Raw genomic sequence first — 56,954 nt, 5'->3', positions numbered from 1 at the left:
CGTCCCCCGAGTGCTGGGTGGCCCAGCCCTCGCCCGGGTTGGCCGCCCACTGCCACTGGCGGCCGAACCGCCCGCCGGGGAAGTCGTCGTCGGTGGCCGGCGCGGCGGGCGGCTGCGCCGGCAGAACGGGCCTCGGGTGTACGGCGACGGGCGCGCCGTCGTCCCCGATCACCGGCCAGCCTCCCCCACTCTCGGCTTGGCTCGAGCGGGAGGTGTCCCCGTCCTCCCACCGCATCGGCTGCAGATGGACCACCCGGCCGTACGCCCCGCGCTGCTGGAAGTGCAGGAACCAGTCCTCACCCGCGGCCGTGCGCACCCAGCCGCCCTGGTGCGGTCCGTTGACGTCGGTGTCCCCCTGCTCCAGGACGATCCGTTCCTCGTACGGCCCGAAGAAGCCGCGGGAGCGCAGGGCGCCCTGCCAGCCGGTCTCCACTCCCCCCGCGGGTGCGAGGATCCAGAACCAGCCGTCGTGCCGGTAGAGCTTGGGGCCCTCCAGGGTGAACCAGCCCGGTATCCGGTCCCCGTCCACGATCACCTTGCCCTCGTCGAGCAGCGAGGTGCCGTCGGGGTGCATACGGTGGCCGGTCAACCGGTTCTTGATCCCTGAACGCGACTTCGCCCAGGCGTGTACGAGGTAGGCCTCGCCGGTCTCGTCGTCCCACAGGGGGCAGGGGTCGATGAGGCCCTTGCCCTCCTTCACCAGCCGCGGGCGGGTCCAGGGGCCGCGGATCTCGGGGGCGTTGACCTGGAAGATGCCCTGGTCGGGGTCGCCCCAGAAGATCCAGAAGCGGTCGTCGTGATGGCGTATCGAGGGTGCCCAGACCCCGCAGTCGTGGCGTGGGGAGGTGAACCGCTCCTCGGGTTCGAGGCGTTCGAGGGCGTGGCCGACCAGGGTCCAGTCGACCAGGTTGCGGGAGTGCAGCAGGGGCAGTCCGGGAACGCGGCCGAAGCTGGAGGCGGTGAGGTAGAAGTCGTCGCCGACGCGGACGATGTCCGGGTCGGACCAGTCGGCGTTCAGGACGGGGTTGGTGTACGTGGTCATGGGGACACCGCCTTGCGGGCCAGGGTGGCGGCCTCGTCCCGGGCGAGCCGCCCGTCGGCGACGACGGTGACGACGCGCCGTACGACGGTCTCGCCTGGCAGGATCGGCAGCCGTTCGGTGGGGGCCAGTGAGGAGCCGACGCCCGGGTACTCGGCGGTGCGCACGAACCAGGGGTCGCGTCGGGTGTCCTCGGTGGCTCCGGCGAAGACGAGGGTCCAGTCGGTGCCGGCCAGCGCCAGCCAGTCGGCGCTTCGGCTGTGCACCGCCGGCTCGCCCTCCCCCTCCGCCGTGAAGGCGTCCGGGGCGGCGGCCTCCTTGCGGGCCCGCCAGAAGTAGCCGCCGTAGGCCGCGCCGGGGCGTCCGTTGGTGGCGGGGCTGCCGATCGAGAGCGGGCTGTCGGTGACGTTGGTGAGGGAGAAGGTGAAGTCCAGCGCCCAGGCGGTGTCGGTGAGTTCGGTGGCGGCGACCGCGCGCCGCTCCCGCAGCAGCTCGCTGCCGGCGGCGACCCAGCGCAACTCCTCCTCGAACCCGTGGGGGTCGCACAGCTGGAAGGCCGTATGGCGCTGGGTGCCGTGGTTGTCCAGCTCGGTCGGCCCCTGGTCCCGGACGAAGGTCCGCCCGCCCCAGAAGTTGAACCCCTCGACGTCGGGAACGGCGACACCGACGCCGAGGTGGTGGGTGTGGTCGGCCGGGGTCAGCTCGGTGACCACGGTGCCGGCCAGGGTGGTGACGGGGTGCAGGCAGGGGCGCGGGGAGAGCCGGGCCGGCAGTTCGGGCCGGGGGACGTAGCGGGCGACCGGGCGGCCCGCGACCTGCAACACCACGGTGTCCGTCATGTGCTCACCTCTTTCGGTGGGGCCCAGGGGGCGGACAGCTCGGAGTAGAGGGCGAGGGTGTCGGCACAGGCCGCGACCAGTCCGTCGATACCGGTGACGATCCGGCGGTCCTCCTCGGGCAGGAAGCGCCAGGCGTCGGCGGGCAGGGCGGCCGGGTCGTCGGCCAGTCGAATCGCTTCAACGACCTTCATGAAGGCGCCCGTCGAGTCCGGCTCGACCAGCAGCTCGGCGCCGGTGGTGAGGTGGTCGGCGAGGTTCTCCAGCAGGTCCGTACGGTCGTACTCGGTCTCCTCCGGGCCGTGGCCCGCCCGCTGCACCAGTACCCGGTCCTGCTTGTACCAGAAGGTGATCCGGCCGCTGGTGCCGTGCACCAGGACGTACGGGTCCCCCGGCTCCTCGGCGCAGAGTGTGGCGGCGACGGTGAGCGGGCCGCGCGGGGTGGTGACGCGGACGCAGGAGGTGTCGTCGGACTCGATGTCGTTGGCGCGCAGCAGTTCGGTCTCGATGCGGGTGACGTCCTCGGCGCGGGGTGTGCCGAGCAGGGCGAGGCCGGTGGCGACGGAGTGCGCGAGGGGGTTGGTGAGCACGCCGTCGACGACGTCCACGCCGCCCAGCCGCCGCCTGCCGGCCCAGGGCGCCCGCCGGAAGTAGGACTCGGCGCGGGCCCAGGCGCCGGCCCCGCCCACGCCCACCACCTCACCGATCGCGCCCTCCGCGATCAGCTCGCGGATCGCGGGCACGGCGTGCGAGCCCAGCGACTGGAAGCCGATCTGGCAGGCCACGTCCGCCTTGGCGACCCCGTCGGCCATCCGCCGGAACTCGGCGTAGGACGGCGCGGGCGGCTTCTCGAGGAGCAGGTGCACACCCCGCTCGGCCGCCGCCAGGGCAAGGTCGGTGTGGGTGGGGATCGGGGTGCAGATCACGGCGATCCGGGCGCCGGTCTCATCGAGGAGGGCGCCGAAGTCCGCGGACTGGGCCGGCGTGCCGAGGCCCTCGGGCAGCTCGTCCGCGCTCAGCGGGGTCAGCTCGCAGATGCCGGTGAGCCGTACGACGCCCTTCTCCTGGAGGCGACGGATGTTCTCCAGGTGCCGGCGGCCGTGGCCGCGCGCCCCCGCCAGCACGATGTCGATGGTCGAAGAGGTCACGGCATGCTCCCTGCGCTGTCGATCTTTGCGTGCAGGGTAAGCGTCCGGCCTGGGTGGCCCGGTCGGCCCGGGAGGTGTCTCATCCCTTCACCGCCCCCGCGCCGAAGCCGGTGATCAGCCACTTCTGGATGAAGGCGAAGACGATCACGACCGGTACGGCGGCGATGATCCCGCCCGCGGCCAACGCGCCCAGGTCGACGCTGTCCGCGCTCATCAGGGTGTTGAGGCCGACCGGGATGGTCTGCTTGCTCTGGTCGGACAGGAACATCAGGGCGAACAGGAAGTGGTTCCAGGCGTGCACGAAGGCGAAGGAGCCGACCGCGATCAGCCCGGGCCGCAGCAGCGGGAGGACGACGATCCGGAAGGCGGTGAGCCGGTTGCAGCCGTCGACCCAGGCCGCCTCCTCCAGGGAGTACGGCACGTTCCTGATGAAGCCGCTGATCAGGATCATCGACAGGGGCAGCTGGAAGACGGTCTCGGCGATGATGACACTGCCGAGCGAGTTGATCATCTGGAGCTTGGCGAAGATCTGGAAGAGCGGGACCAGGAGCAGCGCGCCCGGCACGAACTGGGAGCAGAGCAGGCCCAGCATGAAGCCGCGCTTGAGCCGGAAGTCGAAGCGGGCTAGGGCGTAGCCGCCGGCCAGCGCGACCACCGTGGTCAGCAGCAGGGTGGCGCCGCCGACGTAGACGCTGTTGGTGAAGTAGGTGCCGAAACTGCGCTCGGTCCACACCTTCCGGAAGTGCTCGAAGGTGACCGGCCAGGGGACCAGGGAGGTGGAGCCGGCCGGGCGGACGGCGAAGAGCAGGATCCAGTAGAAGGGGACGAGGGTGAAGAGGAGGTAGATCCCGAGGGGGAGGTAGATCTGCCAGCGAGGTGCCTCGTCCCAGGCGCGGCGCTTCTTCCCCGGCCGGACGGGCACGGACACGACGGGTTCGGTCTCGGGCGCGATCTCGGTGATCACTTGGCCTCGCCTCCGAACTTGCTCAGCCGCAGATAGACCACCGAGCAGAAGAGCAGGATCACGAACGCCACCGTGGTCAGCGCTGAGGCGTAGCCGAAGTTGTGGGCGTCGACACTGGTGTTGGCGATGTAGAGCGGCAGGGTCGTGGTCTCGCCGGCCGGGCCGCCGCCGGTGAGGGTGTAGAGCAGGTCGACGTTGTTGAACTCCCACACCGCGCGCAGCAGCGTGGAAAGGACGATGGCGTCCTTGAGGTGCGGCAGCGTGATGTGCCAGAACTGCTTGATCCTGCCGGCCCCGTCGACCTCGGCGGCCTCGTACAGGTCCTTGGAGACGGACTGGAGGTCGGCGAGGATGAGGATCGCGAAGAAGGGGACGCCTCGCCACAGGTCGGCGACCACGGCCGCCGGGAACACCGTCGAGGTGTCGGAGAGCCAGCTGGTGCCGTACGACCCGATCCCCGCGTCGGCGAGATAACGCGTGATGCCTGTCTGGGAGTTGTAGAGCAGCACCCAGATCGCGGAGGTCAGCACACCGGAGACGGCCCAGGGCGAGAAGACCAGCGCCCGGCCCAACGCCCGCCCGACGAACGTCTGGTTGACGATCAGCGCCAGCGCTAGACCGAACAGCAGCTGCGACCCGACTTCCACCACGACCCACTTGGCGCTGAAGGTCAGCGTGTCCCAGAACTGCGGGTCGTGCGCGAAGGCCTGGGTGAAGTTGCCGAGGCCCGCGAAGCCGTTCCGCCAGGGCTTGGTCGGGTTGTAGTTCTGCAGGCTGTAGTAGAAGACGCTGAGCACCGGGTAGGCGATGAAGCCCAGCATCAGCAGGGCCGCCGGGGCGATCAGCAGATACGGCAGCCTGCGCGGCGTCGCGGAGGCACGGCGTCGCCGGGGTGGCGCGGGCGGTTTCGCCACGGCTGCGGCTTGGGCCATGACTGTTCTCCGTTCGCTTTGGTTGCAGCGGGCGCAGGAAGCGCTTGCTTGATGCACATGGTTGAAGCGCTTCGACGATCATCCGGGGCAGTTGTAGGCAGTGGGGCAGTTGTAGGCAGTTACGGGTGGTGCGGTCAGCCCGCGTACGGGTCCGGGATCTCTCCCGGCCGGGCGAGGAACTCGAAGTCGCAGCCGGTGTCGGCCTGGGTGATCTGCTGGTCGTAGAGCGCGCCGTAGCCGCGCTCGTGGCGCACGGGCGGGGGCGTCCACCGGGCCCGGCGCCGCGCCAGTTCCTCGTCGTCCACGTCGAGTCGGAGGCTGCGGGCCGCCACGTCCAGGGTGATGGGGTCCCCGGTGCGGACGAGGGCGAGCGGCCCACCGATGTACGACTCGGGCGCGATGTGCAGGACGCAGGCGCCGTAACTCGTGCCGCTCATCCGGGCGTCGGAGATCCGCACCATGTCCCGCACGCCCTGCTTCAGCAGGTGGTCGGGGATGGGCAGCATGCCGTACTCGGGCATGCCGGGACCGCCCTTGGGCCCGGCGTTGCGCAGCACGAGCACGCTGTCGGCGGTGATGCCGAGGGCGGGGTCGTTGATGGTGCGCTGCATGGTCCTGTAGTCGTCGAAGACGACGGCGGCCCCGGTGTGCCTGAGGAGCTGCGGTTCGGCGGCGATGTGCTTGATGACGGCGCCGTCCGGACAGAGGTTGCCGCGCAGTACGGCGACTCCGCCTTCGGTGGCCACGGGGTTGCCGCGGGGCCGGATGACGTCGTCGTTGTGCACCTGGGCGCCGGCGAGCTGCTCGCGGTAGGTGTCGTACGACACCGTCGGCCGGTCGAGGTGGAGCAGGTCGGGGATGCGGGAGAGGAAGCCCGGGAGGCCGCCCGCGAAGTGGAAGTCCTCCATGAGGTACTGCTGACCGCCGGGCCGGACGTTGGCGAGGACGGGCACGGTCCGGGCGATGCGGTCGAAGTCGTCCAGGGTGAGCCGCACCCCCGCCCGTCCGGCCATGGCGATGAGGTGGATGACGGCGTTGGTGGAGCCGCCGAGGCCGAGGACGGTCGTCACCGCGTCCTCGAAGGCGTCGGCGGTGAGGAGGCTGGAGAGCCGTCGGTCCCGATGGACGAGTTCGACGATCCGCATCCCCGCCCTGGCGGCCATCCGGTCGTGCCCCGAGTCGACGGCCGGGATGCTGGACGCGCCCGGGACCGTGACCCCGAGCGCCTCGGCGGCGGCGGTGAGCGTGGAGGCCGTGCCCATGGTCATGCAGTGCCCGGGGGAACGGGCCAGACCGCTCTCCAGCTCCGCCATCTCGCAGTCGCCGATCAGACCGGCACGCTTGTCGTCCCAGTACTTCCACATGTCGGTGCCGGAGCCGAGGACCTCGTCGCGCCAGTGGCCGGGGAGCATCGGTCCTGCGGGGACGAAGACGGCAGGCAGGTCGACGGAGGCGGCACCCATGAGCAGGGCGGGGGTGGACTTGTCGCAGCCGCCCATCAGGACGGCGCCGTCGACCGGGTACGACCGCAGCAGCTCCTCGGTCTCCATGGCGAGGAGGTTGCGGTAGAGCATGGGGGTCGGCTTCTGGAAGGTCTCGGAGAGCGTGGAGACCGGGAACTCCAGCGGGAAGCCGCCGGCCTGCCAGACGCCCCGCTTGACGGCCTGCGCCCGGTCACGGAGGTGCACATGACAGGGGTTGATGTCCGACCAGGTGTTGAGGATCGCGATGACCGGCTTGCCGAGGTGCTCCTCGGGGAGATAGCCGAGCTGGCGGGTGCGCGCGCGATGGCTGAAGGAGCGGAGGCCTTCGGTGCCGTACCACTGGTGACTGCGGAGTTCCTCGGGCTGCTTGCGAGGCGCGTTCATATGGACCATCCGGAGGCGATGGCGGCGACCTCGGCGCGCTCTTCCTCGGGCAGCTGCCTGCTGGGCGGGCGGACGTCGCGGCGGCAGAGGCCGAGGGAGGCGAGGGCCTCCTTGACGACGGTGACGTTGTTCGCGGAGCCGTTGGCCGCGCGGAGTTCCTCGAAGCGGCGGATCTGTTCCCAGACCTTCATGGCGGCCGGGTAGTCGCCGGATCGAAGCGCTTCGATCATGTTCAGTGAGACGGCCGGGGCGACGTTCACCAGACCGGAGGTGAAGCCGGTGGCGCCGGCCGAGAAGTAGGAGGGCGCGTAGGGCTCGGCGAGCCCGGCGACCCAGACGAAGCGGTCGAGACCGGCGTCGCGGGCGAACGCGGCGAACTTGGCGGCGTCGGGGACCGCGTACTTGACGCCGATCACATTGGGGCAGGCGTCGGCGAGTTCGGCGAGGCGGGCCCCGGGGAGCTGGGCGTTGCGGACGTACGGGACGACGCCCAGTTCGGGCACGGCCTCGGCGATGGCGCGGTGGTAGTCGACCCAGCCGGCCTGCGAGACGTAAGGGTGGACGGGCTGATGGACCATCACCATCTGGGCGCCGCACTCCCGGGCGTGGCTGGCGGAGGCGACGGCGGTCGGCACGTCATGTCCGACGCCGACGAGGATCGCGGCCCGCTCCCCGGCTTCGTCGACGGTCAACTCGGTGATGAGTCGCCGTTCTTGGGGGGTGAGAGCGTAGAACTCGCCGGTGTTGCCGTTGGGGGTGAGGGTGCGGATCCCGCCGTCGAGGAGGCGGCGCAGCAGGGCCCGGTGGGCGGTCCGGTCGACGCTGCCGTCCGCGGCGAAGGGGGTCACCGGGATGGCCACGACGTCGGCCAGGGCCGCCCGTTGGGTCTCGAACGCCACGCTGCTCATTCCTGTCCTTCCTCTGCCTGGGCTTCGGGGTACGCGCGCTCGACGAAGGAGGCGATGTGGGCGTGCAGGGCGCTTGCGGCGCCGTCCGCGTCGCCCGCCAGCGCCAGCCGCAGGATCTCGCGGTGCTCGCCGGCCTCCTGTTCCCAGGAGGGGGAGGCGGCCCAGGCGACGGCGGAGACGAGGGCGGCCTGGTCGCGGACCTCGTCGAGCATCCGGCCGAGCAGTGGGTTGCCGCACGGGAGATAGAGGGCGCGGTGGAAGTCCCGGTTGGCGAGGGAGCGTTCGGCGGTGTCGGTCGCGTCGTCGGCGCGGGTGAGCGCGTCGCGGGCGGCGTCGAGGGATGCGCCGCGTTTCACGGCCCGCCTGAGAGCCTCGGGTTCGAGAAGAAGCCGTACGTCGTAGACCTCGCGGGCCATGTCCGCGTCCACCATGCGCACCGTGACGCCCTTGTACTGGCTCATCACGACCAGCCCGGTCCCCGCGAGGGTCTTGAGCGCCTCCCGTACGGGGGTCTTGGACACCCCGAACTGCGCGGCCAGCTCGGTCTCCACCAGGGCCTGACCGGGCGTCAGCTGCCCGGTGAGGATGCGGTGCTTGATCGCGTCCAGCACATACTGCGTCCGGGACGGGATCGGCATGGGCACAGAGGTCATGCGCGCCTCTCGGGGTCACGTATCAGCTGCGGGAGCTGATCTGACGTATTTGATCTCGCGTATCGCGTCTTATATATGACGTACGAAGTACGACGCGGATGAAGGTAGGAGCACGGCTGTGTTTCGTCAATGCTTCTGACAAAGGTGCTGTGCCGGGCACCGCGGCCTGCCCCGGGCTCAGAGGCCCCTGGCCTCGCCCTCCCGCGCCACGCTGGTGGGCCGGCCCGACACCGCCCCGGCCCGGCCCGCCGCCATCTCCCTCGTGAGCGTCGGCCCGACATGCGTCACCAGCAGCTCCCGCACTCCCGCGTCACGGGCGATCCGCCCCGCGTCCTCCGGGGTCAGATGTACACGTTCGCCATCGCGATGCTCGTCGAGGTCGGCCTCGCACGGGAAGACGTCCGCGCGCGTGGCCAGCTCGGTCAGCGCGTCGCAGGGTCCGCTGTCCCCGGAGTACGCCAGTACGCTCCCCCGGCATTCGGCGCGCAGCCCGTAGGCCTCGGTGTCGTGGACCACGGCCCGCGTGGCAAGCCGCAGGTTCCAGTGCTGGACCATGTGTGCCCGTCGTACAGCGGCCGGAAGTCGAAAACCCCGCCGAGGAAACCCACATCCGGTCGGCCGAAGAAGCCCGCCAGCCGTTGCGCGCACCCCTGCGGCGCGTACACCGGTATCGGCGCGGCCGGCGTCATCCCGCCGAAGGCGTACGCGTAGGCCGCGGCCGGCAGATCCGCGCTGTGGTCCGCGTGCAGGTGCGAGATCCAGATCGAGTGAGCCGCGCCGGATCCGTGTGCCGCTGCAATTCCGCGAAGGTGCCGGTCCCCGCGTCCACCCACACCTCGGCACCCCCGCCCCGCAGCAGATAGCCCGAGCACGGGCGGCCGGGCCGGGGGTGCGGAGAGGCGGTACCGAGGACGGTGAGGCTCAGTGCCATGGCGAGGAGAGTACGGATCCGGGCCCTCGCCCGCTCACCGTTCGAGCCCCTTCACGGGTTCCAGCCCGTCCCCTAACGGGTTCCAGCTCGTCCCCTTACGGGTTCCGGACCGGTCCCCTTACGGCCTCCAGCCCGGCTCTTACGGCTTCCAGTCCGGGTCCCGGCCGCTCAGCCCCACCGCCCGCTCCAGCAACGGCGCGCTCTCCGGCACCGGCACGAGCGGGCCGAACGGGCCCCGGTCGGCCTGTGCCGCCGCCCGCAGGAAGCCGTACGCCGCCTCCAGCGCCACCGGGTCCGGGGTGTACTCCTGGCCGGTGGCCCGGGCCAGGTCCCAGCCGTGGATGACCAGTTCGTCGGCTGCCACCGCCGCCGCCACCTCACCCGGCAGGTCGATCCCGCCCGCGCGGGTCATCCCGCTCCACGCGGACGGGTCCAGCCAGGCCTGTGCCAGTGCGTCGAGTGCCTTGGGCAGTTCCTGCCGCCACCCCGGGCCGAGTTCCGGCAGGGTGGCATCGGGACGGTGGTCGGTCGTGGCGCCCAGGTTCCTGTGGGCCGCGTCCCGGAAGGCCACGGACAGCCCCGCCACATGGCCCAGCAGGTGCCGGACCGCGTAGTCCGGACACGGGGTGGACGCCATGAGCTGCTCGTCCGTCACCCGTTCCGCGAGTCCCGCCACGATCCTCGCCTGCGGACCCAGGTCGATCATGGTCGTGCCAGTCATTGCGTCGCCTCCCGGTTCACCGACCCGGTCGTCCGAGTCGTCTCCTTCAGGAGGTAGACCGCGTCGGCCGCCGAAACTCATCGATCCGCCACGGTCCGGGAGTCCGGACCCCGGCATACCCGGCCCTTCTAAGGCACCTTCCCGATCCCGGCACCCCCGCCTTAGGCCCACGATGACCAGGCATGACCACCTCCTGGACCGTGACCCGCCTGCTCCGCGACCGCAACGCGGCCCTCTACCTCACCGGTGTCGTGGTGTCCGGCTTCGGCAGCTCCGCGCTCTGGCTGGTGTCGGGTGTCTGGGTCAAGGACCTCACCGGCTCCAACGGCCTCGCCGCCCTGTGCACCGCCGCGCTGTGGACCCCCACCCTCCTCGGCCCCGCCCTCGGCACCCTCGCCGACCGCGTCCGCCGCAAGCCCCTGCTCATCCGAATGAACCTCGCCCTCGCCGTCCTCCTTCTCCCTCTCCGGGCGGTCGACTCGTCCGCCTCCGTCTGGCTCCTCTTCACCGTCCTGGTCCTCTACGGCGCGGCAGGCGTCGTCGAGGACGCCGCCAACTCGGCCCTCGTCGCCGCCGCCGTCGACCCGGCCCTCCTCGGTGACTTCAACGGGCTGCGGATGACCGCGCGCGAGGGCATGAAGCTGGTCGCCCCGCTGACCGGCGCCGCGCTGTACACGGCCTACGGCGGGCCGAGCGTGGCGCTGCTGGACGCCGGCACCTTCGTGCTGGCGGCGGGGGTGTGCGCGCTGCTCCGGGTACGCGAGGAACCTCCCGAGCCGACGGGCGGCAAGTGGCGGCGGCAGACCGTCGAGGGCGTCCGGCTGCTCTGTGGGCACCCGGCCCTGCGTCCGCTGGTCCGGGCCGGTGGCGTCACGATGTGTCTCGCCTCGCTCGGCAGCAGCCTGAACTACGCGGTGGTGGACGCCCTCGATCGCTCCCCCGCCTACACGGGTGTGATGTACGCCGTCCAGGGCGTCGGCTCGGTCGCGGTCGGGCTGGTCTCCGGGCCCGCCCTGCGGCGGCTCGGCGAGCGCCGGTTCGCGGCGTACGGCATCGCCCTGACGGGGGTCGCGGTGGCCGCACGGGCGGTGCCGTACGACGCGGTGGTGCTGGCGTGCAGTGCGGCGGGCGGGCTGGGGCTGCCCTGTGTGCTGATCGCCGCCTACACCGCCGTACAGCGCGAGATCCCGGCCGCCGCACTGGGGCGGGCGACCGCGACCGCCGACACGCTGATGTTCACACCGAACGTGGCCGGACTGGCGGTTGGTGCCGCTCTCGTCGAACTCGTCGACCACCGGCTGCTGTTGGTGGTCCTGGGCGGTGCCCTGCTGGTAACCGCCGGGTCACTGGCTCAGCGCAGCGCCTCCCGCACCGACGCCAGGTCGCCGTCGGACGCCAACCCGGCGTGATACAGTCGCAGTTCGGTCGCACCCAGGTCACGTGCCCTAGCCGCGTCGGCCGCCAGGGTGCCGGGGCTGCCGCCCATCCCGGAGACCACCGTGAAGTTGGCGGCCAGGACCGTGTCCTCGCGCGCGTGCTCCGCGAAGGGCGTCAGCAGGGCCGTACCGCCCGCGCAGGGCACCACGACACCGTCCGCGACCGACAGCACATGCGCGGGGTCCACGCCCGCGTTGGCTCCGCAGTGGTAGGCCACCGGGTCGGCGTGCAGCAGCACTTGGAAGCCCTGGGGGGCCGCCGCGCGCACCGCGGCCACTGCCGTCTCCTGGAGTGTGCGGGCCTGCCCGTCGCGCCACGCGCGCGTGGCGGCCGCCACCGGTTCGCCGAGCAGCTTCTCGACCGTCGGCCACCCGCCGTCGTCCGCCGTGCCCCGCCACAGCGGCTCCAGGGCCTCCCGTACGGCTGTCGCCAACTCGTCCGGGTCCAGGCCCTGTTCGCCGTAGCCCGCCCGGCACGTCGGGCAGAAGCAGAGCGCCATCAGGTACTGGCCGGCGTCGCCGAGGGCGACGCCCGCGGTCTTGTCGTGGGCGTGCAGATGCTGGAGGCCGTACCAGCCGAGGGACTCCAGTTCGGTGCCGGCCGCGCCCGGGCGTACGGCGGCCTCGGCGGCGAGGTCGGTCAGGTACGCGCGCGTGGCGGACTGGGCGATGCAGGGGGCCCAGGGGTAGCGGTCGCCGTAGGCGTTGACGACCGAGGTGTCAGGGTGCTCGGCGCCCAGGCGGGAGCTGTGGGCGAGGATCACCCAGGTGTGGACTTCGAGGCCGGCGCCGGTCAGGGCTTCGGCGGCCTCCCCGTAGGCGTCGCCGGGGGCCCAGTCGCCCGCCGGGTGGGGGCGGAGCCGGCGGTCCGCCCAGTGGTCGCTCGCCGGGTAGTAGACGGCCGCGTACTCGGCGGTGACGACGCGGTGACGTGGGTGCCGAGGGGTCAGCGCGCGGGTGGAGTGGTAGGCGGCGGCGAGGGTCACCTGGTCCACGCCGAGCGCGGCGATCCGCCCCGGGGCCCCGGGATCCCCGTTCACGTCCCAGGGGTAGACGAACGCCGACGCCTTCAACCGTCCCCCTCCGGATCCCGCCGACGCCTTCGACCGTCCTCCTCCGGATCCCGCGGCCGCCGTCACGCGCCCTCCTCCAGCAGTGCGTATCCACGCTCGATCAGCTGGGCGAGCTGCTTCACATGGTCCTCGCCCGGCTCGTGCAGCGGGGGCCGGACCTCGCCGACGTCCAGACCGCGCAGCCGTACTCCCGCCTTGACGAGCGAGACGGCGTAGCCCCGGCCCTGGGCGCGGAGTTCGACGAACGGGCGGTAGAAGCCGTCCAGCAGGCGCTCCACCGTCGGTCGGTCCCCCTCGCGCAGGGCGGCGTGGAAGGCGAGGGCGATCTCGGGGACGAAGCAGAAGACGGCCGAGGAGTAGAGGGTGATGCCGATGGCCTGGTAGGCGAGCTGGGTCTGTTCGGCGGTGGGCAGGCCGTTGAAGTAGAGGAAGTCGCCCGGGACCTCGGTGCGGACGGCGCTGACGATGCGCTGCATCAGGTCCAGGTCGCCGAGGCCGTCCTTGAAGCCGATGACGCCCTCGGTGCGGGCGAGTTCGACGACCGTGGGCGGGGTGAACACCGCGTTGTCCCGCTGGTAGACGATCACCGGAAGGTCGGTCGCCGCGGCCACCTCCTGGTAGTGCCGCAGCAGACCCTCCTGGCCGGCGACCACCAGGTAGGGCGGCATGGCGAGCAGGCCGTCGGCGCCCGCGGCCGCGGCGAGACGCGCGTAGCGCACGGCGAGCGCGGTGCCGTAGCCGGCGCCGGCGATCACCGGTACCCGGCCCTCGGCCGCCGCCACGGCCGCGCCCACGCAGGCCTCGAACTCCTCCGGCAGCAGCGCGTGGAACTCCCCGGTGCCGCAGCAGGCGAACACGGCCGCGGCGCCGGCCTCGACGCCCCGGCGCACATGCTCGCGGTAGGCGTCCAGGTCGGGAGAGCCGTCGGGGCCGTAGGCCGTGACGGGGAAGAAGAGCGGCCCGCGCGGGTCACGAAGCCGGGCGGCGAGAGGGGCTGGCGTCACGGGCGCTCCCTGTCGATGCGGTACGACGCAGATCGTCGCACCGATGCATGTCTCTGATCGACGTCCATATTCATGAACGCGACCACGTTACGAGGCCCCCTCGTGGCCGGTCAAGGCGACAAACGACCAACATACGAGCGGATTCCCGCACTCCACGGCACACTTGACGAGGCGCTCCGCATCTCCCTAGCGTGTCCATGCATGTGAATGCCATACATGAATGAGACCTTCCGGGTCACCCGGAGGACGCCGACCAAGGAGGCCGGGATGCCCACTCCCCGCACGCTACTGCTCACCGGCGCCGCAGGCGGGCTCGGCACCCTGATGCGGTCCCTGCTCCCGAAGTACGGCTACGAGCTGCGCCTCTTCGACGTCCGCCCGGTCGACGGCGAGCCGGACGCGATCACCGCCGACCTCGGCGACAAGGACGCGCTGCGGGAAGCGGTGCGGGGCGTGGACGCGGTCCTGCACCTCGCCGGGATCTCCCTGGAGGCGCCTTTCGAGAAGATCCTCCGCTCGAACATCGAGGGCACCTACAACCTCTACGAGGCCGCCCGCGAGGCCGGTGTACCGCGGATCGTCTTCGCCTCCTCCAACCACGCCGTCGGCTACACCCCGGCGCCCCGCGCAGGCGGCCCGCTCATCCCGGTCGACACCCCGCGCCGCCCGGACACCTTCTACGGCCTGTCCAAGTCCTTCGGCGAGGACCTCGCCCAGCTGTACTTCGACCGGCACGGCCTGGAGACCGTCTCCGTCCGCATCGGCTCCTGCTTCGCCGAGCCGGCCGATGTGCGCATGCTCTCGGTGTGGATGAGCCCCGCCGACGGCGCCCGTCTCTTCCACGCGGCCCTGACCGCCGAGGAGGTCGGCCACACCGTCGTCTACGGCTCCTCCGCCAACACCCGCCTGTGGTGGGACCTGACCAGCGCCCGGGCGCTCGGCTACGAGCCGCAGGACGACTCCGAGCAGTACGCGGAGAAGCTGATCGCCGAGCACGGCGAGCTGGACCCGCGGAACCCGGCCCACACCCACCTGGGCGGCCGTTTCGTCAACGACCCGCCCATCTGGCCGTACTGAGGCCGAACGAGACGTGAGACGGCGGAAAACGATCGCCCAAGGCGGCGGGCGGGCACCGAACGGGCCCGCCCGCCGTCGCGTTCGGGCATACGGGACGCCCGCTCTCACCCGTCGCCCGGCAGCCGCGCAGGTCCGAGGCGGGCACCGCGAGCGGCAAACGGGCACACCCGGGCAGTATCGGGCCCGCAACAGACCTGGTCAGCCTCGCACACCCGCTGTAGAACTTGCTGCATGGCCCGAACGGGCAGTTCCACGCAGGTCCACAGCGAAGTGGGTGACGAGATGAGCACGCTGACGGCGGAAGAACGCCAGCGCGAGATCGTGCGGGCCGCGCGCGTCACGGGCTCGGTCGACGTCACCGCTCTGGCCGCCACGCTGGGCGTGGCCAAGGAGACCATCCGGCGGGATCTGCGCGCCCTGGAGGACCACGGTCTGGTGCGCCGTACCCACGGGGGCGCGTATCCCGTCGAGAGCGCCGGTTTCGAGACCACGCTCGCCTTCCGTTCGACCAGCCATGTCCCGGAGAAGCGGCGGATCGCGTCGGCCGCCGCCGAGCTCCTGGGCGACGCCGAGACCGTCTTCGTCGACGAGGGCTTCACCCCCCGGCTCATCGCCGAGGCACTGCCGACGGACCGGCCACTGACCGTGGTCACGGCGTCGCTGCCGGTCGCGGGCGCGCTCGCCGAGAGCGAGAACATGTCGGTGCTGCTGCTCGGCGGACGGGTGCGGGCCGGCACGCTGGCGACCGTCGACCACTGGACGACGAAGATGCTCGCCGGCTTCGTCCTCGATCTCGCCTACATTGGGGCCAACGGCATCTCACGTGAGCACGGCCTGACCACCCCCGACCCCGCCGTAAGCGAGGTCAAGGCCCAGGCCGTCCGCGCCGCACGCCGGACGGTCTTCGCCGGCGTGCACACCAAGTTCGGAGCCGTCAGCTTCTGCCGCTTCGCCGAGGTCGGCGCCCTGGAGGCGATCGTGACGAGCACCCTGCTCCCCACCGCCGAGGCCCATCGCTACGCCCTGATGGGCCCCCAGGTCATCCGGGTCTGACCCACCAACGCCACACCCACGCCCTCCCCGCAGGGCTCTTCCCCACCCCGCAGTGCCCCATATCTCCCGATTCCTCCAGGAGCGATCCATGCGAACCCCGAGCCGACGGAGGCCGCGAGTCACGCTCGCCATGGCCGCCGCAGGGACGCTGCTCGCCCCGCTGCTCTCCGGCTGCTGGGTCGGGGCGGGCGGGTCCGGTTCCGGCGGCGACTCGATCAATGTGCTGATGGTCAACAACCCCCAGATGACCGAACTCCAGAAGCTCGCCCCGCGCTTCACCAAGGAGACCGGCATCAAGGTCAACTTCACCGTCCTGCCCGAGAACGACGTCCGCGACAAGATCAGCCAGGACTTCGCCAACCAGGCCGGCCAGTACGACGTGGCCACCCTGTCCAACTACGAGATACCGATCTACGCCCGCAACGGCTGGCTGCACGAGATGGACTCGTACGTCGCGAAGGACCCCGGCTACGACGAGCAGGACATCCTCAAGCCGATGCGCGAGTCCCTGACCGCCAGCGACGGCAAGCTCTACGGCCAGCCCTTCTACGGCGAGTCGTCCTTCCTGATGTACCGCAAGGACGTGTTCGCGGCGAAGGGCCTGACGATGCCGGCGCACCCCACCTGGCAGCAGGTCGCCGACCTCGCCGCCAAGGTGGACGGCGCCCAGTCCGGCATGCGCGGCATCTGTCTGCGCGGCCTGCCCGGCTGGGGCGAGATGATGGCGCCGCTGACCACCGTCGTGAACACCTTCGGGGGCACCTGGTTCGACAAGGGCTGGAAGGCCCAGCTGGACGCGCCCGGGTTCGAGAAGGCGACGAAGTTCTATGTCGACCTCGTCCGCAAGCACGGCGAGTCCGGCGCCCCCCAGTCCGGCTTCGCCGAGTGCCTCAACAACATGACCCAGGGCAAGGTCGCCATGTGGTACGACGCGACGTCCGCGGCCGGCCTCCTCGAGGCGAACGGCTCCCCGGTCAAGGGCAAGCTCGGCTACGCCCCCGCACCCGTCGAGCAGACCAAGTCGTCCGGCTGGCTGTACACCTGGGCCTGGGGCATCCAGAAGGCCTCCCGCAACCCCGACAAGGCCTGGAAGTTCGTCTCCTGGGCGTCCAGCAAGCAGTACGAGGAACTGGTCGGCCAGACCAGCGGCTGGTCCAACGTCCCGGCGGGCAAGCGGGCGTCGACGTACACGAACCCCGACTACGTCAGGTCGGCCGCCGCCTTCCAGGAGATGACCAAGGAGGCCATCGAGAGCGCCCGCCCGAACGAACCCGGCGTCCAGCCGCGCCCCGCGCCCGGCATCCAGTTCGTCGACATCCCCGAGTTCACCGATCTCGGCACCAAGGTCTCCCAGGAGATCAGTTCGGCCATCGCCGGACGACAGTCCGTCGACTCGGCCCTGACGAAGTCCCAGCAGCTCGCCGAGAAGATCGCCAAGGAGTACGAGGGACGATGACCGCGACGACAGCCCCCTACACAGCGACACCCGCACGCGCCACGCGGCCGCCCTCCGCCCGCCTGCGCGCCTGGGCCACCCGGGCCCCCCTTCTGCCCGCCCTGGTCTTCATGATCGTCGTGACCCAGCTGCCGTTCGTGGCCACGGTGGTCATCTCCTTCCTCGACTGGAACGCCCTCTACCCGAAGGCCCGTCACTTCGCCGGCGTCGACAACTACCGCCAGGTCCTGACCGACGCCGACCTGCGCCACTCGGTGTGGACGACCGTGCTGCTCACGGTCACTGTGGTGCTGGTCAGCCTGGTCATCGGCCTCGCCCTCGCACTGCTCCTGAACCAGCGGTTCCGCGGCCGGGGCATCGTCCGCACCCTGCTGATCGCCCCCTTCCTGGTGGTCCCGGTGGCCGCGGCCCTGCTCTGGAAGCACGTCCTCTACAACCCCGAGTACGGCCTGCTCAACGGCCTGTTGCACTACGTCGGCGGACCGCAGCCCGACTGGATCTCGAGCACCCCGCTGCTGGCGGTCGAGGCCGCGCTGGTGTGGCAGTGGACGCCGTTCATGATGCTGATCCTGCTCGCCGGGCTGCAGAGCCGCGACCCCGAGCAGATCGAGGCCGCCTGGGTGGACGGCGCGAGCGAATGGCAGGTCTTCCGCTATCTGACGCTTCCGCACCTGCGCCGCTATCTGGAACTCGGCGCCCTGCTGGGCTGCATCTACATCGTCCAGAACTTCGACGCGGTCTTCACGATCACGTCCGGCGGCCTCGGCACCGCCAACCTCCCCTACACCGTGTACCAGAGCTTCTACCAGGCCCACGAGAACGGCCTCGCCTCGGCCGCCGGCGTCCTGGTCGTCATCGGCTCGATCATCATCGCGACCTTCGCCCTGCGCGTGGTGTCGTCCCTGTTCCGCGAGGAGGTGTCCCGCGCATGAGCAGCCTCGCCATACGCGTCAGGAAGCACCGGGGCCTCAGCATCGGTCTGGTGGCCTGGCTGGCCGGCATCGTCTTCTTCTTCCCCATCGCCTGGATGGCGCTGACGTCCTTCCACTCCGAGGCGGACGCGGCGACCAACCCGCCCTCCTTCGGCGCCGCCCTCACCCTGGACGGCTACCGCGAGTTCTTCGGAGCCGGCGGTGGCGCGAGCCCCTGGCCGGCGCTGATCAACTCGGCGGTCGCCTCGATCGTCTCGACCCTCCTCGTCCTCGTCCTGGCCTTCCCGGCGGCCTACGCGCTGTCGATCCGGCGGGTCAAGAAGTGGACGGACGTGCTGTTCTTCTTCCTCTCCACGAAGATGCTGCCGGTCGTGGCCGGGCTGCTGCCGATCTACCTGTTCGCGAAGAACACCGGGATGCTGGACAACATCTGGTTCCTGGTCATCCTCTACACCTCCATGAACCTGCCGATCGCGGTGTGGATGATGCAGTCGTTCCTCGCCGAGGTCCCGGTCGCGGTGATCGAGGCGGCACAGATCGACGGCGCCCGCCTCCCGACGATCCTCGCGCGCGTGGTCGCCCCGATCGCCCTGCCCGGCATCGCCGCCACCTCCCTGATCTGCTTCATCTTCAGCTGGAACGAACTTCTCTTCGCCCGAGTCCTGACAGGCGTGGTCGCCGAAACCGCCCCCGTCTTCCTGACCGGCTTCATCACGAGCCAGGGCCTGTTCCTGGCCAAGGTGTGCGCCGCGTCGCTCGTCGTCTCCCTGCCGGTGCTCGCCGCGGGGTTCGCCGCCCAGGACAAGCTGGTCCAGGGCCTGTCGTTGGGAGCCGTGAAATGAAGGCCGCTGTCATCGAGTCCGTGGGCCGTGCCGTCGTCACCGAGGTCCCCGACCCGACACCGGGCCCCCGTGAGGTCGTGGTGGAAGTGGCCGCCTGCGGCCTGTGCGGAACCGATCTCCACATCCTCCAGGGCGAGTTCGCGCCCAAGCTGCCGATCGTGCCGGGCCACGAGTTCGCCGGCGAGGTGGTCGGCGTCGGCGCCCAGGTGACCGAGGTGGCGATCGGCGACCAGGTCGCGGTCGACCCGTCCCTGTACTGCTACGAGTGCCGCTACTGCCGTGACGGCCACAACAACCTCTGCGAACGCTGGGCCGCGATCGGCGTGACCGTCCCGGGCGGGGCCGCACAGTACGCGGTCGCCCCGGTCGCCAACTGCGTGAAGCTCCCCGAGCACGTCCGCACCCAGGACGCGGCACTGGTCGAGCCACTGTCCTGCGCGGTACGCGGCTACGACGTCCTCAAGTCCCGCCTGGGCGCGCACGTCCTCATCTACGGCTCCGGGACCATGGGCCTGATGATGCTGGAACTCGCCAAGCGGACCGGCGCGGCCAGCGTCGACGTGGTCGACCTGAACCCGGCCCGCCTGGAGACCGCCCGCGGTCTCGGCGTCTCGGCGTCCGCCGCGAACGCCGACGAGCTGGACCGCCCGCGGGGCTGGGACGTGGTGATCGACGCGACCGGCAACGCGGCGGCGATCCAGGACGGCCTGGAGCGGGTGGCGAAGGCGGGCACGTTCCTCCAGTTCGGCGTCGCCGACTACGCGACCCGGGTCACGATCGACCCGTACCGAATCTACAACCAGGAGATCACCATCACCGGCTCCATGGCCGTCCTGCACAGCTACGAGCGCGCGGCGGAGCTGTTCGCGAACGGGGTGCTGGACCCGGAGGTCTTCATCAGCGACCGGCTCCCGCTGGACCGGTACCCGCAGGCGCTGGAGCAGTTCGCGGCGGGGGTGGGGCGGAAGATCGTCGTCGTCCCCTGAGCCGATCGGGGGGTTCCTGGGGCCGCTCGACGGTAAGGGAACGGTAAAGCGGTGTCGTTCGTTCACCTGGCATGACAGCTATGACCCCTGGCTCGAACATCCCTCTCACCGCCTCCCGGGTGGCGGTGGACGTCGCCGCCCCGGTGCGGCTCGACGTGTCGGGCCTGCTGCTCACGAGCGACGGCAAGGTGCGCTCCGACGACGACTTCATCTTCTACAACCAGCCGAGCGGCCCGGGCGTGACCCACCGCTCCGGCGGCGGTACGGCGCCGGACGCGATCACCGTCGACACGGCCGCCGTGCCGCCCGGCATCGAGAAGATCGTGGTCACCGCGAGCCCCGACGCCACAGGCCAGACCTTCCAGGGCATCGAGCCGACGGCGACGATCCGCAACGCGGACGACGGCTCGGTGCTGGGCACGTTCACGCCTCCGCAGCTGGGCACGGAGACGGCCCTGGTGGTCGTCGAGATCTACCTGCGCAACGGCGCGTGGAAGGCCCGCGCGGTCGGCCAGGGGTATGCGAACGGGTTGGCGGGCATCGCCACGGACTTCGGAGTGACGGTGGAGGAACCGGCACCGGCCGCACCGGCCGCACCGCCGCAGCCGGTGGCCGCGCCGCCCACCCCCGCCGTCGCTCCTGCCGCTGCCGCTGCTCCTGCCCCAGCTCCCGGTGCCGGGAAGATCAACCTCGACAAGGGCCGGGTCAGCCTCCAGAAGAACCAGACCGTGTCGCTGGTCAAGGGCGGCAGCCCGCTGCTCTCCCAGGTCATGATGGGTCTGGGCTGGGAGCCGGCGTTCCGCGGCAAGGACATCGACCTGGACGCCTCGGTCATCGCCTACGGCCCGCAGCGCGACCACGTCGACAGCTGCTACTTCGGCAAGCTGTCCATCCTCAACGGCGCGATCAAGCACTCCGGCGACAACCTCACCGGTGAGGGAGGCGGTGACGACGAGGTGATCGTGGTCGACCTCGGCCGGATTCCCCCGGAGGTCACCGGCCTGGTCTTCACCGTCAACTCCTTCTCCGGCCAGAAGTTCACGGAGGTCGCCAAGGCCTACTGCCGCCTCCTGGACGCGGCGACCGGCGAGGAACTGGTCCGCTTCGACCTCACCAACGCGGAGGCGCAGACCGGCGTGATGATGGCCAAGCTGGTCCGCCAGTTCTCCGGCGAATGGGACATGACGGCACTCGGCGAGTTCGTGAAGGCCCGCACGGTCCGGAACATGGTGAAGCCGGGCGCGCAGGCGCTGTAACGGCCGTGAATCGGCACGGTCCCGCGCTCCTTCCGGGGGCGCGGGACCGCCTCTTTCCCTTTCGGCCCGTCAGAACAGGGCGCTGTACGCGTTCAGCGCGGGCTGCCCGCCCAGGTGGGCGTAGAGGACGGTCGAGCCGGCGCCGATCTCACCCCGTCCGACGAGGTCTATGAGCCCCGCCATCGACTTCCCCTCGTACACCGGGTCGGTGACCATGCCCTCGGTACGGGCGGCGAGCCGCATCGCCTCCAGGGTGGCCTCGTCCGGGATGCCGTAGACACCCGCGTGGTACCGCTCGTCCAGCTCGATGTCGTCGATGGTCAACTCTCGCTTGACACCGATCAGTTGACCGGTCCACTGGGCTATGCGGGCGACCTGCTCGCGGGTCTCGGCGGGCTTGGCCGAGGCGTCGATGCCGATGACCCGGCGCTCGCGCCCACCGGCCTCCGCCAGCGCCGCGAACCCGGCTGCCATCCCGGCCTGGGTCGACCCGGTCACCGAGCAGACGATCACCGTGTCGAAGAAGACGCCCAGCTCCCGCTCCTGCTCGGCGACTTCGTACGCCCAGTTGGCGAAGCCGAGCCCGCCGAGCGGATGGTCGGAGGCGCCGGCCGGGATGGCGTACGGCCTGCCGCCGGACTCCTCGACCTCGCGCAGCGCCCCCTCCCAGCTCTCCTTGAACCCGATCCCGAAACCGGCCCGCACCAGGCGTACATCGGCCCCGGCCAGCCTGCTGATCAGGATGTTGCCGACCTTGTCGTACACGGAGTCCGGCCACTCCACCCAGCTCTCCTGCACCAGCACGCACCTGAGCCCGGCGCGGGCGGCAACGGCGGCGACCTGACGGGTGTGGTTGGACTGCACCCCGCCGATGGAGACGAGGGTGTCGCAGCCCTGGGCGAGGGCGTCGGCCACCAGGTACTCCAGCTTGCGCGTCTTGTTCCCGCCGTACGCGATACCGGAGTTGCAGTCCTCCCGCTTGGCCCACAGCGCGGCCCCGCCGAGGTGGGCGGTGAGGCGCTCCAGCGGATGCACGGGCGAGGGGCCGAAGAGGAGGGGGTAGCGCTCGTAGGAGGAAATGGAGGGAGAGAGGGACATGGAGGCTCCTGGTGTCAGTCGGGGTCGGCCAGGTCGGCGAGGGTGTGCCAGATGTCGGCGGTGACCCGGACCGCCGTCCGTGTGTCACCGGTCGCGCACGCCTCGATGAGCCGCTCGTGCAGGCCCGCCGAGCGGCAGGAACCGCCCTCACCGAAGCGGCGGCGCTCCAGGCGGCGGATGAGCGGGGTGTAGCGGGCGACGGTGGCGGCGGCCGCGCGGTTGCCGGCCACCCGGATCAGTACGTCGTGCAGCTCGTCGTCCGCGCGCAGGGCCTCGTCCACGTCACCGGCGCGTACGGCGGCGGCGAACCGGTCGTTGGCCGCGCGCATCATGTCGAGGTCGGTTTCCCGCAGCCGGGGTACGGCGGCCCGGGTGGCCAGTTCGTGCATGGCGCCGACCACGGCCGCCGCGTCCCGTACGTCGGCGGCCACGACCGGGGTGACCCGCGTGTAGCTCTGCGGCTTGCTCTCCAGGAGTCCCTCGTCGACAAGCCGGGCGAACGCCTCGCGCACCGGCGCCCGGGACAGCCCGAGCCGCTCCGCGAACTCGGCGTCCCGCACCACCGCGCCGGGTTCGATCTCCCCGGTGACGATGGCATCGCGGATGGCTTCGTAGGCGCGGTCGCGGAGCAGGGTGCGCGGCACGGGTCGCAGGGCCTCCATGGACTGAAATGTTAGATATCAATCAAGGCGGAAGCAAGGGCGCGGGTGGGCAAGGGTGTGGCCCGCACCCCCCGTGAAGGTGCGGGCCACGCTCATGGGCCGGAGGTCAGGCGGCTGCCGCCCACGGCCAGTCGGCGTCCCGGGCGGCCTCCAGCAGCGGCACCATCCGGAAAGCCGCGTCCGAAAGGCCCCCGAAGGTGTGCCTGTTGGCGTTGCCGGACGGGCCGTGGCCCACCCGGTAGCCGGCCAGGTTCCAGGTGTAGACCGGGACATGGGCCGGGACCTGCTGGGTCGGGTCGCCGTGCCGGTTGTAGGTGTACTGCTCGTCGGTGACGATCAGCACCCGGTCCTGCCCCCGGTAGTGCGAGCGGATCGCCGAGGTGGTGTCGGTGCCGCCCAGGTCGCCGAAGCGGCCCAGGACCTTCAGCACGGACTCTCCCCGCTCGAAGGCCAGCCGCTTGCTCGACGTACCGAACTCGACGAGGTCCGCGTCCGCCGCCCGCAGCGCGAGCGCCGTACCGAAGATCGCCGCCGCGTCGGCCCGGTTCAGCTCCGAGCGGTCGGACAATCGCGAGTAGAACATCGAGCCCGAACGGTCGACGAGCACCAGCGTCCGCCCCGGCAGCGCGGGCACGTTGGCCAGCGAGTGGCCGAGCGCCCGCTCCAGCGGGTGGGACCAGCGCAGCGACGGGGCATGCTGGTACGCGGCGAGGTACCGGAACGGGAACTGCCGCGAGCGCGCCACCTCCGCCGGGTCGCTGATCCGGGCCGCGACCTGGGCGGCGACCTCGTCACAGACACCGGCCTCGTCGAAGTTCCGCAGATTACGGGCGAGCGCCATGGTCCCCATGGACGGGATGACCGCCTCCCAGGCGGCCTTGTCCATCGGGCCCTGGAGCCATCCGGCCAGCGCCTCCCAGGTCAGCCCCGCCGCCGCGAGCCGCTCGGCGCCACCCGGATCGGTGACGACCGCACGCCGCCGGGCGACGGGCAGCGCCATCAGCTCGCGGTGCGCGGCGAGCACCGGGCTCGACGCGGGCGGTACGGCGGTGTCGGGGTGGTGGCGCCGGTCCAGCGCGTACTGGAACAGCTCGCCCTGCCACGGCTTGTCCGGGTCCGGCGCCGCGTGCACCAGGTTGAGGATGTCGCCGAAACGGTACCCCTTGGCCGCGGTGTCGTACTTGAGCAGCGACTTGCCGTGGTAGAGCCGCCGTACGGCGTCGGCGATCCCCCGCTTGACGGGCTTGGGGACGGCACGGCCGTAGGTCGCCGTCCAGTAGGCGAGCAGCTCGCCGGGCTCGTCGGGCCGCTGAAGCACGGAGGCGACGACCTGCCGGTTCGAGGGGCCCTCGGTGGCGTCGGCGGCAAGGCGTGCGTGGACGTACTCGGCGGCGCCCACGAGGGAGGCGGTCCGCATGTTGCCCTCGCCGCGCAGCCAGCCGAGCAGGCCGGCGGTCCAGGCCGGATCGGTGACGGCGAGCCCGCGTACGAGCTTCGTGTACCGGTCGTCGCGGTCGGCACCGGTCTCGTAGAAGGTCCGCTGCGAGACGAAGTTGGAAAGAGCGAGCAGAAAGAGCTCGGAACGCGTGTCCCGCTCCTGGCCACGGCCGCCCTGATAGGTGCGGAGCACGCGTCCGGTCGAGGTGACCCGCGAAGTGGGCTGCGCCCGGGCCGCCTTGGTGTTGAATCGCGCCATGGTGAATTCCCCCCGAATTCATTGGAGTCTGGGAGGAGGCGCAACAAGAGGTGGGTGTCCGAGATCAGGAATCGACGGCGGACTTTAGTCAGATGCTCTGTCCATTGAGCTACACCGGCCGGCAGCCGATGACGGGAGTCGAACCCGCAGCCTTCTGATCCCACTGAAGTAACCGCTGCCTGCGCACCGGACCCCCACCCTGAGCTGCGCCTCCCGAGTTCAGTGACACACGCACCGGGAGGTGCATGAAGTTTTTGGTGTCCAGAGTTCGAGGTCGGCGGAACCGACATAGGTGCTCTAGCCCCTGAGCTACACCGGCCTGTTGTACCGGTGGCGGGACTCGAACCCGCGGCCTCCCCATTAAGAGTGGAAGTAAGTCCTGCCTTCGCACCTGGACGTTCATCACCTTAAGAGGAGTGCCGCGGGACGAGCGAGCGAATTAATCAGCCGCGCTTCTGGCGCTTCCAGGGCCCGGTGATCGCGAGCATGATGCCCGGAGTCTGGATGTTGGCGTACAGGGTCCGGCCGTCGGGTGAGAAGGTGACGCCGGTGAACTCGCTGTATTCCGGCTCCGCTTCGGTGCCGATGTTCAGCTCGTTGCGGGCGATCGGGTAGGTGCGGCCGCTGTCGGTGGCGCCGAACAGGTGCTGGATGCCCTCGCCGTCCTCGGCGATGACCAGGCCGCCGTACGGGGAGACGGTGATGTTGTCCGGGCCGTCGAAGTTGCCGTCCACGGACGGGTCCGGGTTGACGCCGATGAGGACCTTCAGGGTGAGGGTGCGGCGCTTGGGGTCGTAGAACCAGACGGCGCCGTCGTGCTGGACGGGGCTCTCGGCGCGGGCGTAGGAGGAGACGACGTAGGTGCCGCCGTCACCCCACCACATGCCTTCCAGCTTCCGGGCGCGGGTGACCTGGCCGGCGGTGAACTGCTTGCGGACCGAGGTGGTCCTGGCGTCACGGTCGGGGACGTCCACCCAGTCGACGCCGTACACGGTGCCGATCTTCGTGGCGCGGGAGAGATCGTCGACGAACTGGCCGCCGGAGTCGAAGCACTTGAAGGCCTGGAGCGTGCCCGCGTCGTCGGCGAGGGTGCGCAGCTTGCCGCGGCCGTGGTGGAAGTGCTCCGCCGGGGTCCAGCGGTAGAGCAGGCCGTTCGGGTTGGACGCGTCCTCCGTCAGGTACAGGTGGCCGCGCTTGGGGTCGACGACGACCGCCTCGTGGGCGTACCGGCCGAGCGCCTTGATGGGCTTGGGGTTCCGGTTGGCCCGGCGGTCCTCGGGGTCGACCTCGAAGACGTAGCCGTGGTCCTTGGTGAAACCGTTGGTGCCCGTCTTGTCCTCGGTCTCCTCGCAGGTGAGCCAGGTGCCCCAAGGGGTGTTGCCGCCCGCGCAGTTGGTGGCGGTGCCCGCGATGCCGACCCACTCGGCGACATGGCCGCCGGGGCGGACCTCAACGACCGTGCAGCCGCCGGCCGCGGCCGGGTCGTACACCAGGCCCTCGGTGAGCGGCACCGGGTGGGCCCAGTTGGCGCGGGGGCCGGCCAGTTCGTGGTTGTTGACGAGGAGGGTGGCGCCGCGCGGGCCGTCGAAGGTGGAGGTGCCGTCGTGGTTGGAGGGGGTGAACTCGCCCGACTCCAGCTTGGTCTTGCCGCTGTATGTGATGACCGTGTACTCGAAGCCGGCGGGAAGCGCGAGGATGCCGTCGGGGTCGGGGAGCAGCGGCCCGTAGCCGACACCGCCGTGTCCGTGCCCTGCCTCGGCCGCGTCGGACGCCTCGGTCTCGGTGGACGCGAGGGCGTTCGGCGCGGTGGCGAGGGCGCCGACGCTGCCCGCCAGCGCGACACCGGCACCGGTGATCGCGGATTTCCTGGCGAAGTCCCTGCGGGTGAGCGACATAAGTTCTCCTGTGACGGTCGGAGTGCCGTGGAGGGTGGCGGACCTCAAGTCGGCGCACACGCTCCCGGCCGATCCTGAACTCCGCCTGAACTCAGGGCGACATCGGCTTCGGGTGTTCCATGAATCCGTAAGCACCGCCCCACGGTGGCCAAAAGCCCCGCCCAAGAACCCGCCCAAGAACCCGCCTCTCCGGCCGTCTGCCTCCCGGCCGGGAACAGGCCTTGTCGGCCGCCTACTCCCCGTGCTGGGACCGCGCCTTGAACGCCGCCTTACGGGCCTCCTTCGCCACCTTCTTGTCCGGGTGCAGGCGCCCCATCGCCTCCAGGACGTCGGCCGTGTCCGGGTGATCCACCCGCCACGCCTCGGCGAAGAACCCGGCGTGCTGCTGGGCCAGCCCCTCGACCAGGGCCTGCAGTTCCTCCGAGTTTCCTTCGGCGGCCAGCTGCGCGGCGACCGTGTCGATGGTCAGCCAGAAGATCATGTCCGGCGAGGGCGCCGGTACGTCGGCGGCGCCACGCTCGACCAGCCAGACCCTGGCCAGGCCGCCCAGTTCGGGGTCGTCGAGCACCTCGCGGAGCGCAGGCTCGGCCTCCGTGCCGACCAGGGACAGCGCCTGCTGGCAGCGCAGCCGGCGCAGCGGCGCCCCCGCGTCCTCGCCGCGCGCGGCGGCCAGCAACTCCCGTGCGGCGGCGAGTGATTCACGACGGGCCAGCCACTGCTCGGTCTCGGCCTGCGCGGCCCCCTGCGAAAACGCGGCCATACCGTCGAGCAACGCGTCCGCGCCCTTGTCGGCGAGCTCCCCGACCGCCGGCGCCTCGAACCCGGCCTCCAGCAGCCGCGCCCGCAGCCCGTACGCGCCGAGCGCGGTGAGCCGCACCATGCCGTACCGGGAGACATCACTCTCGTCGACCGGCCCCGCCGCCGGCTCCTCCTCCGCGTCGGCCATGAGCGCCTCGTCGACCGGCTGGTACTCGACGAGCCCGATCGGCTCCAGCATCCGGAACTGGTCGTCGAGCCGCATCATCGCGTCGGAGACCTGTTCGAGGACGTCGTTGGTCGGCTCCCCCATGTCGCTGGGCACGATCATCGACGCGGCGAGCGCGGGCAGCGGCACCGGCGCCTCGCCGGGACCGCCTTCGCCGAGCGTCAGCAGGTACAGGTTGCCGAGGACGCCGTCGAGGAACTCCGCCTCGGCCTCGGGGTCCCAGCCGAGTGACGAGAAATCGACCTCGCCGCCCTCGCCGAGCGCGTCGACAATTCCGTCCAGGTCGGGCACGCTCGCGTCGCCGATCACCGTCTCCAGCGCGGCCAGCCACACCGCGAGGATGTCATGCGGCGAGCCCCCGGTGAGCAGTGCCAGCTCCTCCCCCGCCGCCACGGTCCCGGCCTCCTCGTCGACGATCTCGACGAGCCCGGCGTCCAGGGCGACCCGCCAGGCCTCGGCGGCGTACGCGGCGGCATCGTCCCCGGTGAGCCCGAGCAGTTCGGCGGCGGCCGGGAGGTGTTCCTCGGCCAGTCCGCCACCTGCGTCGACGCGGGTGTCGGGCCCGGCCCAGCGGGCGAGCCGGGCGGCCCGGGACAGCAGCGGCGTGGCCAGCGCGGCGCTCGCCAGCTCCGCTTCGGAAAGCAACCGCACCGGCGGCAGGGGGGAGCTGTCTGACATCGGGTGGTTCTCCTCGGACGCCTCAACGGTCGTACGACGACGGGCACGCCGTACGACGGCCGTACGACCATCGGGACGCCGTACGGCTCAGCCGCTCAGCCTAGACGGATTTCCACCCATGCCGCCCGGTTCATCTCCTCGCCGGGCTCCGTACATGGCCGAAACCTTGACAACTCCCCCGTGCAGGTACGAGATTGACGCGCGTAGAAAGCAGGGGGGACAAGTGTTCACTCTTTGTCTACGCGTGTCATGCCCATTCCATGACTCGCCCTCGTCCCGGCACCGTTTATGTCCCCGGAGGGATTTCCTTGCCGAGCAGGTCTTCCGCGCGTCTCGCCGCGCTCACCGTCGCCGCCGTCTGCAGCGCGGCGTCCACCGTCGCCCTCACCTCGCCGGCCCAGGCCGACGGGCTGCGCATCCATGACATCCAGGGCACCACACGCATATCGCCGTACGCCGGCCAGAAGGTGACGGACGTCCCCGGCATCGTCACGGCCACGCGCACCTACGGCTCCTCCCGGGGCTTCTGGCTCCAGGACCCGACGCCGGACGACGACCCGGCCACCAGCGAGGGCGTCTTCGTCTTCACCAGCTCCACCCCGAAGGTCGCGGTCGGCGACTCGGTCACGGTCACCGGCACGGTCTCCGAGTACGTCCCCGGCGGCGCCTCCACCGGCAACCAGTCGCTGACCGAGATCACCAAGCCGACGGTCACCACGGTCTCCACGGGCAACGCGGTGCCGGCGCCGGTCGTGATCGACCGGAAGTCGGTCCCCGGCAAGTACGCCCCGGCGGGTGACACGGCCGCGAGCGGCTCGATCAACAGCCTGACGCTTCAGCCGAAGAAGTACGCCCTGGACTACTACGAGTCCCTTGAGGGCATGAACGTCCAGGTCCGCGACACCCGTGTGGTCACCGCCACCGACCCGTACTCCGAGCTGTGGGTCACGGTGAAGCCGCACGAGAACCGCACCGTCCGCGGTGGCTCGCTGTACCGCTCCTACAACGACCAGAACACCGGCCGCCTCCAGATCCAGTCCCTGGGCTCGACCGCCGACTTCCCTGTGGCGAACGTCGGCGACACGCTGACCGGCGCCACGACCGGTCCGATGGACTACAACCAGTTCGGCGGCTACACCCTCGTCGCGAGCCGGCTGGGCGCCCTGAAGAGCGGCGGCCTGCAGCGCGAGACGACGAAGAAGCAGTCACGGAGCGAGCTGGCCGTCGCCACCTACAACGTCGAGAACCTCGACCCCTCGGACGGCACCTTCGCCGCGCACGCCTCCGCGATCGTGAACAACCTCCAGTCGCCCGACATCGTGTCCCTGGAGGAGATCCAGGACAACAACGGCGCGACGGACGACGGCACGGTCGCCGCCGATGTGACGGTGAACAAGCTGATCGACGCGATCGTCGCGGCCGGCGGCCCGAAGTACGACTGGCGTTCCATCGACCCGGTCAACGACAAGGACGGCGGCGAGCCCGGCGGCAACATCCGCCAGGTCTTCCTGTTCAACCCTGAGCGAGTGTCCTTCGTCGACCGCGCGGGCGGCGACTCCACCACCGCGGTGGGCGTCACCAAGGTGCACGGCGAAGCCCAGCTGACGGCCTCCCCGGGCCGCGTCGCCCCGTCGGACTCCGCCTGGACCAACAGCCGCAAGCCGCTGGCCGGCGAGTTCGTCTTCCGCGGCAGGACCGTCTTCGTGATCGCCAACCACCTGAACTCCAAGGGCGGCGACCAGGGGCTGACCGCGCAGTACCAGCCGGTGGTGCGGAGCTCGGAGACCCAGCGCCACGCGCAGGCGACGCTGGTCAACGCGTTCGTCAAGAGCATCCTCGACGTCCAGAAGAACGCCGACGTCATCGCGCTCGGTGACATGAACGACTTCGACTTCTCCGGCACCACCAAGATCCTGGAGAGCGGCGGCGCCCTCTGGTCGGCGATCCAGTCGCTGCCGACCAAGGAGCGCTACACCTACGACTACCAGGGCAACGAGCAGGTCCTGGACCAGATCCTGATCAGCAAGGAGATCCGGCGCGAGGGCGACTTCGAGTACGACAGCGTGCACATCAACTCGGAGTTCCACGACCAGATCAGCGACCACGACCCGCAGGTGCTGCGCTTCCGCCTGTAAGCCCTTCGGAACGGTGGCTCAGGACTGGCTGAACACCCCGTTAAGCCAGTCCTGCCAGGCGCTCTCGTTCGCCTCGGCGTCGGCGTCCGGTGCGAAGTCGTGGATGCTGATGCCGACCGGGGCGCCCCAGTGGTTGCGTCCGAAGAACCGGACGAGGGCGTCGTCGGTGCGCAGCCCGATGAAGTACGGGTTGCGGTAGTCGACCACCGCGTCCAGGGTCCGTCCGCCGGGCCCGCGGACGCTCGCCTTCGCACCCTCGGCCAGGTCGTCCGGCAGGCCGAGGGCGCGGCCCACGGCGTCGAAGGCGTCCGGCGCCTGGGCGGCCTCGGGGCCGTTGAGCTGCGCGAAGGTGACCGGGCGGGGCGCGAAGTGGACCAGGTACTCGCGCAGGGTGTGCAGGTAGAAGTCGGTGTGCCTGCTCGCACCGTCGTACTGGCTGTCCCAGTCGTCGGTGAAGATCCCGCTGTGCACATAGCGCACCCAGGCTCGGCGGCCGCCGTCCCGCGGCTCGATGACGTGCTCCAGCTGGTTGACGCTCTGGACCGGGAAGCCGACGTCCTCGCTGCGGACGACCAGGTGGTGCGGCGGTTCGTAGGCGGTGACGGTGGAGCCGAAGGCCGCCGCGCCGCCCACCCGGGGCTCGGGCGGCTCCATCGGCCACAGATAGGCACCGGAGCCGTTGGTGATCGCCTCCCACACCTCCTGGGGCGTGGCGTCGACCTCGAACTCGCGGGCGATCTCGAATTCCTTGGACATGTCGGGGCTCCTGCTGCCTACTGATCCAGTTCGGGAGTGACACGATCCGGGACCCCGGGCCGGTCCTCGGCCGCGGGGCGGGTCTCGGTCGTGGGGCGGGTGTCGGTCGTGGGGCGAGTCTCGGTCGCGGGGCGGGTGTCCGCCGTCGGGTGCGCGTCGACCGTCGGGCGGGCGTCGACCGTCGGGCGGGCGTCGACCGTCGGGTGCGCGTCGACCGTCGGGACCGTCTGGCGGGCATCGACCGTCGGGTGCGCGTCGACCATAGGGTGCGCGTCGACCGTCGGGTGCGCGTCCGCCGTCGGGTGCGCGTCGACCGCCGGGCGGGCGTCCGCCTTGACCGTGGGATGAAGGGCGACGACGATCCGGTGGTCCCGGCCGCCCTCCGTGTCGGGCGCGTCGTACTTGCGGATGAGCGCGCTCACGCCCGCCGTCAGCTCCTGCACGAAGGCCGCACGGTCGGCGACGGAGGCGAAGCGCACCTCGCCGTCCAGCGCGTAGGTCGCCAGCTGCTTGCGGGCCTTGGCGGCACCGCTGATCAGCGTGCCGACGTCGCGCACCAGTCGGGCGCCGAGTGCGAGCAGCCAGCGCGCGGAGAGCTGGTCGCGGAAGCGGTCCGGGTCCGGCTGTACGGCGGGCAGGGCGGCCGGCGAGATGACGTACGACGCGGCGGTCGCGCGCATCAGCCGCTCGTTGACGTTGCCCTTGCGCCGCTCTCCGGCCAGTTCGACCAGGCCGTGCCGCTCCAGCGCCTTGAGGTGGTAGTTCACCTTCTGCCGGGGCAGCCCGACCTTGCCGGCCAGCATCGCGGCCGACGCGGGCGCGGCGGCCAGTTCGGCGAGCAGCCTGGCCCGTATGGGGTCCAGCGACACCGCCGCTGCCTCGGGGTCCTCGATCACGGTGACATCCAGCATGACACCACCGTCTCACCGAAAACTTTTCCTGTCCAGAAGGATCGGCTTTTCGGTGAGACGGTGGAGTGGAGGGCGGACCTGAACGGGTCTCAGTGGCGCCGGCCCCGCCGCAGAGCACCCACGGCGGTGACACCGGCGAGGGCGGCGCCCGCGATCAGCACCGGGCGCGCGTGCCGCAGAGCGGCCCGGACGGCCATGCGCGCGGGGTCCGGGATGCGCCCCTCGGCGGCGCGTCCCGCCTCGACGGCCTTCTCGGACGCCAGATGGCCCGCCCGTCCCGCCTGCTCCTGCACGACGTGCCCACTCCTGAGTGCCCGTTCCTGGAGCGTGTGCCGCGCCTTCGCCATCTGCTCCTGGGCCGTGTGACTACCCTTCACCGCCCGGCCCTGGGCCTGCTGGCCGGCCTTCGTGGCGCCCTCGCGCAGATGGACGGTCAGGGCGCCGGCCTTGTCCTTGAGATCGGCGGCGCGGGCCTGGGTACGGCCCTTGAGGTCGGCCTTCGCCGCCAACGCGCCCGCGGTGCCGGTCAGTCGGGCCCCCGTTCCGTGTGCGGTCCTCTTCGTCATCGGTACTGCCTCTCCTGGTCTCGTCGGCGTCCGCTTCTGCCTGCGGACCCTTCGAGTACCCAGGCCGCCGACAGTCAGACGGGCCGCCCGTCCGTCAGCCCCGCTCCCCGTGCTCGCCGAACCTCGCGAGCCGGCTCTGGAACCAGTCGAGGCGGGGCTGCAACAGGGCTGCCTCCGCGACCAGTTCGGGCACCCCGAAGCGCTCGCCCGGCACCGGCTCGGCGACGACCGCCCCCGTGCCCCCGGCGACGACCCGCAGGCCCTCTCCGGCGAGCCCGGGCGAACCCGGCGAGCGACACCGACGTACGCGCGCGTACACAGCCCCCGCAGGCGGCCGCCAGAGCACGCCAACCGGGCCTGCCCCAGCCCGCGTCGGCGAGCGCGACGGCCGGTAGACCGCAGGCGCACGAGCCGACGGTGGCCGAGCGCACCCGCTGCCGGGCATAGCGGAAGCCGCGTTCGAAACGGATGTCGGCGCCGAGGACGGAGACCTCCAGCAGCACGGCCACCCGGTGCTCGGCGGTGCACAACAGCGCCTCGGCTGCCTCGCGTTCGTGCACACAGCGGAAACCGCAGTCGCACAGCCGCGCGGGCGGGCAGTGCCGCCGGCCGTAGACGCAGGACGCGTCGTCCAGCACCCCGTACGGCAGCGCGCCGCCCAGCGACACACCGGTGAGCCCGGCCCGGGTGCCGTCCTGGGACAGCACCGGGTGGGCGATCTTGTAGCCGGTCGGCGGCTCCGTCGGGCGTTCCGCCGGGAGCCGCAGCCTCATCGGGCGGCCGGGGCCTCTTCGGGCACCGACACGGCCTGGGGGGCGTGGCTCTCTTCGGGGAGTTCGGGTTCTTCGTCGTGAACGAGCGGCCGCTCCCCAGCAATAACTTAGCGTTCCTAAGAAGTACCCCGTAGAAGAATTAAGTAGAGCTAAGACGTCAGGCTGCCGAGACTACCCCCATGACGAACCCACGCGACACCGCCCGCACGCCCCGCCCGGCCCGCTCGCCCCGCCCCTTCGGCCGCACCCTATGTGCGATGGTCACACCGTTCACCGAGACGGGGGCACTCGACCTCGACGGGGCGCGGAAGCTGGCCGCGCACCTGGTGGCGGAGGGGTGTGACGGTCTGGTGCTGAACGGCACCACCGGCGAGTCGCCGACCACCACGGACCGGGAGAAGGCCGAGCTGATCACGGCCGTCCGGGAGGCGGTGGGGGAGCGGGTACCGCTCGTCGCGGGCGTGGGCACCGCCGACACCCGGCACACCGTGGAGCTTGCGCGCGCGGCCGAGAAGGCGGGCGCGGACGGCGTCCTGGTGGTGACGCCGTACTACAGCAGGCCGCCGCAGGACGCGCTGGAGGCGCATTTCCTGGAGGTGGCGGAGGCGAGCGGGCTGCCGGTGATGCTGTACGACATCCCGGGCCGCACCGGCACCCGTATCGAGCCGGAGACGCTGATCCGGCTCGCCGCGCACCCCCGGATCGTGGCCGTCAAGGACTGTTCGTACGACTTCCTCGGCACCCAGAAGGTACTTGCGCACACGGGGCTGGCGTACTACACGGGCTGCGACGAGCACATCCTCGCCCTGTACGCGGTGGGTGCGGCGGGCTGTGTCAGCACGGTCGCGAACGTCGTGCCGGGCCGGGTCGCCGCGATCCTCGACGCGTTCGACGCCGGCGACACCACCCGCGCCACCGAACTCCAGCTGCGGGCCACGCCGTTGATCGAGGCGATGACGGCCGCGGGCCTGCCGGGCACGGTCACGTCGAAGGCGCTGCTGACCGCGCTCGGCCGACCGGCGGGACCGGTACGGGCACCGCTGCGGCCCGCCGGCCGGGAGGCGACCGACGGGCTGCGGGCGGTGTATGAGGAGCTGGTGTCGGCGGTCGGGTGATCAGCGCCCGGCGAAGCCCGGTTCCCAACGCCCCGCGGCACCGTCCTTGCCGTTCCGCATCCAGAGTCACCTTCTCTCCCCTCGTGCCCGGGCCCTGTGACCGTGGTGACGCGTGCGGGGCGGCTCCCTATGCCTGTGCGGCGCGAGAAATATTCACCGGTGCCCGGCGCCCCCGCTGCCGTACGTTGTCCCCGTGAGCCGCCCCCTGTTGTTCCTGGACGTCGACGGCCCCCTCAACCCCTACGCGGCGCAGCCCGAGCGGCGACCCGAGGGCTATACGACGATCCGGGCGACCGTCCGCCCCGGGCGGCCCCTGCGGGTCTGGCTGAACCCGGAACACGGCCCGGCACTGCTCGCCCTCGGTTACGAGCTGTGCTGGGCGACCACATGGATGGCCGAGGCCAACCGCTGGATCGCCCCGGTCGTGGGCCTGCCCGAGCTGCCGTACGTCGACTTCGGCCGGGGCCTGCTGGCCGAGCGGCCGGACGGGGTGCACTGGAAGACAGAGGCGATCGTCGCGTACGCCGGGGGGCGGCCGTTCGCCTGGGTGGACGACGAACAGGGTCCGGCGGACACGCTGTACGTCCGGGCCTACCATCCCGGCCCGGTCCTGCTGCACCACGTCAGTCCCCGGATCGGGCTGCGCGAGGGTGACTTCGCCGCGCTGGCGGAGTTCAGGGCGTCCTTGCCACAGGACGGCTGAGCGCCCTGCCGCCGATGCGGCGGAAGGGCGCTCAGCCTGAATCTTCTTGAAGCAGGGCCGGTCAGTTGTGGCTGTTCTGATTGCGGTGCAGGTCAGGGGGTCAACTCGCCCCGTGGGCCGTATCGGGGCCGTCCTCGGTGCTCTCCTGGTCCCGGAAGACCCGGTCGACGGCGGCCCGAGTGCGTGCCTCGCTGTTCGGCATCAGGTGCGTGTACGTCCGGAGCGTGAAGCTCGGGTCGTGGTGACCGAGGTACTCGCTCAGAGCCTTGATGCTCTCCCCCGCGTCCAGGAGCACGGAGGCGTAGAAGTGACGGAGGGCGTGCATGCCGTTCTCACGGCCGAGGGGTATGCCGGCGGAAGTCAGCGCCGGACGCCATACGGACCGGTTGAAGCGGAACCGGTGGAGAGACTGACGCCGGGCGTTGACGAACAGCAGCGACGCCGTGACCGGTGGGCCGTCCGAGGCCTTCCACGGCAACGTGACCTCTACCGGCGGGTGCTTCGTGATGTGCGCCGCCAGTGCAAAGGAGACCGTCTCGGGAAGCGGCACGTGACGCTCTTTGCCGCCCTTGGGCGGGCCGTAGATCGCCTTTACGCCCCGGATGAGTTTGATCTGCCGGACGACGCGCACCGTCCCGCCAAGGAAGTCGATGTCCTCAAGGGCCAAGCCGAAGATCTCGCCCTGACGGAGGCCGCAGCCCGCCCCGAGAGACACCATCTCCTGGTAGGCATCCGGCACCGCCTCATGCATGGCCATGACGCGGTCGACGGACCACGGCTTGACCTTGCGCCCGTCGAGGGACGGCGCCCGGACGGAGCGAGCCCGGCACGGATTCTCGGCGATGATCCGGTCTTCCACAGCCGCCGTGAACACAGCCGAGACGTTGGCGAAGATGGACCGCCGGTAGGAGGCCGCGCGTCCGGTCTCCTCCAACTGCCGCATCCATGAACGTAGGTGCGAGGGCCGGAACGACGCCATGGGGCGGTCACCGAGGTATGGAAGGGCGTGGACCCGTAACCGGATCTCGACGCTCTCGCGAGTCACCGGGTCGATGGTGAGCGCCGCCATCCAGTCCTTGGCGTACTGGCCGAAGGTGATCGAGCCCGCGGCCGGGTCGATGTACCGGCCCTGCGACATGTCGGCCTCGATGTTGGCGAGCCAGGCTTCGGCCTTGCGCTTCTGCTTGTCCGGGAAGCTCTTGGACTTCTCAGAACCGTCCGGCGCGATGTACCGGGCGCGGTAACGGTGGCCGATGCCGAAGCGGTCAGTCTTACCCCTGACCGACTTGCCGTCCGGGCCGGGGAGGCTCTTGTACCAGCGGTCTTGGATGTGTCCGGCCATCAGGCAGCGGTTCCTTCCATGCGGGACTTGACCCAGGCGCGAACGTCGTCGGGGTCGTAGCGGAGATGCCGACCGACTCGGAAGCCGCGGGGGCCGATGCGCTTGCGGCGCCACTGGTAGACCGTCTCGACGCTGGGGAGGTCGAACAGGTCCACCAGGTCCTCAGGTGTCAGGTATCGGGTGGGGAGGCGTATCGCCACGGTCACCACTCCCCCTCGTCCGGCCGTGCGGCGAGTGCTTCGCGGGCGGTTTCGCGGTTGAGCTGGAGGTCGCGGGCGATGGTGGCTGCGAGGGCGGATTCGCCGGGGGTGTGACCGTGTCCGGCGTACTGCCAGTCGGCCAGGACCAGGACGGTGTCCGGCTCGACGTCGTCCAGGCCGAGGGCGCCGCGTTCCTGTGTGGCGCGGTAGTCGGCGCGTGCCTGGCGGAGTTCGCCGAGGGTCGTGGAGTAGCGGCGGGACTTGGAGGAGAAGTGGCCGCGGAAGCCGAGCATGTGAGCCCAAGCCCATAGGCGCCGGTCCGGGTACAGCGGATCGAGCGTCTTGCAGGCTTCGATCAGACGGCGGGTGTGGTCGGGGACCTGGTGACGGTCGAGTTCGGAGAGTTCGCCGATGCGCCGGTCCAGGGTGCCGGTGGTCTCAGCGGCCTTCGTGGCGTACTTGGCGACGTAGGAGGCGACGGCCTGTTCGGTGATGGCCGATCCGTCCCCGAACGCCTTCACGGGCTGTACGTCGAGCTGGGTGCCCCAGCGGAAAGTGCGGGCGGGCTGGTCCTCGACGGCCGGGGCCGACACGGACGTGTAGGAGTGCGCGGTGGCGGCACGGATCGCGTCGCCGAGGAGCTGCACGGTGGCCCAGGACGGCGGGGCGGTATCGGGTCCGTCGGGGCCGTCGATGCGCATGACGGCGTGGAAGTGGATGGCACCGCGCTTCTGGAACTCGGCGACCTTGCCGTACGAGATGCGGGCGCGCTCCTTCAACTCCCGCTGGGTGATGCCGGCGCGGGCGGCGATCTCGCGGCGGAGGCGGTTGGTGAAGCGCTGCCAGAGCTGTCCGGCGTGGTTGTTGAACAGGACAGCACCCGCGTAGTCGTACGTGCCCGGGTCGAGGGCCGTGCCGAGGGCGGGGTCATCGGCGGGGTGGCGGGTGCCGCAGCGGCAGGCGCCACGGTCGGGTCGGTTGTGGACCGGGCCGAAGGAGGGGGCTGTGAGGGTGGCGAAGACGCGCGGGTGGTCGCGGACGGTGGCGGGGATGTCTCGGCGGTCGTCCCCGGCGAGGCCGGCGCGGATGAGGTGGTAGGTGTCGCCCGCGTAGGTCCAGGCGCAGGACGGGCAGCGGGAGGCGCGGCGGTTGCCGCAGGCGATGCGGAGCCGCCCGCCAGGCTCGGTCCCAGTGGAGTAGTGGTGCAGGGTTTGGCCGGTTGTCTTGTCCTTGTGGATCACCCAGCCGGTCAGGTGGATGGGGTCGGCGCATCCACCGGTGCGGCGGACCTGGTCCTGCCAGCGGTCGAAGCCCGGAGACCCGGCCACCCGCAGCGCGTCGCCAAGGGTGATCGGGTCCAGGCCCGCGAAGGTCGCGGGATGGGTCATGCGGCACCCTCCACGGCGTCAGCGGCCATCCGGTCGAGTTCATGGGCGGCTTCCTCGGCGGCGCGGGCCAGGATGCGCAGGGCTTCGGAGCATTCAGGGCGGGCGATGAGCGCGATTTCGACGAGGCCACCGCCAAGACGGAGGCTGACGAAGCAGTCGCCGTGGTCGGTGCCGTCGAAGACCTGAACGCGCGCGGTCGTGTCCGGCTCGATGTGGGCGGAGGTGGTGATGCTCTTCATGCGGTCACCTCCAGGTCCGCCGCAGCCAGACGCAGGTCCGGGGAGAAGGTGCCGGTGCCGTGGCAGGCCGGGCAGTCCACGAGGACAGTGGGCAGGTTGCCGCGGGAGTCGCGGGCGCCCGAACCGACGACGGCGGTGGCGAAGCCGTCGCAGTTCGGGCAGATCCGGGCAGTTGCAAGGGTGGCCGGGGTGGGGCCGGGCATGATGGGAGTTCCTTCCGGTTCCTGTGGATCGGAGAGAGACGGCGCCCGGGCGGCGGATGCTTGGCGGTATCGGAGCCGCCCGGGGGCCGGTCAGCGGCGCTTGGCCTCGGAGGCGAGCAGGCAGCGCAGGACGACGGCGCAGACGGCGACCGAGGCGCCGGTGATGGCGACGGCCAGAAGCATCGAGACGAGCACGGCGCCGACGACCAGGACCGCGGCGGTGCCGCCGCCGACGAGGGCGAGCGCGGTCCCGGGCGTGAGCTGTACGACCGGCGGGGTGGAGGCCGGGGCGACCGGTGCCGGCGGGGCCGGAGTGCCCGGGGTGATGGTGGTCGGCTCGATGACGGTCGGCGTCTGCGGGGTGACCAGGCCGGTGGGCTGCGGCATGGTCGGGAGCTTGGGCCGGAGCATGAGCGGTTCTCCTTTCTGGGATTACTTGATGGCGGAGTCGATGAGGGGGGCCAGAACGCTGTCGGCGAGGAGGAAGCCGCCGAGCAGGAGCACGGCGATGAGCCACCAGGGCGGGCGGATGAGCTTGATGCCGAGCCAGCCGACGATGATCAGGGCGAGCCAGAGCGGGACGTGCATGGCGGAACCTCCGGTCAGTTGATGTCAGTTGATGCGGCAGCGGTGGGCGCGGGCGGCGAGCTGGGCGGCGGACTGGCTGGAGTAGTCGGCGGACCAGCCGCAGCGGTCGTTGGTGCACACGGCGGCGTGCTTGGTGTGGCCTTTCCGGTCGCGGTGGGTGCCGATCTGTACCGGGCCGATCCGCATCACGGAGTGGAAGTGGTCACGGGCAGGCATGGCAGTCGTTCTCCTTTCTGATCAAGCGAGTTGGGCGGCTATGGCTTCGGCGAGCTGGGGCGGGACGCCGAGGCGGGCGCGGAGGGTGTCTGTGTCGATCGGAGTTCCGGTGCGGGTGCGGTGGTCGTCGGCGACCTTGCGGGCGTGGTCGACCAGCGCGGACGGGACCGGGACGGCCGGAGCAGCGGGCGGGGTGGGTGCGGGTTGAGGTTCGGGAGCGGGAAGCGCGTCGGCGGGATCCTCGACGTCCGCGACCGGCGCGAGGGCGCGTTCGGGCTCCTGGTCGCGCTCAGCGGCGGGGTGCTGAGGTGCCGGATCGGGCTGTGCCGGCGGCGCTTCCGGCGCCGGGCGGGTGGAGGTGTGGGCGAGGAGGGTGCCGCCCATGAAGGCGAGGGCCGGCCAGGCGGCGACGAGGATGCGCAGCCAGGCCGGGACGGCGTTCATGTCGAGGAGTCCGGCGGTGGCGATGTTGGCGCCGAGGGAGGCGGTCAGGGCGATGGCGAACCAGCACCAGGCCAGCCGGGTGGGCCCGTCGGTGCGCAGTCGTCCCCAGGCGGCGACCAGGAGCAGGTCGACGCTGATCGGGTAGGCCCAGGCTTTCCAGCCGGTCTGTCCGGCAGCGGAGGCCAGGTCGTGCAGGTGGGCGAAGGACAGTGCCCCGGCGATGACGGCCTGGACCAGGACGGCGTCGACACGCAGGCGAGCCATCACGGGCTCCTTCCTGTCGTCAGGCATGGGAGGGGTAGGGACCTGGCACGAAGGCGGCCGCGCCGACCGGAGGAAGGGGTGAGGATCAGGTGGTGACGGGGGCCGTCTTGGACAGCTGGACCCGGGCCGAGGGCACTGCGGCGGTGGCGGGACGGAAGGCCGCCAGGGCAGGCACGTCGGGTGTGCGGTGGGCGTGCTTGTTGCAGATGTTCACGGCCTCGCGCAGCGAGGTGTGCGGGGCGCGGATGCGGTGCCAGCCGCCGGTCGAATCGCCCGCGATGGCCAGGCCGCGGGTCGCGGCAGGGATCTGGATAGCTGCCAGGACGGCGTCGGGGGCGATGTCGCCGAAGGCCATGTTGGCGGATGTCTCATCGTTGACGCGGTGGGCGGTACGGCCGGTGAGCTGGGCGCGGAGCATGGTGATGCCCTTGCCGAGTTCGGAGCCGAAGCGCTGCCCGCAGATCTCCAGGTAGATGCCGGCGGCGCGGCCGAGCTGGGCGAGGCGGACCAGGGCGGTGATGATGCGGTCGCGCCGCTTCTCCTCGTCCTTGGTGGCGTACAGGGCGAGTTCGGCGACCTCGTCGACCAGGACCACGACCGGCACCGGCCGCAGATCCTCGGGCAGGTCCCAGATGTCGGCGGCGATCTCCGCATCGGGCACGGCGACGCTGATCCTCTGTTCGGCCCGGATGAGCTGGTACACCTCCTCCATGTGCGACACCAGCGCCTCCAGCAGCTCTAACGCGGTGTCGGGGTTGTCGGCGAGCGCGGAGAACCGGCGGGCGAGCGGGAACAGTTCCACTCCCTGTTTGCAGTCGATGCCGACCAGGGCGACATGGTGCGGGGCGAGCCCGGCAACGAGGTTGCGCTGGTAGACGGACTTGCCTGACTCCGTGGCGCCCAGGGTCAGGCCATGGGGGACAGCTCGGTAGTCGCGGTAGTGCACCGAGCCGTCTTCGCGCAGGGCGACCGGAATGCGCATCGGGCGAGTGTCGAGCCGCGTGGGCATCTGCACCCGCTTGAGTACGTCGTAGCCGGTCATCCGCACCTCCACCACACCCGAGCGGATCTCACGGGAGGTGACTCCGTACAGGCCGAAGGAGTGGCGGAGCCGGTCGGTGGCGGCGGCGACGTCGAACGCATCCTGTCCCGGCTTCAGCTTGAGCCGAAGCACCAGACCGGTACGGGTCGGACGCAGCCTCAGGATGCGCGGCGGACGCGGTTCCGGCACCTCTCGGCGAGTCATCCGGGCCAGGGCGAGGCGCCAGCGGGCGGGCGGCACGGTGAGCCCGCACGCATCCATGACCGAGGTGTAGCGGACCAGGACCCGCACAGTGGCCAAGGTGACGCCGAAGGACAGCCAGTACCAGGCGGGGCGCCGCCACCGCAGAAGACCTGCGGCAGCAGCGACCACCACCCCGGCGACCATGAACCAAGTCATGGTCAGGCCGCCTTCACACCCGTGCCGGCGAGCGAGGTGACCGCGACGGCGCGGAAGGCGATCCCGTGCCGCCTCTGTCCGTTGAAGTCGTTCTCCCACGGCCGGGCGATCAGGCCCGTGAGCGCGACCGGCGTGCCCATGGCCAGGTCACCGGAGATACCGGTCTCCGGGACGGTGATGGACAGGATCTCGACGTCGTCGTTGGCCGCGAACATGACGTCCACGGTCATCAGCTTCATGCCGTCCGCGTCCGTGGCGATCTCACCGGTACGGCGGTCACGGACCTTCGGCTGAGCAGGCTTGGCGACCATCACGGTCGCGGCGGACGTGTCGACGGGGATCTGACGCATGATGGGAAGTCCCTTCAGGGGCGGGAGCGGCGTACTTGCTTGGCGGTGGGTCGCCGCTCCTGAACGTTGATGGAAAGCCGCAGCAAAGCCAGCGAAGAGTTTGCTCTTCCAGCTGGTGCGCACCAGTAGGTTGCATCTGGTGCGCACCAGTTGTCAAGCGTTGCCGTCTGCCTGGAATCTCAACTCGCCTTACTGCGACACCTTCAGAGAACCGCGCCAACCAACGTCCCGGTAGACAACAGGGGTTAACACCCGTCCGGTTAACCCCTGCCGAGCTGGACCGACGTGATGCATGCTGCTGTTACGGCTCAACCCCTCGACGTGGAGCGGCAGTACGCGATGAGTGGACTCAAGACAGCACGGACGGCCCGGGCATGGTCGCAAGAGCGACTCGTGCGCGAGATCGAACGCCACGCACGCCAACACATGCTCACCGTCGCCTCGACCGCCAGTTTGCGAGTGTATGTCTCGGAGTGGGAGAACGGCCGACGGACGATCTCCAGCCACTACGCCAAGATCCTCCGCGCGCTGCTCGGCATCACCGACGACGAGCTGACGACCGGCTCCCAGCCGCCGGCACTCGTCACGGCCGACGGCTACGACGAGCTGATAGACCGGATCGACGAGGCACGAAACGTCAGCCTGACCCTGGTCAAGACATTCACGGAGCAGACCGAACTACTCCGGACCATCGACCGGCAGATGGGCGCCGCCAGCCTGGTCGACCAGATGACATCCCACCTCACGCGGCTGGAAGACGCCCTGACCTTCGCGGTACTCCCGGACACCCGACGCCCGGTAGCTCTGGCTCTTGCCGGAGCGGCGACCCTGGCAGCCTGGCAGGCCCTCGACGTCGGAGCCGTCGAACGAGCCTGGCGCCACTACGAGCTGGGAAAGCGTGCCGCCCAGGAGGCCGAGGAGCCCATGTACCTGGCGCACGCCACCGCCGAGCAGGCATACGTGCTGTGTGACGCCGGACGCCCCGAGACCGCAGTCCAGCTGGTGCGAGAGGCCCAGCGACTCGGTGGCCAGGGCATGTCCCCGCGCCTCAGAGCCTGGCTGTACGCGGCCGAAGCGGAAATCTGCGCCCGCGCCAGACTCCACGCCGACTGTCGGCGGGCCCTTGAGCTCGCGATGCGGCACCTTCCCGCAGGCGAAGAAGCCCGCGACCCGGACATGCTGAGCATCTTCCTGAACGAAGGCCACCTCACCAGGTGGCGCGGGAACGCACTCGCCCTGATAGGCGACGCCGAAGCAGTGGACAGCCTGTACGACGCGCTGAAGGCGACCGACCCCACGTTCATCAGGGCAACGGCAGGACTGCGCTGCGACCTGGCCCAAGCCCACCTCGCCCGCGGCGAGTACGACGAGGCACAGAAGCACCTGCGCCAGGCCCGACTGGTGGCCAGCCGCACCGGGTCAGTACGTCACCGGCGCCGGATCGAACAGCTCACGCAGCGTCTGTAGGCAACGCGCCGGCACCCCGCGAAGCGAGCAGATGCAGCAGGGCAACAAGGGTCCCCGACCCCACCAGCTCCCCACGAGCCATGAGCCCGGGAACGTCGGACAAGGGCACCCAGGCAATGTGCGCAGCCTCTTCCAGATCCGTCGGCTCACCAACAAGCTTCGCCCCACGACCGACGAAGATCTCATGCGGCGAGTCCACCATGCCGACCATGGGCTGGTAAGTAACCACGTGCTCCAGGCCGTTCGGCCGCCACCCGGTCTCTTCCTCCACCTCCCGCATGGCAGCCTGAAGAGGCTCCTCCCCCTGGTCAACAATCCCGCCGGGCAGCTCCCACCCGAAGGCGTCAGGGACGAAGCGGTACCGCCACATCATGAGCACCCGGTCCTGCTCATCGATGACAGCGGCGATGGCCACGTGATGAAGCTTGACGACGTGGTGCTCAAAGCGATCGACGCCCGGCGGCTCCACGTCAACGAGGCTCAGCTTCACCCAGCGGTTGTCATAGAGCGTCCGCTCACCATGGATCTGCCAACGCTCGATATCCGCCGGCGCCTCAGTGGTCACCGACCTGTCCGGCACCCGGTAAGAGCTACGACCGTGCACCTCAACAACGCCCTCGGCAACGAGCTTGGCCAGCACCTGGCGCAGCGCCGTGCGGCCGATCTCCAGCTCTTCCGACAGAGTCCGCTCAGACGGAAGCTTGGAACCCGGCGAGTACTTGCCCGTACCGATCCACTCGTGAATCGTGCGGTAAACCCGCTCCGACTTCGGTCCCATCCGGTGAGCACGCCCCTGCCGTCGTTGGGTGTTCGTTGGGTGTAGCTAAACAAGCGTATCGGCGCACCTACTCACGCGAGTAGGCATCAACCGACGCAGACGATCAACCCGAGCGCGGTAGAACTTTCCCTACTCGATCAAGCCCCGGCTGCGCTCCGCTCCGCCGGGCGCGCTCCCGGCTCCGCGCCGGGCGCCGCTCCTGCCTCCGGCCCGCTCCGCCCGCGCTGCGCCGACGCGCGCCCACATGTGGATAGGGCCGACGGCCATGAGGCGATCACAGCATGGCGCGGCCCTCGGTCAAGACGATGCCTCCGGCGGGGGATCGGCCGGCACCGGGATGGAGGGGGCGCCGTTTCCGCCCGCGGGTCCGTAGTGGTGTGCGCGGGGTGCTCCCATCCCGACCACCGTCGACCCAGGCAGAGCCGAGCAGACGCGGCCCATGGCGTCCAGGTCGTTCGTACAGTGGCGCGCTCCACCTGGACGCCATGAACCACGCCCGCTCCACGGTGTGTGGGTCGACGGCGGACGGGATGGGAGCTGGGGTGAGTGGTGGGTCAAGGCCGAAGTGCGGGTTTTAGGCAGGGCCTGTCCGGCGGATCATTGCGGGGGCCGTTACGCACCCAGCGGTGGTGGGGAGGAAGTGCAGTGCCCTGAGGAACGAATCGGAGTCCTCCCCTCCCCACGATGATGGAGCTGTACATGATCTCCTCGAACCATGCAGCGGCGATCCGGCCAAGATGTTCCGGAGGTCCGGCCGAAGTTAGCGGCTGCACGTGCCTGGTTGGTTCCGGATGCTGCCAGTTCTGAGTGTGGCGCTCGCTGCAGAAGACCCGGTCGCCGAGGATTGTTGCGCCCACACACATGAAGACTGAACTCTTCCCGCCCTCGGGCCGATCGACCAGATCCACGATGAGCGTGACTATCTCGTCTCCCCGGGCTATCGCCTCGTCCAACGCGGCGTAGTAGGCCGCGTGCTCGGCGGGGGGCTCCCACTGCGATTCCTGCGCGGCGGCGCGTCCGTCCTCTTCCTCTTCTTCCGGCTCGAAGACGAGCGCAACAGTGTCGATGGGCCTGCAGTCAGGCCAGGATCGGGCGGACTCCCTCACGACATCCACGAAGGCCTTCTGCTCGCTGTTCAGTTCGTCGTCTTCGAACCAGTCCTCGTACACGCGCGTGAGGGTACGCGGTGAACAGGGGCAACAGGGATGCACCCGTCGGTCGGCGTACCCTCCGTGCCACTCTCGTGCCAGAACGGACGGGGACTCACAGGGAATCGAGGTACACAGCGGTGTGCCCAGCCAGACTCCGCCCAATGTAGGGAATCCGCGGTCGCACGCATGATCGCCCAACCTCGCTCCTAAAGCGGGTGTAGCAGGCGCGGGGTTCGGCCCAGGTGGTGTGGGTCGTGGTGCCGTCCTCACCGACCGCCCCGGCAGGCGGGGGAAGGGACCACATCGAGGACGCGGTTGGACCGGGGGCGCGGTGCGCTCGGACCCGCGTTGGAGCTCGTTCGAGCCAGCATGTGAAGGTGCCATGTCATGATGTCATCATCGGATGATGCTGACCGAGGAGGACGCGCGCCGGCTGGTGCTTGCCGAGATCAACGACGTCTAACGAAGTCAGCGCTGTTACCCTCAACGGGATCCGCTGCTCTTAGTCCCATGGTGACTACGCAGTGCGGCGAAGCGCTTGACGTGCAGGCTCTTAGGCAAGCACCCTGAATCGCTGATGAGGCGTGGGCGTACCCCCTCGCCACCGTCCCAGCACGGCCACCAGCCGCCGACAGGAGCACAGTGACCGCTCTGCACGCCCAGCAGCTCGAACACGCCCTCGATGAGCAGTTCACTGGGGTCATCGCCGTTGACGATCTATCTCAGTTTGGGGAGCGAACCCGGCGGAACTCATTTCTCTCCCGTTCTCTGGCTGCCCTTGCGATCCGAGAGTTCACCGGCTATCCGCTGGAGCGCTGTGCTGAGCTCGTCATCGACTCGTTCGGCGACCAGGGCATCGACGCCGTGGCGGTCGATCTCACCTCGGAAGAGCCCCAGGTCTGGGTGGTGCAGGCGAAGTGGAGTAGCGACGGAACAGCCACCTTCTCCAAGAGCGCTGCCCTCGACCTAAAGAACGGTCTGGAACTACTGATCTCACGGGATTACCAGTGTTTCAACGCTAAGTTGACGCCACACATCCCCGATTTGGAACGGGCACTCAGCAATCCGCGGGTACAGATCACCCTGCTGCCGGCCTGGGCGGGGACCCAGCCGATGGGGGCCGAAGCCAAGGAGGTGCTCGACCGGTTCTGCACGGAGTACGAGGACTCCGTGCGCCTGCGCGCCCTTCGGCTGCCGGACTTCATCCGCATCCTGCGCTCCGGAATCGCCGAACCCCAGATCAATCTGAAGGCCTCGGCCTCGGCCGTCGATGTCAGTCAGATCAAGGAGCCCATCCTGGCATACCACGGCACGATCGGAGGCGCGGAGGTCGCCCGCTGGTACGAGGACAACCACCACCGGCTCTTCCAGCGAAACATCCGCAATCCTCTCGGCGTCACCGCGGTCAATCGCACCCTTGTGGAAACCCTTCGTAGAAAGCCCGAGCACTTCTGGTACTTCAACAACGGGATCACGGTGCTGTGCGACAAAGTGATCATGGGCCCTCGAGGGGACTTGGAAATGGAGGGAGCAAGCATTGTCAACGGTGCCCAGACGGTCGCCTCAGTCCACGAGGCCCACCAGCAAACCCCGGATGTCGTTACACGTGCACGGATCGGCGTCCGCATCATCTCCTTGACGGAGTGCCCCGAGGGCTTCGACCACGACGTCACCCGAAAGACCAACACCCAGAACAGGGTAGAGCCCCAGGACTTCATCGCCCTGGAAAAGGTACAGCAGCAGCTCCGCGACGACTTCCTACTTCGTTTGCGGAAGACCTACGTCCTACGCCGTGGCGAGGAGCCACCACAGTCCAAGGACGACGGTTGCACCCTCAGGGAGGCCGCAACCGCGCTCGCTTGCGCTCACGCCTCGCCGGAACTGTCCTTCCAAGCCAACGTGGACATCGACCTTCTTTGGGATTCGAAACAGCACCACCGACTATTTCCGCTGCACCGTACCGACGCGGTGAAGACCTGGCGCGCCATCCTCGTGCTTCGGGAGGTTGAGCGGCAGATCGACGAACAACGCCCGCAGTGGGAGGGGCGCGCCGGCACACTCGCCGATCTTGGGCGACTGCTCATCGCTCACGTGACCTTCCAGCGCTTGCCTAAAGGCTGGCAGGAGATGCCAGAGTCCGATTGGCCAACGGTACCGGCGCGCGTCGCCCCACTCGTTGACGCCTCCGTAGCCACTTTGATCCACTGGATCGACACAGGGTACGGACCCAAGAGCCAGGTGAGCAGCATCTTCCGCAATGCAGAGCGATATTCTGACGTCGCTGGTTCAGCGCTGGCGACCCTACAGGGCGAGAACCAGCCTCCGCCCCTCTCAGCGGAGTACCGCGCGTCCGAGCGTGAAGGGCACGCACGGAAAGCCAAAGCAGTCACCGTCATCTTCGAGAACAACGCGCTGGAGGAAGGAACGCTCCTGGAGTTCCGCCCAGTCCCCGGCCGCGAACAGCGACAACTCACCCCCTGGCTCACGGCGGATCCGCGCCGGGCGCGTGCAACTTGGACCCGGAATCGCCGTAACTGCCTGGTGTGGGCGGTGGACGGTATCGCCTATTCACCGACCGGCCTGGCCCAGAAGATGCTCGTGGAGGCCGGTCACCAGAGCAAACCGCTTCAGGGCACGCGGCGGTGGTTCGTTCCGCAGCGCGGCTCCCTAGTGGACATCGCCGACCGGTTGCGCCAGGAAGCAGAAGAAGAGGATGAATGAGCTTGTTGCCTAACCTCGCAGGACACGAGGCCAGCTGAGGGTGTCCGAACTGGCAGCCAAGACGACGAAGGTCCAGGCCGCTCAGGGCGGCCCGGGCCGTCTCGTATTCGTCAGTCGACGAGGTAGTGGGCTTCGATGTAGGCGACGGTGGAGTCGTACGGCTCCCCCACCGGCTTCAACATGTACCGGCGGAAGACCGCGGCGGTGGCGCGGCGGGCGCCTCGGTTACGGGCGTCCGCGTTGTCCCATGACTGGGCGAGGGTGTGAGTGACCACTTGGTCGATCTCCTCGGCCAAGTTCCTCTCCGTGACAGTGAGCCCGGACGGTGCGTGGTCGTGGATGATCCGGGACAGGACGCCCACGTGGTCGTCGTCCAGCACGACGACGGCTTCGGCGGGGTGTTTCCCGGCGTCTACGATGGCGCGGGCGACCCGGAGCGCTTCGGACAGGAACTCCAGGGCGTCCTGGGCGTCCTGGATGATCCGGTCCCGCAGCTGCTTTATCCGCTCGGCGAGGGCGGTGTACTTCGCGGAGCCCGGTTCGACGTCCTTGTCAAGGGCGGCCTTGATGTGGTCCAGGATCTCCGCCGCGGACGGCGGCGTCTTGTCCTGGCCGTCGTCCTTGCCGGGCTTGGGGCGGACGAGGGCCAGCAGCTCCTTGAGGATGGCGATGCCTTGGGCGTCCAGGACGAGGGCTTCCTCCTGGGAGGCGACCACGGAGAAGGAGTGGACGTGGGCGTTGATGATCTCCAGGACCATCGGCCCCAGCTCGTTGAGCCGTTCCTTGCGCTCCTCGTCGGAGGACTTCTTGAACAGGGTCGTGTACGCGGACCCAAACAGAGCGAAGCCGTCGCGGAACTTGGTGACCCGCTTGTCGGTGCTGATGAGCGAATACAGGCGGGCCAGGAGCCGGTAGTCCCTGGTGAACACCTCGGCGGCGCCGGGGTGGGCGTCCAGGAAGGTGTTGATGGCGCGCACGGACTCGTAGCCATGGACCGTGAGGTCCAGGCCGTCCACGTCCACGAGGAGGTCTTCGATGCGGGCGAAGACGGTGCGGAACTCCGCGACCAGCTCGGACACGTCGGTGACGAACCCGCCCCCCCTGCCGCCGGCCTTCTCCACGGTGGGGTCGGTGACGGCCCGCTGGACCTCTTCGGCCAGGCCGATGTAGTCCACGACCACGCCCTGCGTCTTCATGAACCCGGTCGGGGAGATCCAGGTGCGGTTCGGACGGGTGATCGTCTGGAACAGAGTGTGGGCCTTCAGCGGCTTGTCCAGGTAGAGGACGCCCTCGTTGGGGGCGTCGAACCCGGTCATCAGCTTCGCGGTCACCACCAGAAGGCACAGCGGGTCGTCCGGGGTGAGGAACCGCCGCTTCTGCTCCTCCTCCTGAACTTCCGAGAGCTTGAACTTCCGCAGGGCAGGGTCTTCGTCCTTGGAGTCCGAGACGGAGATGTTCACCTCGGCGGTGATCCGGCCGTGCCTGCCGACCTCGGCGAGCACCTCGGAGGCCTCGAACCTGGCCAGCAGCTCGTTGATCTTGTCCGTGTACGCCACGGCCAGCTCACGGTTGAAGGTGACGACCTGGGCCTTGAGGCCGTTGCGGTAGGCGCCGGCCAGGTAGTGGTCCACGATGTCCTGGCAGACCGTATGTATGCGGTCGGGGTTGGAGAACACCGAGGTCAGGCGCCCGAACTTGCGGGACAGGGCCTCACGGTCGGGGTCATCGAGGTCGAAGACGTCGGCGAACTGGTCGAACTCGGCCTGCAGTTCCCGGTCGTTCATCTCGAAGGAGACCGGGTGCGGGTCCAGCATCACCGGGACGGTCGCCTCGTCCAGCAGGGACCGGGACACCGAGTACCGGTGCAGCACCCTGCCCGGGTCACTCTCCTCACCAAAGAGGGCGAAGGTGTCGGTGGCCAGGTTGCGCACGGGGGTGCCAGTCATGCCGAAGAACCTCGCGTGCGGCAACGCCGCGCGCATCTGCCCGGCCAGGGACTTCGACCGGGCGGACTGGGTGCGGTGCGCCTCGTCGACCAGCACGATGATGTTGTCCCGCAGAGACAGATTCTTGCCGGCGTCGGCGAACTTGTGGACGGTCGTGGAGATGACGCCGCGCACGTCGTCGGCCAGCAGGGCGCGCAGCTCGGCGCTGGTGGCAGGCTGGTGGAAGTAGGCGTCCCCCATCGCGGAGGTGAACACCCCGGAGGTCTGCCGGACCAGCTGGGTGCGGTCGGAGAGCAGGATGATTGTGGGCGAGTCGGTGCGGGTGTCGGCCAGCAGCAGCGAGGCGGCGAACACCATCAGCAGCGTCTTCCCCGAGCCCTGGTGGTGCCAGATCAGGCCCTTCGACCCGCCCGCCAACACCCGCTGGTGGATCAGGTGCGCGGCCTCCATCTGCGGATAGCGGGGCAGGTACTTCTTGTCCACCCCGCCCCCGGCAGTGTCGAACAGGACGAAGTTCGCGAGCATGTCCAAGACCGTGGCCGGGTTCAGCAGCAGCTCGACGGAGCGCTGCACGTCGGCCTGCCCGGACAGGTTCTCGTCATCCGCGGTGGAGCGGAACGGCTGCCACAGGTTCGTAGGCGCGCTGGCGGCACCGAACCGTAGCTTCAGCCCGTCGGAGGCGACGGCGAAGACATTGGGGGTGAAGAACCACGGGTACTCGGTGGCGTAGACGTCGTTGATCTCGCGGGCGGCATCGGCGCATCCGGGCTTCGCGGTCGGCGACTTCACCTCCACTACAACCAGGGGCAGGCCGTTGACCCAGTACACCAGGTCGAACCGGCGGGAGGTCTTGCCGGGGACGCTGATGGTCACCTCGTCCGACACCACCAGCGTGTTGGCGGCCGGGTGCTCCAGGTCGATGACTTTCAGGGCGTGCCACACGCCCTCGGCATCCCGGAACTCCTTGCGCCCGCGCAGCAGGCGCAGCACCTGCTCGTTGGCCCGCACCAGCCCGCCCTCGACGGCGTTGACCGTAGCGACGATCTCTTCCACCACCGTGTCCACGTCAAACCCACCGATCACGTCCGGGTTGAGCCGGACGAGGGCATCCCGCAGTTGGCCGGCGAGCACCGTCTGTGTCGTCTCACGCGGCAGCGACCTGCCCGCGGTGTAGCCCCAGCCCATTGACAGGGACCACCGGATCATCAGGTTTTGGAACTCACGCTCCCGAATGCCCCTTGCCACGATTCAGACCCCCCGCTCAGCCGACTAAATCTCGGTGGTGCGATCCAGCAGTCCCGACAGCAGCCGTGCTCGGACTTTACGAAGACGGGCGGCCTCCGCGCGGATCGCCTCCAACGCAGACGTCGTTACGTCAAGTTCCACAGCCATCTCGCGTTGGCGGGCGAGCGACGGTAGACGCACGGCCATGCCCTTTGCCCGCTTGGCACTGATGTGCTTGATGTTGGTGCCACCCGCGACGTCAAGGAAAGCTTTGGACTCGTAGGCCCACATGCACCAGTGGAAGACGAATTCAGGAATGCAAATCTCTTCCAGCGCCCGAAGACGGAGCAGGGTCATCTGGGTGCAGACGGGCCCTGGCAGTTCGTCTCGCCACATGGCGGGCATCCCAACCGCGTTCGCGCTTGCGCTCCCCTCGGACACCACGACGTCACCGTACTGGAGGCCAAATTTTTTTCGCTCCGCCGGGTCGTAGTTCATCTCGAGCACGTCGGACAGGTCGAGCATTCCGTAGCCGACGTTCGCGGAACGGAGGTAGGGCGTCATGTATGGGCCGGTCGCCCGGTCAGGTGTCCGGCGCACGCCGGTGGAAAAATCGAAGGCGTGCTCGGCCCTCACGGCTTCAACCGAGTCATCGGTGATGAGGTCAGCTCGTCGGCGACGGAAAACCGCTGCCAGCGCCTCTGCCTCTGCGTCGAGTGCGGTGATCTGGTCGTCTACCGATCCGATGACCTCGATGATCCGCCGCTGGATAGGAAGCGGCGGCACGGGAAGCATCCACGCCTCAAAGTCAGCCTCCTTCCATCGAGCACGCCCCTCGGAGCCTGCACGCACGGCACTGATCTGCCGCAGAACTTCTGCCCGCTGGAAGTTGAGGAGCAGGAAACGGGCATCCATTTCCTCTTCGTTCACTTCATAGAGGGGGAATTCATTCGTCGCCAGCGCGCCATCAAGCTCAGCGGAGACGACAGCGAAAGCACCCTTCTGAGTGTCGATCCGGTTGAATGTGAAGTCTCCCTCCCGCGCTCGATAGAGAGACTTGGCCTTCACCGTCTCAGTCGTTACGACACCCCTGCCATAGGCGCCTTTTCCGTACCACCGCACACCCATAGTGCGGTATTCGGCTCCCGATTCCAGGCGAACGGCCTCCCGCCGCTGGCGGGCAATCTTCCCCGCAGGAAAGTTTTGCCATTCACTCATCGAAGCCCTCGATTCCAGCAGCGGTGAGGACGGCGAGCATGCGCTGCTCGGTCTTCTGGCGCTCGGCTCGGGCGAGGTTGTACGCCTCGATGAGGGTGCCGAGGTCTTCGGCCTCAGCTGCGGCCTGCTTGATGTAGCGGCCGAGGTTGAGGTCGTACCCGTTCGCCGCGATCTCCGTGGTGGGGACGAATCGTGCCGTGAGTCCGCCTTCTACATCGGGGTCCACCGGGTTGCCGTCGGCGTCGAATTTCGAGTGGTAGGCGGTCACGATGTCGGCGATGTCGGCGTCGGTGAGGATGTTGCGGTTCTTGGCCTTGGCGAACCGCTTGGAGGCATCGATGAACAGCACCCCCTCCTGCCGTTCCGAGGTCTTGGTACCAGGGGCACGGAACACCAGGATCGCCGTGGGGATGCTGGTGCTGTAGAAGAGGTTGGCCGGCAGGCCGATGACGGCTTCGAGCAGGTTATCGTCCAGGACGCGCCGACGGATGGCTGCTTCCTGGCCGCCGCGGAAGAGAACGCCGTGGGGCAGAACGACGCCGGCACGCCCCTTCTTCGGGTCCATCGACGCGATCATGTGCTGGACGAACGCCCAGTCCGCCGACGACTGCGGTGCAACGCCGCCGAGGGCGCGCGGGTCGTTGGTCCAGGGCTTCCACTTCAGGCTGTAGGGCGGGTTGGCGAGGATCACGTCGAAGGTTGCAACGGATCCGTCCGGTTTCTTGAAGCGCGGGTCCTTCAAGGTGTCGCCGACCTCCACCTGGAACCGGGTGAGGTTGTGCATGAACAGGTTCATGCGGGCCACACCGGCGGTGTCCGGTACGGCTTCCTGCCCGTACAGCTTGAGCGTGTAGCCGCGGCCGCCGTGGGCCTTCAGGAGGTTCGCGGAGGCGATGAGCATGCCACCCGACCCGCAGGTCGGGTCGTACACCGACTCGTGCCCCTTGGGGTCGAGGAGCTCGACGAGCAGCTCGACGACCTCGCGCGGGGTGAAGAACTGGCCGGCACGGGTGCCGGACCCGTCGGAGAACCGCTTCAGCAGGTACTCGTACGCGCCGCCGAGCACGTCGTGGGACATGTTGCCCTCGTGCATCTTCGGAGTGCGGTCCATCGCCTGCATGACCGCTGCCAGCACCTCCCCCGACAGTACCTCTTCGGAGGTCCAGGTCATGGACCCGAACAGGCGGGAGAACTTGTCGGGGTTGGCCGTCTCGATGGCCTGCAGAGAGGCGCGGACCCGCTGGCCGAGGCCGGGCTGGGTGATGGTGGCCAGGATGGACGACCAGGAGGCGCGACGCTCGGCGACGAGGCCGGGGTAGATGCACGGAATCTCGAACGACTGGTAGTCGCGGTACTCGATCTCACGGGCTTCCTCCGCGGAGAGGCTGCCCAGGTCGTTCTCCTCCAGGAACTCCTGGTGGTGGTGCTCCCAGGTGTCCGACAGGTACTTCCAGAACATCAGCGGGAAGACGACCGAGGAGTACTGCGCTTCGGGCATCGCCACGCGCAGCTCGTCGGCGGCGTCCCACAACCGGTTCTCGATCTCCTGCTGGGTCACTGCCATCAGTCCGCGATGTCCTTGCTCGTCAAAGGGCGGCGGCCCGAAGGCCGTGGTGTCCGGTTGGTCACCCTATTCCGAGCGTGCCGGGCACGTACACGTCGGGCGTGTCTTGCCGATTGCCTGCGCGAGTGACTCGCCCAACGATGCCCCTCCCAAAGACTATTGAAATACGGCAAAAAGCCCAACCAGACGACGCGGCCAGCGGTGCCAGGCTCTCCATTTGTTGATCTTCTTCCCGCTTCAGCAGACTGCCCGCCTGAGCCGTCCTGCCGAACCTCTCGGCCAGGCACGTGCCGTGGTGGCCGTCCTGCCTGGGATCCTGCATAACCTCGGCTTCACACCCCGCCATGAACCAAAACAGCATGTTCGCCCGGCACCCTGGGCCCGGAGGCCCCCAGCTTGCAAGGGGCCTAAGACAGACGCGGTTCCGACAGGCGTCGTGGACCATCCGTGGACAGCCCTCGCTCAGTCGGTCGCGAACGGGCTTTGACCTGCAGCGTCTAGCGAGGCAGAACCGGCCTCCGGAGCCGTGCGCTTGCGGTACAGCGAATAGATCTTACGGCTGACGCAGTTTCTTTCCCAACTTCCGACCAGTTATGTGGTGCATCCACACTCCAATTGCCAGTACCGCAACCGCAGCGGACACGAAGACATAAGTCCAAGCCGAAGTTAGGTGTATTACGCCACTTGCAACGAGAGAGCCAGCCAGGCTACTAATCAACGCTAGCAGGCTCGCCCCCATGGCGTCAGACTTGAGCCTCTCCTTATAGTAACTGATTGCACGGCCCAGGTCCGTCTCGTAAGAACTCCCTTTCACGAGGTGTCGAGCTCGCATAATTGCAATCGCGGCGAACCCACCGACTCCGGCCATACCGAAGAACCACCATTGCACTATTTTGTCGGGATTCGTGAAGGGCGCCACGGTGCGGGTGAGTACCCCGAAGACCATGAATTGAGCCAGACTAATGAGGAGAGGAAACACCAAGTCCCAGAGGCTCGGTATGCCGGCCGGTAGGGTGAAGGCCCCCGTGACGGTTCCGGCGTACACCACCGCGATCGCGAGCAGGCCGCCCACCCACATGACCCAGAGGATGCCGCGACTATCAGCCTGTCCCGGGGTCGCGGTGGCAAGGCTCGAGGCAGCAAAGGCAGCCGCCCCCAGTGCGATGCTCACCAGCGTGCCATGCAGTTGCATGTAGTGGTTCGTAAGATGGGTATGGAGACGTTCTTCCAACTGAATGCGGGTCACGGGAGTGGCCACGGATGAGCCCCCTGATGCGCCAACATGACGTTGACGCAAGGGTAGGGGCAAAGGACTCTTTCCGTACCCCTTTGTGCGTCCACAGTTGCATCTAGCCTCGATCGTTCATGAGTCCCCGGCAGCTTGCTGACGGGGACTCGGTGTTTGTGTAGTGCGGCCTTTTCGGGGCTGGGGCAGGCTGAGGGCCCGACTCTCGTGTCGGGTGGGCGCCGGGTTCCACTTCGCCGGTGGGGTGGTGCGGGTTGTCGGGGCAGTCGAAGTTGCTGGTCAGCCGGGGTTCGGGAGGGTGTGGAGCCTGTCGATCGCGTGGGTGATGACTGCGGTCCAGGGCCATCGGGCGGTGAAGCGGAGCCAGTGGCGGCGTGCGGTGTTCACGAGCTGGGCGGCGGCGGAGAACAGGCGCAGGCGGAGCTTCTTGGGTTCCCAGCGGCGGGTTTCTGCGGTCAGGGCGAGCATGGGCATCCAGGCGAGGAGGTCGAGTGCGAGGGAGACGATCTCCAGCCAGATCCGGTTCTGGGCGGTGTCGTGCAGGGGCAGGTTGCGCAGGCCGGTGTCGCGGGCGTTTCGGATGCGGTCCTCGCAGCGGGCCCGGCGGCGGTGGCGTAGTTCGAGGTCGGCGAGCTGGCCGCCTTGGGTGTTGGTCGCGAAGCAGGTCAGGCGCAGTCCGTCGAGGTCGGTGAAGCGCAACTGGGCGCCGGGGTGTGGGCGTTCCTTTCTGACGATCAGCCGCATGTTCCTCGGCCAGGAGGAGAGGTCGGGCATGTCGGTGATCTCTGCGACCCAGGCGCCGGGCCGCTCGGTGCCGCCGGCGTCGTAGGCGGGCGTCCACGCCTTCTTCGGAATCTTCAGCACGGCCTGGTGGAGGGCGTCGGTGATGGTCATTCCGACGGAATATGACAGCCACCGTCCTGGCTTGGAGAGCCAGTTGAGGAAGGCGTGAGTGCCGCCGGCGGAGTCGGTGCGGATCAGTGTCTGCCGTCCCCGCCGCAGGTGTCTGGGCAGTTGGGCCAGGGCGAGTTGGGCGGTTTCGATGTGGTCGGCGGCGGTGTTGGAGCCTGCGTTGCCAGGCCGCAGCAGGGCGGCCACCGGTTCTCCGGATCCGGTGTGGCCGTGGTCGACGAACGCGACGAGCGGGTGATGGCCGAAGGTCTTCTTCCAGGTCGCGGTGGCGTCCTGCTTTTGGGAGTGCGCAACGACCAGCACGCCGTCGATGTCCACGATCACGTGACCGTCGGCGGCCGGACCGTTCGCGCCGGCCAACTCCCAGACCTGCGACCGTACTTCGGCCCGCGCCGTGCGGATCGCGGTGAGGGCCTTCGGTCCGGCTGCGGCGAGGGCGTCGATGAGCCGGGAGACCGTGGGGTCGGACGCCACCGGGCCGAACACGTCGGGCTCGGCCCGCAGCATGGCGACGTCGGCGAGGCAATCTCCGCCCAGAGCCGTCGCGAGCGCGAGATCCAGCAGGACCTTGCCCGGGTCGTGCACTGCCCGCGGCTTGCGCCATGACGCCAATGCCGTCGATATCGCGGTGTCCAGGCCCACCTTGCGGACCGTCTCGACCAGCAACACTGCCCCGGCCTGGGAGACAGCCCCGCTGCCGCCGCCCTCGACGCGGACACGCGGGTACAACCCGATACGCTTGCTCACCCGGAGAGTGCTTCTTTCCGTGCAGCCAACAGGACCCTAGACAAGTCCCATCGTTGCAGGTCAGAAGCACTCTCCGCTTATTTGATCAAGGCATGGACGAGCACGCTCATGAAAGCGCGAGGCTAGTACTCCAGCAGTACTTCGTGGCTTGACCTGGGGAAACGTCGAGCGGTGGGAGTGTAGCGGGCAGGAAGTCGTCACGGACGGCTTCTGCCCG

49 protein-coding genes, 1 tRNA gene and 3 pseudogenes (1 of these 53 running past the window's edge) are annotated in these 56,954 nt (G+C 69.6%); 13 read left to right on the top strand and 40 right to left on the bottom strand.

Going from position 1 to position 56,954, the window contains the following annotated elements; all coding sequences use genetic code 11:
• The 10 genes and pseudogenes from ABTY98_RS28905 to ABTY98_RS28860 form a co-directional block, all read right to left on the bottom strand.
• Nucleotides 1-1,042 carry the 5' portion of a glycoside hydrolase family 43 protein gene (locus tag ABTY98_RS28905; protein ID WP_352223952.1) on the bottom strand. 497 nt of this gene lie to the left of the window's left edge, so only the first 1,042 of its 1,539 coding nucleotides appear in the window; the start codon lies at nt 1,040-1,042; its stop codon lies off the left edge, out of view.
• Nucleotides 1,039-1,878, bottom strand: coding sequence for a DUF6807 domain-containing protein (locus tag ABTY98_RS28900; RefSeq protein WP_352223951.1), 840 nt, complete (start codon nt 1,876-1,878; stop codon nt 1,039-1,041). The genes ABTY98_RS28905 and ABTY98_RS28900 overlap by 4 nt, the downstream gene beginning before the upstream one ends.
• A complete protein-coding gene (locus tag ABTY98_RS28895; RefSeq protein ID WP_352223950.1) occupies nt 1,875-3,023 on the bottom strand; it encodes a Gfo/Idh/MocA family protein in 1,149 nt (382 codons plus the stop codon). Before ABTY98_RS28895 ends, ABTY98_RS28900 begins: the two co-directional genes overlap by 4 nt.
• A 79-nt stretch (nt 3,024-3,102) precedes the next feature.
• A complete protein-coding gene (locus ABTY98_RS28890) occupies nt 3,103-3,987 on the bottom strand; it encodes a carbohydrate ABC transporter permease (protein ID WP_352223949.1) in 885 nt (294 codons plus the stop codon).
• Nucleotides 3,984-4,919, bottom strand: a complete 936-nt coding sequence (locus ABTY98_RS28885; protein WP_352223947.1) for a carbohydrate ABC transporter permease — start codon at nt 4,917-4,919, stop codon at nt 3,984-3,986. The genes ABTY98_RS28890 and ABTY98_RS28885 overlap by 4 nt, the downstream gene beginning before the upstream one ends.
• A gap of 134 nt (nt 4,920-5,053) precedes the next feature.
• Nucleotides 5,054-6,787: an L-arabinonate dehydratase gene (araD, locus tag ABTY98_RS28880; protein ID WP_502994380.1), complete on the bottom strand. Its 1,734-nt coding sequence runs from the start codon at nt 6,785-6,787 to the stop codon at nt 5,054-5,056.
• On the bottom strand, nt 6,784-7,695 hold the full coding sequence (locus ABTY98_RS28875; protein ID WP_352223945.1) for a dihydrodipicolinate synthase family protein: 912 nt from the start codon (nt 7,693-7,695) through the stop codon (nt 6,784-6,786). The genes araD and ABTY98_RS28875 overlap by 4 nt, the downstream gene beginning before the upstream one ends.
• Nucleotides 7,692-8,348: a GntR family transcriptional regulator gene (locus ABTY98_RS28870; protein WP_352223944.1), complete on the bottom strand. Its 657-nt coding sequence runs from the start codon at nt 8,346-8,348 to the stop codon at nt 7,692-7,694. Before ABTY98_RS28870 ends, ABTY98_RS28875 begins: the two co-directional genes overlap by 4 nt.
• 177 nt (nt 8,349-8,525) lie before the next feature.
• Nucleotides 8,526-9,279, bottom strand: a pseudogene (locus ABTY98_RS28865) (MBL fold metallo-hydrolase).
• Nucleotides 9,280-9,418: 139 nt separating this feature from the next.
• Complete coding sequence (locus ABTY98_RS28860; protein ID WP_352223943.1) at nt 9,419-10,000, bottom strand: TIGR03086 family metal-binding protein; 582 nt, start codon at nt 9,998-10,000, stop codon at nt 9,419-9,421.
• A gap of 182 nt (nt 10,001-10,182) precedes the next feature.
• On the opposite strand from ABTY98_RS28860, the gene ABTY98_RS28855 reads away from it, so the two are divergent.
• Complete coding sequence (locus ABTY98_RS28855) at nt 10,183-11,409, top strand: MFS transporter (RefSeq protein ID WP_352223942.1); 1,227 nt, start codon at nt 10,183-10,185, stop codon at nt 11,407-11,409.
• Here the strand turns inward: ABTY98_RS28855 and ABTY98_RS28850 are convergent.
• Nucleotides 11,352-12,509: a hypothetical protein gene (locus ABTY98_RS28850; protein ID WP_352223941.1), complete on the bottom strand. Its 1,158-nt coding sequence runs from the start codon at nt 12,507-12,509 to the stop codon at nt 11,352-11,354. The genes ABTY98_RS28855 and ABTY98_RS28850 overlap by 58 nt on opposite strands.
• Nucleotides 12,510-12,571: 62 nt before the next feature.
• Nucleotides 12,572-13,513, bottom strand: coding sequence for a 5-dehydro-4-deoxyglucarate dehydratase (locus ABTY98_RS28845; protein ID WP_352223940.1), 942 nt, complete (start codon nt 13,511-13,513; stop codon nt 12,572-12,574).
• A gap of 267 nt (nt 13,514-13,780) precedes the next feature.
• Between ABTY98_RS28845 and ABTY98_RS28840 the strand changes: the two genes are divergently transcribed.
• From ABTY98_RS28840 to ABTY98_RS28810, 7 genes are all read left to right on the top strand, one after another.
• Nucleotides 13,781-14,590: an NAD-dependent epimerase/dehydratase family protein gene (locus tag ABTY98_RS28840; RefSeq protein ID WP_352223939.1), complete on the top strand. Its 810-nt coding sequence runs from the start codon at nt 13,781-13,783 to the stop codon at nt 14,588-14,590.
• Between the two features lie 282 nt (nt 14,591-14,872).
• The gene (locus ABTY98_RS28835; protein ID WP_352223938.1) at nt 14,873-15,643 is read left to right on the top strand and encodes a DeoR/GlpR family DNA-binding transcription regulator; all 771 of its coding nucleotides are present in this window, start codon (nt 14,873-14,875) and stop codon (nt 15,641-15,643) included.
• An 88-nt stretch (nt 15,644-15,731) separates the two neighbouring features.
• Nucleotides 15,732-17,099, top strand: a complete 1,368-nt coding sequence (locus tag ABTY98_RS28830; RefSeq protein WP_352223937.1) for an ABC transporter substrate-binding protein — start codon at nt 15,732-15,734, stop codon at nt 17,097-17,099.
• On the top strand, nt 17,096-18,031 hold the full coding sequence (locus ABTY98_RS28825) for a carbohydrate ABC transporter permease (protein WP_352223936.1): 936 nt from the start codon (nt 17,096-17,098) through the stop codon (nt 18,029-18,031). Before ABTY98_RS28830 ends, ABTY98_RS28825 begins: the two co-directional genes overlap by 4 nt.
• A complete protein-coding gene (locus ABTY98_RS28820) occupies nt 18,028-18,873 on the top strand; it encodes a carbohydrate ABC transporter permease (RefSeq protein WP_352223934.1) in 846 nt (281 codons plus the stop codon). Before ABTY98_RS28825 ends, ABTY98_RS28820 begins: the two co-directional genes overlap by 4 nt.
• Nucleotides 18,870-19,859, top strand: a complete 990-nt coding sequence (locus tag ABTY98_RS28815) for a zinc-dependent alcohol dehydrogenase family protein (RefSeq protein ID WP_352223933.1) — start codon at nt 18,870-18,872, stop codon at nt 19,857-19,859. Before ABTY98_RS28820 ends, ABTY98_RS28815 begins: the two co-directional genes overlap by 4 nt.
• 80 nt (nt 19,860-19,939) lie before the next feature.
• Nucleotides 19,940-21,115: a TerD family protein gene (locus ABTY98_RS28810; protein ID WP_352223932.1), complete on the top strand. Its 1,176-nt coding sequence runs from the start codon at nt 19,940-19,942 to the stop codon at nt 21,113-21,115.
• Between the two features lie 69 nt (nt 21,116-21,184).
• Here ABTY98_RS28810 and ABTY98_RS28805 read toward each other — a convergent pair whose 3' ends face one another.
• The 6 genes from ABTY98_RS28805 to ABTY98_RS28780 all read right to left on the bottom strand — a co-directional run bounded on the left by ABTY98_RS28805 (nt 21,185) and on the right by ABTY98_RS28780 (nt 28,129).
• Nucleotides 21,185-22,213: a 1-aminocyclopropane-1-carboxylate deaminase gene (locus tag ABTY98_RS28805; RefSeq protein WP_352223930.1), complete on the bottom strand. Its 1,029-nt coding sequence runs from the start codon at nt 22,211-22,213 to the stop codon at nt 21,185-21,187.
• Between the two features lie 14 nt (nt 22,214-22,227).
• The gene (locus tag ABTY98_RS28800; RefSeq protein ID WP_352223929.1) at nt 22,228-22,875 is read right to left on the bottom strand and encodes a GntR family transcriptional regulator; all 648 of its coding nucleotides are present in this window, start codon (nt 22,873-22,875) and stop codon (nt 22,228-22,230) included.
• A gap of 106 nt (nt 22,876-22,981) precedes the next feature.
• Entirely contained in the window at nt 22,982-24,571 is a 1,590-nt protein-coding gene (locus tag ABTY98_RS28795) for a TROVE domain-containing protein (protein WP_352223928.1), read from the bottom strand.
• A 325-nt stretch (nt 24,572-24,896) separates the two neighbouring features.
• Nucleotides 24,897-24,966: transfer RNA gene (locus ABTY98_RS28790), tRNA-Ser, on the bottom strand.
• 48 nt (nt 24,967-25,014) lie between these two features.
• Nucleotides 25,015-26,466 (bottom strand): alkaline phosphatase PhoX, encoded by a 1,452-nt coding sequence (locus tag ABTY98_RS28785; protein ID WP_352223927.1) that lies wholly within the window; start codon nt 26,464-26,466, stop codon nt 25,015-25,017.
• 232 nt (nt 26,467-26,698) lie between these two features.
• Nucleotides 26,699-28,129, bottom strand: a complete 1,431-nt coding sequence (locus ABTY98_RS28780) for a hypothetical protein (protein WP_352223926.1) — start codon at nt 28,127-28,129, stop codon at nt 26,699-26,701.
• A gap of 308 nt (nt 28,130-28,437) precedes the next feature.
• Here ABTY98_RS28780 and ABTY98_RS28775 point away from each other — a divergent pair, with 308 nt between their 5' ends.
• A complete protein-coding gene (locus tag ABTY98_RS28775) occupies nt 28,438-30,264 on the top strand; it encodes a DUF8508 domain-containing protein (protein WP_352223925.1) in 1,827 nt (608 codons plus the stop codon).
• Nucleotides 30,265-30,282: 18 nt separating this feature from the next.
• On the opposite strand, the gene ABTY98_RS28770 is transcribed toward ABTY98_RS28775, so the two are convergent.
• From ABTY98_RS28770 to ABTY98_RS28755, 4 genes and pseudogenes are all read right to left on the bottom strand, one after another.
• The gene (locus tag ABTY98_RS28770) at nt 30,283-31,020 is read right to left on the bottom strand and encodes an SRPBCC family protein (protein ID WP_352223924.1); all 738 of its coding nucleotides are present in this window, start codon (nt 31,018-31,020) and stop codon (nt 30,283-30,285) included.
• 314 nt (nt 31,021-31,334) lie between these two features.
• A pseudogene (locus tag ABTY98_RS28765) lies at nt 31,335-31,931 on the bottom strand (helix-turn-helix domain-containing protein); the annotation flags it as partial.
• Between the two features lie 89 nt (nt 31,932-32,020).
• The gene (locus tag ABTY98_RS28760) at nt 32,021-32,497 is read right to left on the bottom strand and encodes a methyl-accepting chemotaxis protein (RefSeq protein WP_352223923.1); all 477 of its coding nucleotides are present in this window, start codon (nt 32,495-32,497) and stop codon (nt 32,021-32,023) included.
• A gap of 94 nt (nt 32,498-32,591) precedes the next feature.
• Nucleotides 32,592-33,270: pseudogene (locus ABTY98_RS28755) on the bottom strand (hypothetical protein).
• A gap of 179 nt (nt 33,271-33,449) precedes the next feature.
• On the opposite strand from ABTY98_RS28755, the gene dapA reads away from it, so the two are divergent.
• Together dapA and ABTY98_RS28745 are read left to right on the top strand one after the other, a co-directional pair.
• The gene (dapA, locus tag ABTY98_RS28750) at nt 33,450-34,385 is read left to right on the top strand and encodes a 4-hydroxy-tetrahydrodipicolinate synthase (RefSeq protein ID WP_352223922.1); all 936 of its coding nucleotides are present in this window, start codon (nt 33,450-33,452) and stop codon (nt 34,383-34,385) included.
• A 193-nt stretch (nt 34,386-34,578) separates the two neighbouring features.
• The gene (locus tag ABTY98_RS28745; RefSeq protein ID WP_352223921.1) at nt 34,579-35,088 is read left to right on the top strand and encodes a hypothetical protein; all 510 of its coding nucleotides are present in this window, start codon (nt 34,579-34,581) and stop codon (nt 35,086-35,088) included.
• Nucleotides 35,089-35,188: 100 nt separating this feature from the next.
• Here the strand turns inward: ABTY98_RS28745 and ABTY98_RS28740 are convergent, their stop codons facing one another.
• The 11 genes from ABTY98_RS28740 to ABTY98_RS28690 form a co-directional block, all read right to left on the bottom strand.
• Nucleotides 35,189-36,430 (bottom strand): tyrosine-type recombinase/integrase, encoded by a 1,242-nt coding sequence (locus ABTY98_RS28740; RefSeq protein WP_352223920.1) that lies wholly within the window; start codon nt 36,428-36,430, stop codon nt 35,189-35,191.
• Nucleotides 36,430-36,630, bottom strand: a complete 201-nt coding sequence (locus tag ABTY98_RS28735) for a helix-turn-helix transcriptional regulator (RefSeq protein ID WP_502994379.1) — start codon at nt 36,628-36,630, stop codon at nt 36,430-36,432. The genes ABTY98_RS28740 and ABTY98_RS28735 overlap by 1 nt, the downstream gene beginning before the upstream one ends.
• Nucleotides 36,631-36,632: 2 nt before the next feature.
• A complete protein-coding gene (repSA, locus tag ABTY98_RS28730; protein ID WP_352223917.1) occupies nt 36,633-38,018 on the bottom strand; it encodes a replication initiator protein RepSA in 1,386 nt (461 codons plus the stop codon).
• Entirely contained in the window at nt 38,015-38,257 is a 243-nt protein-coding gene (locus ABTY98_RS28725; protein ID WP_352223916.1) for a hypothetical protein, read from the bottom strand. The genes repSA and ABTY98_RS28725 overlap by 4 nt, the downstream gene beginning before the upstream one ends.
• Nucleotides 38,254-38,460: a hypothetical protein gene (locus tag ABTY98_RS28720; RefSeq protein WP_352223915.1), complete on the bottom strand. Its 207-nt coding sequence runs from the start codon at nt 38,458-38,460 to the stop codon at nt 38,254-38,256. Before ABTY98_RS28720 ends, ABTY98_RS28725 begins: the two co-directional genes overlap by 4 nt.
• A 90-nt stretch (nt 38,461-38,550) precedes the next feature.
• On the bottom strand, nt 38,551-38,871 hold the full coding sequence (locus tag ABTY98_RS28715) for a SpdD-like protein (protein WP_352223914.1): 321 nt from the start codon (nt 38,869-38,871) through the stop codon (nt 38,551-38,553).
• 21 nt (nt 38,872-38,892) lie between these two features.
• The gene (locus ABTY98_RS28710) at nt 38,893-39,048 is read right to left on the bottom strand and encodes a DUF4175 domain-containing protein (protein WP_234538974.1); all 156 of its coding nucleotides are present in this window, start codon (nt 39,046-39,048) and stop codon (nt 38,893-38,895) included.
• 24 nt (nt 39,049-39,072) lie between these two features.
• Nucleotides 39,073-39,264, bottom strand: a complete 192-nt coding sequence (locus tag ABTY98_RS28705; RefSeq protein ID WP_352223913.1) for a mobile element transfer protein — start codon at nt 39,262-39,264, stop codon at nt 39,073-39,075.
• Nucleotides 39,265-39,285: 21 nt separating this feature from the next.
• A complete protein-coding gene (locus ABTY98_RS28700; RefSeq protein WP_352223912.1) occupies nt 39,286-39,972 on the bottom strand; it encodes a DUF2637 domain-containing protein in 687 nt (228 codons plus the stop codon).
• Between the two features lie 85 nt (nt 39,973-40,057).
• A complete protein-coding gene (locus tag ABTY98_RS28695) occupies nt 40,058-41,413 on the bottom strand; it encodes an FtsK/SpoIIIE domain-containing protein (RefSeq protein ID WP_352223911.1) in 1,356 nt (451 codons plus the stop codon).
• A gap of 2 nt (nt 41,414-41,415) precedes the next feature.
• The gene (locus ABTY98_RS28690; protein WP_352223910.1) at nt 41,416-41,763 is read right to left on the bottom strand and encodes an SCO3933 family regulatory protein; all 348 of its coding nucleotides are present in this window, start codon (nt 41,761-41,763) and stop codon (nt 41,416-41,418) included.
• A 426-nt stretch (nt 41,764-42,189) separates the two neighbouring features.
• Here ABTY98_RS28690 and ABTY98_RS28685 point away from each other — a divergent pair, with 426 nt between their 5' ends.
• The gene (locus ABTY98_RS28685; protein WP_352224050.1) at nt 42,190-43,230 is read left to right on the top strand and encodes an NsdA family TPR-like regulatory protein; all 1,041 of its coding nucleotides are present in this window, start codon (nt 42,190-42,192) and stop codon (nt 43,228-43,230) included.
• On the opposite strand, the gene ABTY98_RS28680 is transcribed toward ABTY98_RS28685, so the two are convergent.
• Together ABTY98_RS28680 and ABTY98_RS28675 are read right to left on the bottom strand one after the other, a co-directional pair.
• Nucleotides 43,214-44,008 (bottom strand): NUDIX domain-containing protein, encoded by a 795-nt coding sequence (locus ABTY98_RS28680; protein WP_352223909.1) that lies wholly within the window; start codon nt 44,006-44,008, stop codon nt 43,214-43,216. The genes ABTY98_RS28685 and ABTY98_RS28680 overlap by 17 nt on opposite strands.
• Before the next feature lie 554 nt (nt 44,009-44,562).
• Nucleotides 44,563-45,177, bottom strand: coding sequence for a hypothetical protein (locus tag ABTY98_RS28675; RefSeq protein WP_352223908.1), 615 nt, complete (start codon nt 45,175-45,177; stop codon nt 44,563-44,565).
• Between the two features lie 624 nt (nt 45,178-45,801).
• Here ABTY98_RS28675 and ABTY98_RS28670 point away from each other — a divergent pair.
• Nucleotides 45,802-47,880, top strand: a complete 2,079-nt coding sequence (locus tag ABTY98_RS28670; RefSeq protein ID WP_352223907.1) for an AIPR family protein — start codon at nt 45,802-45,804, stop codon at nt 47,878-47,880.
• A 110-nt stretch (nt 47,881-47,990) separates the two neighbouring features.
• Here the strand turns inward: ABTY98_RS28670 and ABTY98_RS28665 are convergent, their stop codons facing one another.
• From ABTY98_RS28665 to ABTY98_RS28645, 5 genes are all read right to left on the bottom strand, one after another.
• Complete coding sequence (locus tag ABTY98_RS28665) at nt 47,991-51,071, bottom strand: type I restriction endonuclease subunit R (RefSeq protein ID WP_352223906.1); 3,081 nt, start codon at nt 51,069-51,071, stop codon at nt 47,991-47,993.
• Between the two features lie 24 nt (nt 51,072-51,095).
• Complete coding sequence (locus ABTY98_RS28660) at nt 51,096-52,268, bottom strand: restriction endonuclease subunit S (protein ID WP_352223905.1); 1,173 nt, start codon at nt 52,266-52,268, stop codon at nt 51,096-51,098.
• The gene (locus ABTY98_RS28655) at nt 52,261-53,832 is read right to left on the bottom strand and encodes a type I restriction-modification system subunit M (RefSeq protein ID WP_352223904.1); all 1,572 of its coding nucleotides are present in this window, start codon (nt 53,830-53,832) and stop codon (nt 52,261-52,263) included. The genes ABTY98_RS28660 and ABTY98_RS28655 overlap by 8 nt, the downstream gene beginning before the upstream one ends.
• Before the next feature lie 553 nt (nt 53,833-54,385).
• A complete protein-coding gene (locus ABTY98_RS28650) occupies nt 54,386-55,090 on the bottom strand; it encodes a hypothetical protein (protein ID WP_352223903.1) in 705 nt (234 codons plus the stop codon).
• A 267-nt stretch (nt 55,091-55,357) separates the two neighbouring features.
• Nucleotides 55,358-56,737, bottom strand: coding sequence for an IS1380 family transposase (locus tag ABTY98_RS28645; protein ID WP_352223902.1), 1,380 nt, complete (start codon nt 56,735-56,737; stop codon nt 55,358-55,360).
• Between the last annotated feature and the right edge of the window lie 217 nt (nt 56,738-56,954).

This window comes from Streptomyces sp. NPDC096040, from assembly GCF_040303265.1.
GTDB lineage: Bacteria > Actinomycetota > Actinomycetes > Streptomycetales > Streptomycetaceae > Streptomyces.
Note: the sequence above shows the minus strand (reverse complement) of the source record. Positions and strands in the feature narration are given on the sequence as shown.

Coding starts and splice junctions, on each gene's coding strand:
- ABTY98_RS28900 (WP_352223951.1), bottom strand. CDS start 1,878: ATGACGGACACCGTGGTGTTGCAGGTCGCGGGCCGCCCGGTCGCCCGC.
- ABTY98_RS28885 (WP_352223947.1), bottom strand. CDS start 4,919: ATGGCCCAAGCCGCAGCCGTGGCGAAACCGCCCGCGCCACCCCGGCGA.
- araD (WP_502994380.1), bottom strand. CDS start 6,787: ATGAACGCGCCTCGCAAGCAGCCCGAGGAACTCCGCAGTCACCAGTGG.
- ABTY98_RS28875 (WP_352223945.1), bottom strand. CDS start 7,695: ATGAGCAGCGTGGCGTTCGAGACCCAACGGGCGGCCCTGGCCGACGTC.
- ABTY98_RS28870 (WP_352223944.1), bottom strand. CDS start 8,348: ATGACCTCTGTGCCCATGCCGATCCCGTCCCGGACGCAGTATGTGCTG.
- ABTY98_RS28860 (WP_352223943.1), bottom strand. CDS start 10,000: ATGACTGGCACGACCATGATCGACCTGGGTCCGCAGGCGAGGATCGTG.
- ABTY98_RS28855 (WP_352223942.1), top strand. CDS start 10,183: ATGACCACCTCCTGGACCGTGACCCGCCTGCTCCGCGACCGCAACGCG.
- ABTY98_RS28840 (WP_352223939.1), top strand. CDS start 13,781: ATGCCCACTCCCCGCACGCTACTGCTCACCGGCGCCGCAGGCGGGCTC.
- ABTY98_RS28835 (WP_352223938.1), top strand. CDS start 14,873: ATGAGCACGCTGACGGCGGAAGAACGCCAGCGCGAGATCGTGCGGGCC.
- ABTY98_RS28830 (WP_352223937.1), top strand. CDS start 15,732: ATGCGAACCCCGAGCCGACGGAGGCCGCGAGTCACGCTCGCCATGGCC.
- ABTY98_RS28825 (WP_352223936.1), top strand. CDS start 17,096: ATGACCGCGACGACAGCCCCCTACACAGCGACACCCGCACGCGCCACG.
- ABTY98_RS28820 (WP_352223934.1), top strand. CDS start 18,028: ATGAGCAGCCTCGCCATACGCGTCAGGAAGCACCGGGGCCTCAGCATC.
- ABTY98_RS28815 (WP_352223933.1), top strand. CDS start 18,870: ATGAAGGCCGCTGTCATCGAGTCCGTGGGCCGTGCCGTCGTCACCGAG.
- ABTY98_RS28810 (WP_352223932.1), top strand. CDS start 19,940: ATGACCCCTGGCTCGAACATCCCTCTCACCGCCTCCCGGGTGGCGGTG.
- ABTY98_RS28805 (WP_352223930.1), bottom strand. CDS start 22,213: ATGTCCCTCTCTCCCTCCATTTCCTCCTACGAGCGCTACCCCCTCCTC.
- ABTY98_RS28800 (WP_352223929.1), bottom strand. CDS start 22,875: ATGGAGGCCCTGCGACCCGTGCCGCGCACCCTGCTCCGCGACCGCGCC.
- ABTY98_RS28795 (WP_352223928.1), bottom strand. CDS start 24,571: ATGGCGCGATTCAACACCAAGGCGGCCCGGGCGCAGCCCACTTCGCGG.
- ABTY98_RS28785 (WP_352223927.1), bottom strand. CDS start 26,466: ATGTCGCTCACCCGCAGGGACTTCGCCAGGAAATCCGCGATCACCGGT.
- ABTY98_RS28780 (WP_352223926.1), bottom strand. CDS start 28,129: ATGTCAGACAGCTCCCCCCTGCCGCCGGTGCGGTTGCTTTCCGAAGCG.
- ABTY98_RS28770 (WP_352223924.1), bottom strand. CDS start 31,020: ATGTCCAAGGAATTCGAGATCGCCCGCGAGTTCGAGGTCGACGCCACG.
- ABTY98_RS28760 (WP_352223923.1), bottom strand. CDS start 32,497: ATGACGAAGAGGACCGCACACGGAACGGGGGCCCGACTGACCGGCACC.
- dapA (WP_352223922.1), top strand. CDS start 33,450: ATGACGAACCCACGCGACACCGCCCGCACGCCCCGCCCGGCCCGCTCG.
- ABTY98_RS28740 (WP_352223920.1), bottom strand. CDS start 36,430: ATGGCCGGACACATCCAAGACCGCTGGTACAAGAGCCTCCCCGGCCCG.
- repSA (WP_352223917.1), bottom strand. CDS start 38,018: ATGACCCATCCCGCGACCTTCGCGGGCCTGGACCCGATCACCCTTGGC.
- ABTY98_RS28725 (WP_352223916.1), bottom strand. CDS start 38,257: ATGAAGAGCATCACCACCTCCGCCCACATCGAGCCGGACACGACCGCG.
- ABTY98_RS28720 (WP_352223915.1), bottom strand. CDS start 38,460: ATGCCCGGCCCCACCCCGGCCACCCTTGCAACTGCCCGGATCTGCCCG.
- ABTY98_RS28715 (WP_352223914.1), bottom strand. CDS start 38,871: ATGCTCCGGCCCAAGCTCCCGACCATGCCGCAGCCCACCGGCCTGGTC.
- ABTY98_RS28710 (WP_234538974.1), bottom strand. CDS start 39,048: ATGCACGTCCCGCTCTGGCTCGCCCTGATCATCGTCGGCTGGCTCGGC.
- ABTY98_RS28705 (WP_352223913.1), bottom strand. CDS start 39,264: ATGCCTGCCCGTGACCACTTCCACTCCGTGATGCGGATCGGCCCGGTA.
- ABTY98_RS28700 (WP_352223912.1), bottom strand. CDS start 39,972: ATGGCTCGCCTGCGTGTCGACGCCGTCCTGGTCCAGGCCGTCATCGCC.
- ABTY98_RS28695 (WP_352223911.1), bottom strand. CDS start 41,413: ATGACTTGGTTCATGGTCGCCGGGGTGGTGGTCGCTGCTGCCGCAGGT.
- ABTY98_RS28690 (WP_352223910.1), bottom strand. CDS start 41,763: ATGCGTCAGATCCCCGTCGACACGTCCGCCGCGACCGTGATGGTCGCC.
- ABTY98_RS28685 (WP_352224050.1), top strand. CDS start 42,190: ATGCTCACCGTCGCCTCGACCGCCAGTTTGCGAGTGTATGTCTCGGAG.
- ABTY98_RS28680 (WP_352223909.1), bottom strand. CDS start 44,008: ATGGGACCGAAGTCGGAGCGGGTTTACCGCACGATTCACGAGTGGATC.
- ABTY98_RS28660 (WP_352223905.1), bottom strand. CDS start 52,268: ATGAGTGAATGGCAAAACTTTCCTGCGGGGAAGATTGCCCGCCAGCGG.
- ABTY98_RS28655 (WP_352223904.1), bottom strand. CDS start 53,832: ATGGCAGTGACCCAGCAGGAGATCGAGAACCGGTTGTGGGACGCCGCC.